The following is a 56,969-nucleotide window of genomic DNA, read 5'->3' as shown; positions in this document are numbered from 1 at the left end:
TTGAGCTCAATTTGTTGCGACATCTCCCGTGCATCCCAGCTTTTGACGGTGTCGCTGATGTGGCGCGTCAGGAAGGTAGCGAACTCCGGTGCGACTTTTTTCGCAGCCTGCTCCAGGTGTTCATTCAGCGACGCGCGCAGGGCACCATCGGCAACCAGCGTTTCGCCAAACCACTGTCCGGCGCTGGCAATGCGTTGTTTCACGCGAGAATCATCGGCGTTAATGTCGGTTTTCACCCATTGACGCAGATCCGCCCACAACTCGCCGAGATAGCGGTTAAAGGCTTCGTCCTCTTTCAGGTAGCTTTTGAGGCTTTCTGCACGTGCGGCCATGTCAGGATCGTGTTTGAGCTTATCGATCAGGTTCAACGTGGCGCGATCGAAGGCGTGGCGGATCTGATGCGCCCGATCGTGACTGATGTCATCCAGCAGGGAGTTGACCGCATCAGAGACCAGCTCGGCGCTGTGTTCACCGAGCCATTCGGTTGGCAGGATCTTCGCTTTGAGCGGATGTTCGGTCTCCAGCCAGCGCACAATCTGCTGGGCGATAAACGCCCGCGAACTGTCGCGCTGTAGCAGGGCGATCAGCTGCGTAATCAGCGTGTCGAGCAGCACCTGGTGGCGGTTGTTTTTGGTCATGCTTTCCAGCATTAATGCGCTAGTGCCGGAGAGATCGACCTTGTCGATAGCCTTATGCACCGCGCGTTTGATCAGCCGCTGGATGCGGGCGTCGTCGGTCAGTTCGAGAAATCCGCTCATGATCTGCAGCAGATGCTGGCCGATGCGCCGGGCATTTTCCGGTTGGCTGAACCAGTTGCCAATGAGCAGCGCCGGTTCATGGCGGCGAATCAGCGCCACCAGTGACTGGGTGTCGAGGAATTTTTCCTGCACGAACTGACCCAGGTTTTCGCCGATGCGGTCTTTATTACGCGGGATAATCGCCGTATGGCGCGAGATAAACGGGATCGGTACCCGGCGAAAAAGCGCGACCACGGCGAACCAGTCCGCCAGCGCGCCTACCATCGCCGCTTCGGCAATCGCTTTGATCCCGAGCACCCAGAAGTTGGGTGGCAGAAATAACGTGATGACGAAGGTCGCGGCAGCAATCAGCAGCAGAGAGAGCGCCAGTCGCTTGGCGCGTTTGAGTTCAGCAATTTTATTCATAGACTTAAGGATAGAGCCAGACGGGGGGAACGTGCAAAAATTGTGGCACGCCTCCCATTTTTAGACTGAATGATCTTATCCTGGGATCCAGTTGTCCCACGCGGGTAACGGACCGAGTTCCGCCACCAGAAAATCGATAAACGATCGTACCTTCGGATTACTGTACTTGCTGGGAAAATACAGCGCATACAGGGCGTGGGTTTCACAGGTGATGGTGCCGTCGAGCATCAGCGGCGTGACCTCTTCTTTTTGAATATGATCGCCAATCAGATAGGTGGGTAAATACGCCACGCCCTGATCTTCTAACACCGACTTCAATAACACCAGGCTGCTGTTGGCCTGGATCGGCATATGGAGCTTCAATTGGTGCAAACGATCCTGCTCGTCTGCCACTTTAAGCACTGGCGTGAGGCCGGGGTAAACCAGGCAATCATGATTCACCAAGTCGCTGCGACGCTGGGGCATCCCTTTTTTTGCGAGGTATCCCGGCGACGCGCAGTACGCCCAGCGGATAGGGACCAGTTTACGCATGGCGTAATTCTGCGGCGGCGCGGTGGAGATGCGCAGGGCGATGTCGAAATCGGTTTCGTTTAGATTGACGAAGTTATCGTTGAGATCGATGTACAGATTCACATCCGGGAACTGGGTGCGATATTTATCCACCAGGTTTACCAGTCGCGAATAACCAAAGGCAATGGAACAGGTGATGCGTAATTCGCCCTGCGGGCTGTGGTAATAACCGGAGGTAGTATTCAGCGTTTCATCAAACTCTGTCAGTAGCTTATTGGCGCGGTTAAATAAATATTGCCCGGCATCGGTCAGGGTAATACTGCGGGTGGTGCGTTTAATTAACGTTGTCCCCAGCGTGTCTTCCATTGCCGTCAGGCTTTTGCTTACCGCGGAAGGCGAGACGTTGAGCTGCGCGGCGGCCTCCGATAACCCTCCGCAGTCAACGATTTTGACGAAAAATTCCAAATGCTTGAGTGAAATCGGCGTACCCATAATTTCCTTTAATTCACAAGTGATTTGCAAAAACGGTACGAATAGGCCGTTACATTCGCATTTTAAACATGCAACTATTGAATCACAGGAAACAACTCGCTGGCAAAATGAAAAAATAACAGGTTAAGTGAGTTGCATCACAAAATATAAGGAGGCAGGCCTGAAACGCATCAAGTTGTGAATGTAGTCTCATTAAAAATTATATAATTTAAAAGGTACCCATTATGTGGTCACGACTCGAACCCTACAGATCGTCGATTATTTTATTATTTGCTCTGGTTATTGGCGGCTTATTAGGTATTTATGCCCCGACGTTTGCCAGCACACTCCAGCCAGTCGGTCAGATATTCTTAAACCTGTTATTTATGATCATCGTGCCGCTGGTGGGGATCAGCGTCATGTCTTCTATCGCCAGTATGACCGACCTGAAAAGGCTGGGACGCATTATGGCGATTATCTTTATTGTTTCGATCGCGATGGCCTTTATTCCGGCTGCCGGGATTGTGGCGCTGGCGCTATGGTACAACCCGGCGCAGGGCGTCACTATCGATCTCTCGCAGTCCGTGCAGGCGGGCAGTGGCAAGATGGATTTTGTCAGCATGATCACCACCAATGATTTTATCGGACTGTTTTCGAAGTCCAATATTCTGGCGCTGATCGTCATGGCGATCATTGCCGGTGTGGCGATTGGGCAATCAGATCAGGCGGGGAAACGCATTGCGTCACTGCTGGAAGATGCCAATACCGTGATCATGAAGATCGTCTCTATCATTATGAAAGTGGCGCCGATTGGTCTTGGTTGCTATTTCGCTGCGACCATGGCCAGTCAGGATTCCGCGCTGCTGTTAACCTTTGCCCGCGCCATTGGCCTGTTTATGGTCGCCACGCTGGTCTACTTTGTTTTCGGCTCAATTCTCTATTCGTATATTGGTGGCGGTGTTCCGGCGGTCAGAGCCTTCTGGCGTAATGCGATTGAACCTTCCGCCACCGCGCTGGGAACCTGTTCTTCACTGGGCACATTACCTGTCACGCTGCGCGCCGGTAAGGCGATGGGGATTAACCCGGAAATCGTCGATGTCTCTATTCCGTTATTGGTTAACCTGAACAAAGGCGGCGTGGCGATGATTGCCGCGCTGAAAATTGTCTTTATCTATTCCGTGCTCGGCATGCCGTTCACCACCGAGACCTTCTTCCTGACCATGCTGATTGCCGTGCTCTCGGCCATTATCGTCGGCGGCGTACCGGGCGGCGCGTTTCTGGGTGAGATCTTTATTGTCACCACGCTCGGGTTGCCGATGGAAGCGATCCCGATGCTGGTGGTGCTGGGTACGATTACCGATGCGCCCGCCACGCTTATCAACGTGATCCATGATTTGAACGCGGCACAAATTGTTGAGCGGTTTGCAGGAAAAAAGCAGAACGACGCTGAAATCAACGCGACCGCCGCTGCGGTATAGGTTTGCACACGGATTAAGAAACAGGAGATGTTATGAAAGACGCAATGAAGATTGAAACCCAACTGGTCGTCGCCGGACGTGACAAACGTTACACCCAGGGGGCGGTGAATCCGGTTATCCAACGCGCTTCTTCGCTGGTGTTTGATACCGTGAAGGATAAAAAATTCGCTACCGCCAATCGCGCTAACGGGGAACTGTTTTATGGTCGTCGCGGTACGTATACCCACTTCGCTTTTCAGAAGGCGATGAGCGAGCTGGAAGGCGGTGCGGGCTGTGCGCTGTACCCGTGCGGGGCCGCGGCGGTTACCAATGCGATTCTGGCGTTTGTACAAAGCGGCGATCATATCCTGATGACCGGCGCGGCCTATGAGCCAACCCAGGATTTCTGTAATAAGATCCTGAGTAAATTCAACGTGGAAACCACCTATTACGATCCGCTGATTGGCGCAGGTATCGTCGATTTTCTGCGCCCTGAGACGAAAGTGGTGTTTCTGGAATCGCCCAGTTCAATCACCATGGAAGTCCAGGACGTGCCGGGAATGGTGAAGGCGATCCGCGCAGTGAACCCGGACATAGTCATCATGATCGACAACACCTGGGCGGCGGGCGTACTGTTTAAGGCGCTGGATTTCGGCGTGGATATTTCCATTCAGGCGGGGACGAAATACACCATTGGTCACTCGGACGGCATGCTGGGCACGGCGGTGTCCAACGCCCGCTGCTGGGATCGTCTGCGTGAGAACTCGTATTTGATGGGGCAAACGCTGGATGCCGACACGGCGTATAACGGCAGCCGCGGACTGCGCACGCTGGCGGTACGTCTGAAACAGCATCAGGAAAGCAGTATCCATATTGCCCGCTGGCTGTCGGCAAGACCGGAGGTGGCGCGGGTGAACCATCCGGCGTTACCGGAGTGTCCGGGCCATGAGTATTTTCAGCGCGACTTTGCCGGTAGCTCGGGCCTGTTCTCGTTTATCCTGAAAAAGCGCCTGACTGATGAACAGATGGCGAATTTCCTCGATAACTTCTCGCTGTTCCATATGGCCTATTCGTGGGGCGGATTCGAGTCGCTGATTCTGGCTAATCAGCCGGAGGAGCTGAACAGCATTCGCCCGGCCGGGGATGTCGACTTCAGCGGCACGCTGGTCAGGGTGCATATTGGCCTGGAAGATGTCGGTGATTTGATTGCCGATCTGGACGCCGGGTTCGCGCGTATCGCGTAATGTGATGTGATGCGGCGCCAGCACCTTATCCGGCCTACCACGATGGCGTAGGTCGGATAAGCATGGCTGGTTAGTTTTCCGTGGCTAACGTCGTGGCCTCGTGCTGACGTACCCGCTTCAACAATCCGGCGAGCGTGAATATCACGACAATACCTGCGACAACCGCCAACAGGTGAAACGAAATCCTGCCGCCGTTAAACCACAGCCAGCGCCCGATCTCGACAGAAACCGCCATTACCGTCAGGATCACCATATTCAGCGATGCGGAGACCGTGCCCTTCGGCAGGTTGTTGGAAAACAGCGTAAAACGGAACAGCGTCGGGAAAATCATCCCGATACCAAATGCATACAGACTGGTGCCCAGCACCGACCACAGCCAGACGTGCGGCCAGAGTAAATTGCCACCAATCAGTATCGCCAGCCCGCTCAATTGGACAGGTGCCGCCCACCAGATAAAGCGCGGCCTTGTCGGGTCCTTCACAAATCGCACCACCACCATATTAGCGACGATAACCGCCCCAAATACCGGAGCCTGCGCCCAGGCAAACTGCGAGGTGGTCATGCCGCCCGCGTCGATCAGGATCACCGGCGATACCGCCACCCAGCTCATCATCGGGATGTAGCTCAGCGATAGCGTGGCGGCCCCAAACAGGAACACCCGGTTGCGAAATACATCGCGAAAATCCCGCAGTACGCCGCGTGCGCTGAACGGCACCGAGCCGCGCTGCACCGTTTCTGGCATCGCCAGCAGCAGGCCAATAAAGGCGACCAGGCCCATCGCGGCAATGATGGCAAACAGAACCTTCCAGTGGACAAAGTGCATCAGCGCTGCCCCGGAGAGCGGGCCAATTACCGGTGCCACCAGCACAATGGAGGTGATGATGGCCATCAGCTTGATGGCCTTTGTCTGGCCAAATGCCTCCTGCACCGTGACGTAGCCGACGGTGGCGATAAAGCAGATGCTGGTGCCCTGCACAACGCGAGCAATCAGAAACTGCGTCATTGAGGTGGTGAACAGTGTAGCCGCGCAGGCAAGGGTGAAGATGAGCGCGCCGGTAATTAGCACCGGTCGGCGACCAATTCGATCGGAAAGCGGACCTAACAACCACTGTAGCGCCATCCCACCCGCCAGATACAGGCTAACCGCAGCCGGTGCCAGGCTGACATCGTCGTTGAAATCCCGCACGACATTAATGATGCCGGGTTGGATCAGGTCCGTTGACAGGTAGGCGGCGAAGTCGTACAGAATCAGCGCGATGGGGAAAAACAGCGTCGTGGCGCGTTGCGAGAAAAACGCGAAAATCCGTTGCATAAAACAGCTCCTTGTCGGGAGAAAACCCTCAACGGGAATAGCGAGATCGCACCTCGGGTGGCGTCAGTTGAATGGAAAATAGACATCCGCAGTGTAATGCGAATGGGCGCGTAAGCAAACGCGTTTTTGCGGGGAGTGTTCTGAGAAAATGTCTGCCTTGCAGAGGGCGGTATTTACTGTGGATAGTGCCTCGCAGACATAAAACGTGTTGAATGAGAGTCATAAATTTAGCCGTTATAGTCGTGCCATCTTTTTCCTCGGACGATGGATCTCCATGAAAAAAACACCGACCTCAACCCCGCATGATGCGGTTTTTAAAACATTTTTACGTCATCCGGAGACTGCCCGGGATTTTCTACAGATTCATCTCCCTGATGCGTTACGCGAAATATGTGACCTGCAGACACTAAAGCTCGAGTCTGACAGTTTTATTGAGGGGGATTTACGCGCGTATTACTCCGATGTGCTGTGGTCGCTGAAAACGACGGAAGGGGATGGATATATTTACGTAGTGATTGAACATCAGAGTACACCGGATGCGCATATGGCGTTCAGGTTGATGCGCTATGCGATAGCGGCCATGCAAAAACATTTAGATGCCGGACACCCGCAATTACCGCTGGTGGTGCCGATGCTGTTTTATCACGGCGCTAAAAGTCCGTATCCCTGGTCATTGTGCTGGCTGGATGAATTTGCCAATCCAACATTGGCTCGTCGGCTTTATGCCGCAGCGTTTCCGCTGGTCGATATTACAGTTATTCCGGACGATGAGATTGTGCAGCATCGCCGTATGGCGCTGCTGGAATTAATACAAAAACATATCCGTCAGCGCGATCTTATGGGATTGGTTGAGAACATTGTTTCTCTGTTAGTTACCGGGTCCACTAATGACAGCCAGCTCAAGACGCTGTTTAATTATATTTTGCGAACCGGTGATGCACCTCGCTTCAATACGTTTATCAGTGCGATTGCCGAACGTTCACCGCAACATAAGGAGCATTTGATGACGATCGCGGACAGATTGCATGAAGCGGGATTTAAAAAAGGGTGGCTTGAAGGCAAGCTGGAAGGCAAACAGGAAGGTAAACAGGAAGGTAAACAGGAAGGGCTGATGGAGGGGCGGCGTGATGAAGCATTGCGTATTGCCCGCACCATGTTGACCGACGGTATCGATATCAACACGATACAAAAAATTACCCGACTGTCCGCTGAGGATATCCAGGGTTTAAGCCATTAGATAGAGGCGAAGCCGGGTGTGCCGATTTACTCTATCGCCACCATCACCGCCTCTCCGAGTTTCTGCATCACTTCCCGGTGCTTTTCGTCTGGTGGCAGTGCGCAGTTGATGCGTACGCAGTTGCGATACTTTCCTGACGCCGAGAACAGCGAACCTGGCGCGACCTGGATTTTCAGGCGGCAGAGCTGTTTGGCGACGCAGACCATGTCGACCAGTGGTGGCAATTCGACCCACAGCATAAAGCCGCCTTTTGGTCGGGTGACGCAGATCCCACAGGGGAAGTATTCCCGTACCCAGCAGGTGTAGATTTCCATATTGCGCTGGTAGATCTGGCGCATGCGCCGGACATGGCGATGATAATGACCCTCGCGCACAAAGGTTGCCGCCGCCAGCTGTGTGGCGGGAACGCTGGTGCCGATGACGGCGTATTTCATGTGCAGCAGTTTGTCATGATAGCGACCCGGAACCACCCAACCCACGCGCAGACCCGGTGCCACAGATTTGGTAAATGAGCTGCACAGCAGCACCCGACCGTCGCTATCCCAGGAATGAATTGTGCGTGGACGCGGATACTCCGTCGCCAGCTCGCCATACACATCATCTTCAAAAATCACAATGTCGTGACGCTGGGCGAGGGCGAGTACCGCTCGCTTGCGGGCATCCGGCATAATAAATCCGAGGGGATTATTGCAGTTGGGAACCAGCAGCACCCCTTTAATCGGCCACTGATCCAGCGCCAGCTCCAGGGCTTCAATACTGATCCCGGTATCCGGATCGGTCGGGATCTCAATCACTTTGATGCCAAGACCGCGTAGCAGCTGCATGGTGCCGTAATAGGCGGGGGATTCCACAGCGACGATATCGCCGCGCTGGCAGACCGTCAGCAGCGCCAGCGACATTCCGCTCTGGCTGCCGCTGGTGATTACGATATCGTCCGCACTGACCACCGAACCGCCGTCCAGCATCAGCCGGGCTATCTGTTGGCGCAGTTCCCGACAGCCGGGCAGCTCGTCGTAACCCAGCACCGCGCGCAGATTATGCTGCGCCACGCGGCTTAACTCGCGCCACAGCGGTTTCAGGCTGGGTTGATTAATATCGGGAACGCCGCTGCTGAAAGGGACGATTGATGTGTCTGCGTGACCTGCCAGCATGTCCAGCACCTGATCCCACTGGGTTATCTCCACCGGACGCTGTACCGGGCGCGACATTGGCGGCACCGGCGGCTGTGCTTTACGCGGGGCGACAAAATAGCCAGAGCGCGGCTGCGGGGTGATCAGCTGTCGCTGTTCCAGCATCTGATATGCCTGCTGTACGGTGCTGATGCTGACCCCATGTTCCTGACTCAGGCTGCGCACCGACGGCAGCTTTTCGCCATGGCAATACAACCCCTGCTCAATGCGTTCGGCCAGCAGACTGGCCAGATATTGGTAACGCGTCATGCTGTATCCCTCATGGGTACCATACAGATCAAAAAACCCGTACAGACTGGCGTGAAAAAGGTGATTCAGGATCCTTTTTAACCAATCTGTATGTTAAATAAAAGTACTTTGTGAATCTGTATTGTATCCCCCTGGATCCGCGAAGATAACGTCTCAGATAAGACGGGGAGGCGGGTATGGAATTTCATGAGAACAGAGCAAAGCAGCCATTTATTGGTTTGGTGCAGGTCTGGAGGGCGATTAAACGCTGGCATCTGCGGGCGCAAACGCGGCGCGTATTGCAACAGATGAGCGATGAGCGGCTAAAGGATGTCGGGCTGCGACGCGATCAGGTGGAGTAATTGTTCTTTCATCGACAGAGGCTGTCAGTGCCGGATGGCGGCGTAACCGCCTTATCCGGCCTACAAAATTTAATCCCTGATCGTCAAGTTGTGAAGCTATTTCCAACAATCTAGGTATAATCGTAAGATAATTGTAGATACATTTTTGTATATACAATTAGGGATAAAATACATGCCAATGGAGTTTGAGTGGGATGCAAACAAGGCACAAAGTAACCACCGTAAACATGGTGTTCGCTTTGAGGACGCGGTACTCGTTTTCGACGACCCCCGGCATTTGTCCAGACAGGATCGTTATGAGAACGGTGAGTACCGGTGGCAGACCATCGGTCTTGTTCATGGCATTGTGGTTATTCTGGTTGCCCATAGCGTTAGGTTTGAAAGTGGCTTTGAAGTCATTCGTATCATCAGTGCCAGAAAGGCAGATCGTAAAGAGAGGAATCGTTATGAGCATGATTAAACATAAACGTGGCAGCGCATCCGCGCTGAGTGCTCAGCATGAGGCGGAACTGAAGGCGCTGGCGAATAAACCGGATGATGATATTGATTATAGCGACATTCCGGTGACTGAAGATGAGCAGTGGTCAGAGGCTAATCGCGGTACGTTTTTCCGTCCGTTGAAAACTCAGGCATCGGTGCGCATTGATGCCGATGTGATGGAGTGGTTAAAGCGCCCCGGGAAGGGTTACCAGACGCGGCTAAATGCTATTTTGCGCGAGGCTATGCTGAGAGAGCAAAACAAGAAATAGCCCTATACCGAGGTTGTGAGTGCCGGATGGCGGCTGCGCCTTATCCGGTCTACGGGAGAAGGCTTTGTAGGCCCGGTAAGCGTAGCGCCACCGGGCAATTCAGCAGGGGATTACTTCTTCAACCCCGCAAATGCCGCCCGAATCTCGTCTTCCGGTAAATTAATGCCGATAAACACAAGCGTGCTGTGCGGCTGTTCGTCGCCCCACGGGCGGTCCCAGTCGGCGCTGTACAAGCGCTGGACGCCCTGAAACAGCAGGCGGTTGGGTTCGCCTTCGATCCACAACATGCCTTTGTAACGCAATAGTTTCTCGGCAGATTCCAGCAGCAGGTTTTCCATCACCCTGGATACGTCGCTGATATTCACCGGGTAATCAAGTTCGACGACGATCGAGGAGATATCGTTTTGTTTGTCGGCGATAAAGTGGAAACGCGGTTTGGCGCTGACCACGTTCTCTTCCAGCATAAAACCGTTGGTGTCGAACAGCTGCGCGAGGTCGATGTCGCCATGAGTGACGGTATACACCGGCGCGCGGGCGTTGATGCGCGCCAGGCGCTCACGCAGTTTCTCGCTTTCACCTGCTACGTCGGTTTTGGTCAGCAGGATGCGGTCGGCGTAGCCAACCTGCGACTGGGCGATGGTGAACTGGTTCATCTGTTCGTCGGCGTGCACCGCGTCAACCAGCGCGATCACGCCGTCCAGCAGGTAGCGTTCGCAAATCACTTCATGGGAGAAAAAGGTCTGAATAATCGGGCCGGGATCGGCCATGCCGGTGCACTCAATCACCAGACGGTCAAAATCGATCGCCCCCTTGTCGAGGTTGTCGAGCAGGTCTAACAAGGCGTCTTCCAGTTCACTGGAACGGGTGCAGCAGATGCAGCCGTTGGTCAGGGTTTTGATCTGCGTGGCGCGGTCGCCAATTAGCTGATCGTCCACCGAGACTTCGCCGAATTCGTTTTCGATAACGGCAATTTTGTAACCGTGCTGCTCGTTGAGAATATGGCGCAGCAGGGTGGTTTTACCCGCGCCGAGAAAACCGGTGAGTAGGGTGACTGCAATCGGGGTCATTCATTTCTCCTTCTAACAGCAACTGCTTCCGCCGCTACCGTAGCGGGCTTCCTGGCGCTCGCGGAAGAATTCTTCGTAGGTCATGTACGGCTTATCGGGATGGTTGGTCTTCATATGCTCGACGTAGTTGTCGTAGTCCGGAATACCAATCAGCATTTTTGCCGCCTGACCGAGATACTTTTTTGCCTGACCTAAAGTACCAAACATTCTGCCGTCCTGTTAATGAATAAAGCCGGATGGCGGCTTGCGCCTTATCCGGCCTACGTTAACTGCATTCTGTAGGCCGGGATCGCTGCGCGCCTCCCGGCATCAGGTTAGTGGTGTGAAGAGGTCTTCACGCCGCCTTCCGGCACCGGTACATACGGCGTCTCTTTATCAGAGCGGCCGTTGATGGCGCGGGCTTTCTGCCAGGTACGGAACCCGTAGAAAATGATGCTATACACCACCACCAGGAACAGAATACTCAGGCCTGCGTTGGTGTAGTTGTTGATGACGATATGGTTCATGTTGGCAATCTGCTGCGCGGTCAGTTCACCGCCGTTAGCAATCTTCTCTTTGTACTGACTTGCCATGAAGAAGAAGCCTTCCATCTGCGGGTTGGTGCTGAACAGTTTCAGACCCAGCGCCCAGGTGGTGCAGATCAGCAGCCATACGGCCGGAACCACGGTGACCCAGATGTATTTGGTGCGCTGCATTTTAACCAGTACCACGGTGCCGAGAACCAGCGCCACGGCGGCCAGCATCTGGTTAGAGATACCGAACAGCGGCCACAGGCTCTTCACGCCGCCCAGCGGGTCAACCACGCCTTGATACAGCAGGTAGCCCCACAGGCCTACGCAGCCCGCAGTACCCACAACACCGGCAACCAGGGAGTCGGTTTTCTTCAGGAACGGGACGAAGTTACCCAGCAAATCTTGCAGCATAAAGCGGCCAGAACGGGTACCGGCATCCAGTGCGGTCAGGATGAACAGCGCTTCAAACAGAATACCGAAGTGGTACCAGAAGCCCATGTCAGCCATCGGCAGCACTTTGTGGAACACGTGCGCGATACCGACAGCCAGCGTCGGTGCGCCACCGGCGCGGTTCAGAACGGACGGTTCACCAATGTCTTTCGCGGTTTGCAGGATCTGCTCAGGCGAAATCACGAAGCCCCAGGAGCTGACGGTTGCCGCTGCCTGCGCGGTCACGTCTTTCAGCTGCGCCATAATCAGCGGCGCGTTCTCGCCACCCATTTCATGCAGGTTTGGCATGGTGATGCCAAGGCCCGCAGGCGGGGTGTTCATCGCGAAGTACAGACCCGGTTCGATGATGGAGGCGGCAACCAGCGCCATAATTGCGACGAAGGATTCCATCAGCATTGCGCCATAACCAATGAAACGCGCATCGGTTTCACAGGCCAGCAGCTTCGGTGTGGTACCGGAGGCGATCAGCGCGTGGAAGCCAGACACCGCGCCACAGGCGATGGTGATGAACAGGAACGGGAACAGTGCCCCTTTCCACAGCGGACCGGTACCGTCAACGTACTGGGTCATCGCCGGCATTTTCAGCTCTGGGTTCAGGATAACGATACCGACAGCCAGACCAACAATAACGCCGATTTTCAGGAAGGTGGCCAGATAGTCGCGCGGGGCGAGGATCAGCCATACCGGCAGCAGCGCAGAGATAAATGCGTAGCCGATAAGCGTAAAGGTAATGGTGGTGTCTTTAAAGGTCAGTGCCGGGCCCCAGTACGGGTCGTGGGCAATCACGCCGCCGAAGTAAATGGAGGCAACCAACAGAACAATACCAATCACCGACACTTCGCCCACACGTCCCGGGCGCAGGAAGCGCATGTAGATCCCCATGAACAACGCGATTGGTACGGTTGAGCAGACGGTGAACACACCCCACGGGCTTTCCGCCAGCGCTTTCACCACGATCAGCGCCAGCACTGCCAGGATGATAATCATGATTAAGAAGCAGCCGAACAGTGCGATGGTTCCCGGTACCGGGCCCATCTCTTCTTTGATCATCTCACCGAGAGACGCGCCGTTACGACGAGAAGAGATAAACAGCACCATGAAGTCCTGCACTGCACCGGCCAGCACCACGCCCGCCAGCAACCACAGCGTACCCGGCAGGTAGCCCATTTGCGCGGCCAGTACCGGTCCAACCAGCGGACCTGCCCCGGCGATAGCAGCAAAGTGGTGACCGAACAGGACGTTACGGTTGGTTGGGACGTAGTTCAGACCGTCGTTGTTGATGACCGCCGGCGTGGCACGCGTGGGGTCAAGTTTCATCACTTTCTGGGCGATGTACAGACTGTAGTAACGATAGGCCACCAGATAAACAGAGACAGAGGCGACCACGATCCACAGGGCGCTGATGTGTTCACCCCGACGTAATGCCACTACCGAGAGGCAAAATGCACCGATGATTCCGAGAATCACCCAGGGTATGTGCTTGAATATCTTTTTCGTATCCATAGTAAAACCTGGTATCTAATTAATAATTGGCCGAAGCCGCGTGAGTTTGAGTGTGTGTTTGAGGAGATAAGTTGACTGCTACGTTGGGAGGATCTTGCCAGAGAATTACGCGCGTAAAGTAAGGTAAATATGTGAGTGGTTATATGTCAGCTTAAGCGGTCCCAAGTGTCAGTGAGCGGTTCCGGGGAGCGGTAAATGGGGATGATTATGTGATTGAGATCACTAAAAAACTCCTTTAGAGCCCTTACGGAAGGTGGTATCGCCGATTCGTCGATGCTGCGATCGATTCAGGAAGCACGAATTCCGTAAAGTTTTCTCTTTTCAGGCCGAAAATTCTGACATCTGTCTAGCGGAAAGAGAAAACATGTTAAAACGAATGAAGATTGTTACCAGCTTACTGCTGGTATTGGCGCTGTTTGGCCTTTTACAACTGGCCTCGGGCGGGTTGTTCTTTAATTCACTGAAGAATGACAAGGAGAACTTTACCGTTCTGCAAACCATTCGCCAGCAGCAGTCTGCGCTGAATGCGACCTGGGTTGAACTGCTGCAAACGCGAAATACCCTGAACAGGGCAGGGATCCGCTACATGATGGATCAGAGCAATATCGGCAGCGGCGCCACCGTGGCGGAGCTGATGCAGGTGGCGAGCACTGCGCTGAAAATGACTGAGAAAAACTGGGCAACCTATGAATCGCTGCCGCGCGATCCGCGTCAAAGCGAAGCCGCGTTCCAGGAGATCAATCGTACCTATGACATCTACCACGGCGCGCTGGCGGAGCTGATCCAGTTGCTGGGCGACGGCAAGATCAATGCGTTCTTTGATCAGCCGACGCAAAGCTATCAGGATGGCTTTGAGAAGCAGTATATGAACTACATGCAGCAGAACGATCGTCTGTATGACATTGCGGTTGAAGATAACAACAGCTCTTACAGCCAGGCGATGTGGGTGCTGGCTTGCGTGCTGATTACCGTGCTGGCGGCCATTATCGCCGTCTGGTTTGGCATTAAGTTCTCGCTGATCGCCCCGATGAACCGCCTGATTGACAGCATTCGTCATATTGCCAGCGGTGACCTGGTGAAGCGCATCGACGTGGAAGGCTCCAACGAGATTGGGCAACTGGCCGAGAGCCTGCGCCACATGCAGAGTGAGTTGATGAGCACCGTGGGTGATGTGCGTAACGGTGCTAACGCCATTTACAGCGGTGCCAGCGAGATTGCGATGGGCAATAATGATCTCTCGTCACGTACTGAGCAGCAGGCGGCTTCGCTGGAAGAAACCGCGGCCAGCATGGAAGAGTTGACGGCAACCGTGAAGCAGAACGCCGAAAACGCCCGTCAGGCCAGCCATCTGGCGCTGAGTGCCTCTGAAACGGCGCAGAAAGGCGGCAAAGTGGTGGACAATGTGGTGCAAACCATGCGTGACATCGCCTCCAGTTCGCAGAAAATTGCCGACATTATTAGCGTGATCGACGGCATTGCCTTCCAGACTAACATTCTGGCGTTGAACGCCGCAGTAGAAGCGGCACGCGCAGGTGAGCAGGGCCGTGGATTTGCGGTGGTCGCCGGTGAAGTCCGTAACCTGGCCCAGCGCAGTGCGCAGGCCGCGCGCGAGATCAAGAGCCTGATTGAAGACTCGGTCAGCCGCGTGGATGTCGGTTCAACGCTGGTTGAAAGCGCCGGTGAAACCATGGATGAGATCGTCAATGCGGTGACCCGCGTGACCGATATCATGGGGGAAATCGCCTCCGCGTCTGACGAGCAAAGCCGTGGTATCGATCAGGTCGGTCTGGCCGTTGCCGAGATGGATCGTGTAACCCAACAGAACGCCTCGCTGGTGGAAGAGTCCGCTGCCGCCGCGGCGGCGCTGGAAGAACAAGCCAGCCGTTTGACCCAGGCCGTTGCCGTGTTCCGTATTCAGCACGATCAAAAGCGTCCGCGTGATGTTGCTGCCGTAAAACCGGCATCGACAACCACCCAGCCGCGTAAAGCCGTGGCGACGGATGCGGGTGAGAACTGGGAAACGTTCTAAGCCTGTGATGCCGGATGGTGCTATTGCTCATCCGGCTTACCGGGAAGGTATGTGTAGCCCGATGCTATCGGGCTACACGTCATTACTCCTGACGCGGGTCGCTAATCGGCTGGCGAACCAGGAAGATATAAGCGAACGCCCCTACCATCGTCACGCAACCACAGATAATCAGCGCCAGACGGAAAGAGTTGGTGGTATCCACGATAAATCCGGTGACAATCGGTGCGAACGACGCACAGATAAAGCTGGCAAAGTTCTGAATACTGCCCACGGATGCGGTCATACGGGAAGCCACTGCGACGTGGATCAAACCCCAGCAGGACGTGCCGGCGAAGTGGATGCAGAACAGCGCCATCCCAATCAGTAACACGGCGGCCATTGAGGTTGTCGCCTGCGGTACCACGAAGGTGAATGCAGCAGAGCAGAACATCCCGGCAATGATACAAATCTTACGACTCTTAATCGGCGCCATGCCGCCTTTCACCAGCCAGTCGGTGACAAAACCGTTAATCAGCATGCCAGCTGCGCCAAACAGGAACGGGATCGCGGCCATGAGCCCGGTACTTTTTAAATCCAGGTTATAGGACGTTTGCAGGTAACCCGGCAGCCAGGCCAGATACAACCATGCCGTGTAGTTGATGCCGCTAAAGCCCAGCATCATGCCCCACATGGTACGGTTACGGAACAGGCTGCGCCATTCGGCAAAGCTCAGCGGATCGCGGCGGGCATTGACGCTACCGGCGTTCAGGTACGCTTGTTCGGTGGCGCTCAGTTCAATCTGCTCGCGGTTGCGATACAGCATGTACCAGCCGATGGCGAGGAAAATACCCAGTACGCCGATAGTGATAAACATCCAGCGCCAGCCCATCACCAGCATCATCGCGGCCAGAATCGGTGGGCTAATGGCGACACCAATCGTTGAGGCAGCGTTGAATAACCCCATTGGGCGGCCGCGCTCTTTAATGTTAAACCAGTCGTTGATCACCTTCACGCCGCACGGGTTCATTGGCGCTTCACCAATCCCCATCCCGATACGTACTAGCACAAACTGAGTGAAGGTATGTACCATGCCGGACATCGCCTGAAAGAGCGACCAGAAGAACATGCCTAGCCCCAGCATAATGCGCGGGCCTTTGCGATCCAGCAGCGGACCGCAGGGCAGTTGCGCAATACCGTAAGCGAGAGAGAACACGGACAGCAGGATGCCTATTTCGGTTGCGCTGAGTCCCAGTTCTTCACGAATTGTCAGGTTAGCTACTGACAGTGAACTGCGGTCGAGATAATTAATGACCGCCGCAAAAAATAATAAAATCATTGCTGTGGTCTGAATTCGTTTTATTCGACTGCTGCGTTGCACCATGCCGTCTGGCGGAACATTAATATCCGCAGATGACGAGGTGCCAAACGAAGAACTCGGGTCGAGGGTAATATTATTTTTTTCCACGCCGGACTCCTGAACCTCAATAATTTATTTTTACACGGTGCCAGACCGTGCTGTATTGAAAAATACCAGTGATAAATCACGTTATTCATCACCGCTCACGAAATTTTTTTAATGCAGTCGACTTAGCGTGAGCATAGGCAAGAGGTTTTTTCTGGCGTTTTTATTTTTATAAAATCGTGCTCCCGGTAGTGGTTTGCTGTTTTTTATCCGTTCTTAATGGGTGCTGTCACTGGTTTGGTTGATAGAGCGAATCATCGATTGTTTGGCTGAATTCAAATGGTTACAGAGTGCCAGGGTGGCATCCAGGTCGCTGCGGCAGATCAGCGCGCTGAGAATGGTCATATGCTCATCGATGGCAATGATGTTGCGCTGCTTGAGGTCGCTTTCGTCCCACTGATAGTGGAAGTGGAAAATCACAGAAATTATCTCAAGTGACTGATTGAAAAAGATATTATCAGCAGCAGAAAGCAGCAGAGCGTGGAACTCGCGGTCTAACTGCGAGAACATACGAAAGCTACTGCCAATGCTGTCGCGCAGCATCCGGTGGCGCTCGAGCAGCGTTTTGGCCTGTAGCCAGCGCGGGTCGTTGTCGGGCAGATTCAGGAAATGCTGCAAAGAATGCGTTTCCAGCATTTCGCGTAGTTCGAACAGTTGTTCGGCATAGGCTTGATCAAACTGTTTCATGCTCCACTGACCACGTTTTTCGTTTTTAATCAGGTTGTAACGTTCGAATTTTAAAAGGTATTCCCGCACAACGACCGGGCTGACGCCCGCTGCTCTGGCAAGCTGCAGCTCGGAGAACGTTTCGCCTGCGCGCAACTGGCGCTGGTTAATCATAGTGAAAAAGGCCTGTTCAAAAATACGATTTTGCTCAGCCATGGAGGCCGTAGTGCAATCAAAACCGTCGTCATGATCCGGTTTGCGTACGATTACGTAGTGGCTACCCACCTGCGTCAGCACACCGCATTCAGCTAAATGGCCCAGCATATGGCGCACGGTGGTGCGGCTGATGTTGTACATCTCTGCCAGCGCGCTTTGCGAAGGAAGTGGGGAAGGAATATGACCCCGCGCCATATCATCAATTATCTGGTTAATCACATTGTGGCGTAGATTCTGTGAACGGCTCATGGCGTCTCCTTTTTACCTATTAAAACCCGATTTAAAACATTTTTATGCGTTGGGTTTCACAGATTATGTTTCTGCTTGCGCCAGCATTTTTATTTTCATCGATATCTGAGGCAACAAAAAAACAGGAGAGCAGAATCATGTCTACGATGAATACACTGATTTGCCAGGAACCCAAAAAATTAGTCTGGAAAGAACGTGATATACCTATTCCGGGTAATGGCGAAGCATTAATAAAAATAAAGTCTGTCGGGATTTGTGGGACCGATATTCATGCGTGGGGTGGCAATCAACCTTTTTTCAGCTATCCACGCGTATTAGGCCATGAAATATGTGGGGAAGTTGTCAGTCTGGGGCGGAATATACAAAATCTGGAAATAGGCCAGCAGGTTGCGGTTATTCCTTACGTTGCGTGCCAACAGTGCCCGGCGTGCCAGAGCGGGCGCACCAACTGCTGCGAGAAGATTTCGGTGATTGGCGTGCACCAGGATGGGGGCTTCAGCGAATACCTGTCCGTGCCGGAGACCAACTTGCTGGATGCGCAGGGCATTGATCCGCAGGCGGCGGCGCTGATCGAACCGTATGCCATCAGTGCACATGCTGTGCGTCGGGCTGCCGTGGTGCCTGGCGAGCAGGTGCTGGTGGTGGGAGCGGGGCCGATTGGTCTTGGCGCAGCGGCGATTGCCAAAGCCGATGGTGCACAGGTGGTGGTGGCGGATACCAGCCCTGCCAGGCGGGAGCATGTAGTCTCCCGCTTAGGATTACCGGTTATCGATCCCTCTGCTGAGGATTTTGACGCGCAGCTACGCGCGCAGTTTGACGGTTCTCTGGCGCAAAAAGTGATTGATGCGACGGGGAATCAGCATGCAATGAACAACACGGTGAATTTGATTCGTCACGGCGGCAGCATTGTGTTTGTTGGGCTGTTCAAAGGTGATTTGCAGTTTTCTGACCCAGAATTCCACAAGAAAGAAACCACCATGATGGGCAGTCGCAACGCCACGCCGGAAGACTTTGCCAAAGTCGGTCGCCTGATGTCGGAAGGTAAGCTGACGGCGGACATGATGCTGACTCACCGTTACGCGTTTGCCACGCTTGCAGAGATCTACGAGCGGGATGTGATCAACAACCGTGAACTGATTAAGGGCGTGATCACCTTCTGATAAGGTTGCCATGCAGCGCCCGGAGGTGTGTTGGGCGCTGTTTTTTTTATCCTTGCAGGTCCACGATTTTGATTTCAACCATTCCGATCCCCAGCTTACGCGGAGAGTGGCCCAGAATGTTGCCCTCGTTGGTAGCGACGGGATCGGGTGGGATAATGACCAGCGTGTCGGCGTCTGCTGGGTTATCAAAATGCAGCGTGGTGGTGCTGACGTCATGGCTTAACACCAGCGTTTGTTCCTCGTTGCCGATGCGTACCGGGATGGGACGATTGGCGTTGTCACCGAACGCTTTGGCAGTGATCACCAGATCGAATTTCTTCGGTAACGGGGCGTTGTATTCGATCTTTACCTCGTCACTCAGCTGCGCGTTGGACCAGCGCCCCCAGGATTCGGGGCGCGAAATCCCGCTAAATTGTTTCACCTCTTCTGGCGCGCCGGCCACGTTAAAGACGAAGCTGTCGGCCTTGTAGCGAATATCGTTATCAACAATTTTCAGCGTATCGACGTTACCTTTGTAGCGCTCCATATCGATCACCGTGTCTTTAAACGCGGTTTTACCTTGCCATTTGGCTTTATCGACGTGTTGTACAATTTGCTGCCCGCCCAGTTGCCCTTGTGATACACACCAGTCGGTGGAGAGCGCCAGTTCCGGTGCCCACAGCTGGGCCATTTTGTAGCAGCGGTCTATCCAGACAAAGTTATCGCGCGGGGCGAAATCCGCCAGCTGGAAGCGCAGCGGGGCAGAGTATTCACTTTCCGGCAGTGGCTCAACGCGTTGCTCCGACACGCGCAGCAGCAGCGGCAGGCGGAAGTGACTGCCGGAGAACGCGATCATGCTTTTGTCCGTGTCGACGGTGAATGCTTTCATCTCTTTGGGGAAATTCCACAGGCGAATAATATCGGGCTTCCAGGCCAGCATTTTCTCTTTGATGTTCAGGAATACTTCTGACACGGACTCGCTCGACAAGCTACTGCGTCCTAGACCGATAAAGTTATCGCCGCCGAGAATATCCAGGACGGTCGCGCCGTTATCCATCGTGTTGCGTTTCACCGCCAGCGTATCCTGCTGCGGCTTGTCGCCGCGTAGCACGAAGAACAGGTTGTTGCGATCCTGCTTGTTCAGGTATTTCCAGGCGGTGTTGTTCATCGCCAGATGATCGGAGGACACCACAATAACGGTATCTTTAAACCACGGTGACGCTTTGATCTTATTAATAAACGCGGCAATGTTTTCCTGACTACAGCTGACTGCGCTAAATGACTGATTGGCTTTGCCATCGATGTCATAGCGTTTGTGGTTGCAGGTGCGCGAAATAAATCCATCCGGGTGATGAGTATCGACCGTCAGAGTAAACAGTGAAAAACGTTGACCAGACTGTGAAAGCTCTTCGAATTTTTTCCACGCTTCATCAAGGACGGTATCGTCGTAAAAGCCCCAGTCATTACGATAGGCCGGGTCCGCTACTACGCCTTTTAACTCTTCTGCGCCGTACAGATGATCAAAACCATGGGATTTCAGGAACACGTCTTTCCCGGCAAAGCGCAGATTTGCGCCCTGTACAAAGACGTTTTGATAGCCGGAGTTCTTCAGGATGTCGCCCAGGCAAATATTGTTTGGAAAGAAGCTGGAAACTGATGCCGAGGCGTTACCTTCAAACGGAGCAAACAGCGGAATGCCGCACTGTGAAGCGACCATGCCGGCGATGGTGTAATCCGTTCCCGGCAGCTGCATAGTATTGCTGAAATCCATCCCTTCGTTTTTTAATGCCCCGAGCTCCGGGGTCAGATCCGGGAATGCATCATTGTTAAAATAGGTGCGCTCCAGGCTTTCGCCGTAGATATATACCAGGTTCAGCTTCGGGTTGGGAATGGTTTTTGACGGCTCTTTGTAATACGCCGCAAAATCCGGGTCGCCATCGCGCGACTGGGATTTCACCAGTTCGGTTATCTGATGAAACGCCGGGCTGGCATCCACCGACGCCAGCGCCAGCAGCAGAGCCAGCAGGCTGTAACCCACGTGATGAGGATGGTGGCGACGACGGCGAAGCACCCAACCCAGCGCGCCAAACACGGCGGCCAGCGCCAGTGCAATCCCAATGCCGGGCAGAACATATTTGCCAAGGCCCGCGCCGGTCAGACTGTTGGTCAACGTGTACAGCACTGCGTCGTTGATGCCGTCGCCGGTGAAATAGTCGCTGGCATACAGCGTGATATTCAGGACAATAAAAATCCCCAGCACCGTTAACGTGGCGGCAAACCACCAGGTGTTGCGACCCGCTTTCCAGGCGTAAATCAACACCGACGCGAGAAACAGAGTGATGGAGAATAATTCAGACAACGGACGATCCTCAGTAAGCCGGGTAAATACCTGGCAGGCTAATCATTTCTGGAAAGTACAATGTAATAGCGTTGTTACATTGCTGCAATTGTAGTGACATTTAATTACGTTGTTATTCAGAATTGGTTTAGATATGCAGGGTGTTGAAGGGGATTACTGATTATTTTGAGGAATGTTTGCGGGACATAAATTGATACCGCGCAGGTTGTGAAAAACCGTGCGCGGCATTTGTGCATCAGGAAATGAAGTTCATACCCTGTTTTAACACCAGATCGCAGGCCTTGGTTTTGACTTGCTTTGCCAGCGAGCTGTTACCAATCGTATCCAGATTTAGCTGTTGACCATCTTTGGCATTGAGCATGCCCTGAATGCCGTCCAGATAGTTGGTGTCTTTTTTCTGCTCCGTTGCGCCCAGGCCTAGTTTATCCAGCACCTGATTTTTGACGTTTTCGGTATCGGTGACCGAAGCCAGTTTCTGTTTCGCACAATATTCCAGAATCCCGGCTGCGTTGTTCATACTGCTGGACGTGAGCGACTGATTACTGCCGAGCAGGCTGGTCAGGGAAGAAAGTGAGCTGCTGCTCTGAGAGCCAGAGGTTTGCTTACTCAGTTCGCCAGCCGCGCTGGAGAGTGAATCCTGCCAGGAGGCGGCGAAAACGCTGGTGGCGATCAGCGTGCTGGCGGCAACCGCACAGCACAGAAATCGTTTTGTTGCTTTCATCATTATCATTATCATTATAGGTAACTCGTGTTATGCCTTTTCAGCGCAGTATAGCGCTGCTGATGTTAGGAATGGTCTCAATACTCTTTGCCTGTCACTCGGCTGCGATAACTTTCCCAGTTAAAAATCACCCACAGGCTATTGCCGAGCCGCATACGATCCATCACGCGCTCACCCAGCAGTTTGTTCATTTCATCTATATTGCTGTTTGTCAGCATGCCGGTCGGTCGCTTGGAGGAAGAGCGGCGATCGACGATCTGGTTGATGATCACTTTTTCATAGCGCGATTCGGTCTGCATGCCGATCTCGTCGATCACCAGCAGATCTACGTTGCTGAGATCGTTGAGCAGCTGTTCTTCGCTGGTTTCACGATTGCTGAACGTCTCTTTCATTGCCGACATAATGTCTGCCACGGTAATGATCAGCACTGACTTGCCGCGCAGCAGCAGTTCGTTGCAGATGGCGGCAGCCAAATGGTTTTTTCCGGTGCCAGGTTTGCCGGAGAAGATGAAGCTGGCGATATTGCCATCAAACTCTTCGACGTACTGACGGGCTTTGCTCAGGGCATTCATTTGTCCTTCGCACTCGACCCGATAGTTCTCAAACGAGCAGTTCTGGTGCAGCGGACGGATACCGGAGCGGTTAAACGTGCGCTGCATTTTCATGGCCCGGTTCTCGCGCGCCAGCGCCGCGGCATGAATTTCACCTTGTTCTTTTTGCCACGCCAGCAGTTCCTCGCCCGTTTTGAATGCGGGCTCGACATTGGGCGGCATCATTTTTTGCAGACGTTTCATCAGGTCGCCAACGTTTTTCATCGTTATCCTCTAAAACCCGGTGGAATATGACTGTCAGGTTCGCTGACACTGTTAACATCACGTTTGGGCATTCCGCCATTGCTGGCCCGGCCAATTTGTACGCTACGCGCGAGTTTTTGCTGCCACTGAACATGGTGAAAGATCTTGCCCTCTGCCTGCCAGTAGGCCACAAACGCGGCCAGCTCTTCGGCGGTGACCGGTTCTCTGAGCGCGATGCCCCATAGCGCGGCCTGTCGCTGAAAGTCAGCATCGGGCTGCCAGTCAGCGTACATCGGAAATTTCCCCATCGGTACGGCAACAGGTGCCGCTTGCGGCTCTTCGTAAAATTGCGCATCCAGCGTGATATCGCTTCCCGGACGTGACAGCTTCTCTTCGAGCGCCAGTAGTTCGGCCAGACGCGCAGGGGTTACGGCATAAAACGCGGGCGCATTATTGGCGAAAACGGCCACTGCGCCACCTGCTGACTTTGCCAGCACGGCCTGGTGATCGTGTAATAAGGCGTCAATACCGACGACGTCCGGAGTCAAAATTTTACAGGGCATAATGTTTCTCAATACTGAACAACAACCGAGAAGGGGACTGCTTTTATAGTAACACAGAGAAGAAGGAGAGCAGCAGGATGAGGGTGATTCCCCATCCGCTATGGTATTAAGCAGGTGCACCGTCACACGCGCGGGCGTTTGCGATACAGCCATAATCCCGGTACGGAAAGCCCGATGGACAAAGCCCCCACGATGGACGAGGCTTTCAGGAAGTTAGTCAGCAGGGTAATCATCAGCTCTTCGCTGTAACCGAAATGACCGATTTTTACCGCAGAGATCATCGCCGTGTACGCGGAGATCCCCGGAAACATGGGGATTACTGCCGCGACGGTAAAGACTTTCGGGTGCGCCAGATACCAGCGTGACCATTGGATCCCGATGCAGCCAATCAGTAATGATGCCATAAAGGTTGACCATTCGATATTGAGCCCCGCGGTCATCATCACCATGCGTGAACCGTGGCCAAGCGCGCCGAGCAGGGCACACCAGGGGAGCGCCCGATGCGGTACGTTAAAGACCATGGCGAATCCGACAGCCGGAATTGCAGACAGGATCATGTCCTGCAGCAGGGCAAACATGAAATCAATTACACCCATCCGCGTAACCCCCACAGAGTCATCGACATCACTACGCCAACGCAGGTTGCCAGCGTGAGCAGGCTGGCAATGGCCCAGCGCGCCAGCCCGGTATTTATGTGCCCTTTAAACATATCTGCGACCGCGTTAATCAATGGGAAACCTGGAACCAGCAGCAGCACGCTGGCCGCCATGGCAACCGTCGGCGTGTGATTAAACGTCGGCAACGTCAGCAGCAGACCGGAAATGGTGGTGGCGACAAAAGCGGTGACGCAAAAGTTAATTTGCGGATGCAAATGCCGGGAGGCCAGAATCTGGCGGATATACATGGCAATCATGCTGGCAAAAAAGGTAATAACCGCCCCATCCCATCCGCCATTGTTCAACTTACAAAAGCAGGCGCAGGACAGGCCGACCATCAATGAAACCAGCCATCGAGGGTAGCGCAGCGGTTTAATCTGACTAAAGCGTTTCTCCACGCCTTTGCCGTCCAGCAGCTTATGCTCGGCCAAAATGACGATGTGCTGAACTTCGGTTACGACGTGCATATTGATGCCGCGATCCTGATTTTTTCGGGTCGATGTCAGGCATTGTCCGTCTTTAATGGTGGTCAGGACGATAGCGTTAGAGGAGATGGCGCTTTCTACGCTATCCATACCAAGCGCCAGGCCGAGGCGGGTAGAGAGTTCGTCAACCAGCGCGCTTTCCGCTCCGTGTTGCAATAAAAAAAGTCCGCATTGTATACATAACCGTGTAACCGTTCGCTGTGACGACTGCTCTGTTTGCATGGCTCGCTCTGACTGAAAAGATGCACTCTGGATAACGACTGTCTTCTTTTTATCATGAAGCATGATCCCGCTGGCTCTGGCTAAGATCAATCTTTGTGTTGAAAAAAGAGGCAGAGCGGTGAGTTTTGCCGATGTGCAGCTCTCTTTTCTATGCTATAGGGTTAACTTCCCTGGTGCGGTTATTCCTGTGTGCAGCAATTACGTAAGTAGCGCTAATAAATTAATGTAGATATTTTAATTGTACAATTAATGTTCCTCTAAGTGATTATGTCAGGATGGTTTTATAGTGTGATGCTATTAGGATTGTAGTGTCATCACTTTTTCATATATTTAAAATAAAAACCAAGGATAAACAATTCATACTGTCTATCTTTTTTACCTGCTGTCTTAATGTTTTTTTATTTATGAAAGAATTTCAGGTGAACAAGATTGTGGACAGGTGAATATGGAGGATTTATGTTGCCAGGACGCTGCAAGAACGCAATTATCATTAGTAAATTACCAATCATACAAACTGGGCTTAAAGGGGTGATGCAAGGGCAGTTCTCTGATTATGAACTGACGTATTGTCGCTCCGTAGAAGAACTAACTTTGCTGCAGTTGCGCTGCTCTGACCTGGTGATAGCTGACTTAACCAGGGACTGTAGTAATCCGCGTGCAATCTGCGATCAATACTATTCTTTACTGTCTCAATATCGCGATATCCACTGGGTTTTTCTCGTTTCACGCCTGTTTTATCCTCTGGCTGTTGAGTTGCTCATGTGTCCTGTCAGCTCACTCTTATCTGATGCGGAACCCATTGAGAGTCTGGTGAATGTTATTCATTCGGGAAATACCCGGGCCGAGAGAATCAGTAAGGTGCTGCTCTCTCCGCCAATTATCCCTGAATTACAGGATCACAGCGCCCGGTCAATTGTGCTCACCCTTTCTGAAAGAAAAGTGTTACGGCTACTCGGAAAAGGTTGGGGAATTAACCAGATTGCGATGTTACTAAAGAAAAGTAATAAAACAATTAGCGCGCAAAAAAATAGCGCGATGCGTCGTTTATCAATCCATAGCAATGCAGAAATGTATGCATGGATAAACAGTTCTCAAGGAGCACGAGAGCTGAACTTACCTTCAGTTTATGGAGAGACCACGGAATGGAAAGCAGAAATAACAAAAGCAATGTCGCACTGGTAGAAAAGTGCGCAATGAGTCGTGTAGGTATTAAGAGTTTATTTAATACCATGCCAGATAGCCCATACCATCTTTATCAGTTTTCTAATCAGCCGACCTTTAGCCAGGAAATGTTAAAAACGTCTTTTTCTGCGGTCATTTTTTCACTTTCAGCGTTAAGAGCGGATCGCCGCGCAGGGCTGGTCTACCTGACGGAACTGGCGGTCAATTACCCGCGTATCCGGCGCGTGGTGATCGCTGATGATGATGCTGAAGTGCGATTAATTAGCTCGCTTTCCCCGCTGCCGCTGGATGGGGTCATCAGCAAAGCATCATCATTGGGTGTATTACAGGAAGGGCTACTCGCGGCCTTGAATTGCGCCAAACGGGGAATCGAAGGGACAAAAAATCACTGGTTTGTTAACCAAAACCGTATGTTAAGCCCTACTGAGCGCGAAATACTGCGTTTTATGTCGAATGGATACTCGATGCCGCAGATCGCCATTCAGCTTGAACGGAACATTAAAACCATTCGGGCGCATAAATTTAACGTGATGTCTAAACTGGGTGTGAATTCTGACGCCGGACTCCTGGATGCCGCTGATATTCTGCTGTACCTGCGTGCCGGGGAGCCAGCGCCTTTTCTCCATGCGGTTTCGTAACGGGGCGATTACGCGTGTGCCGGATTCACTCTCCGGCACCAGGGTGGGTATTCGTTACTGACAGACATCAACCCAGGTAGCAGAAGTCAGTTCAGCCATTCTGTCTGGCGTGATACGCACTGCGCTGTGCGTGGCTCCAGCTGCGGGTAGGACTTCAGCGTAATGCTTCAGGGAGATATCACAGTAGACTGAAATGGGGGTCTCCAGTCCAAAAGGGCAGACGCCACCAACCGGATGTCCCGTTGCGTTGACCACTTCATCACTACTCAGCATGCGGGCTTTCGCGCCAAACGTACCTTTTAGCTTCTTATTATCCAGACGGGCATCGCCTTTGGCGACGACCAGGATAATGTCATTTTTTACTTTTAGAGAAAGCGTTTTAGCGATCTGTCCGGGTTCGACATTGTGGGCTTTCGCTGCCAGATCGACGGTGGCCGTGCTCTGGTCCAGTTCAATGATTTCAATATCCGGGGCATGTTCCGCCAAAAATTGCCGTACTGATTGCAAACTCATTCTTTTCTCCCGATAGCGTACGCGCAGTTCTGCACGGCAGAAAACCGCATGGCGTAATTTGTCACAGGGGAAGCGTGGCTGTAAATATTATATTGTTACAACAAAGCAACATCAGCAGGACGTTTAAGACGAGCGGTGAGGGGGAGGATTCTCGCTTATTTCAGCGTACAGTCGCCGCATTGCTGGACGTCTGGCAGACGGTAGCGCTGGCAGCAGGTTCTGCGGACTAACAGCCCGTCACGTGGCACCACGGTGCGCCAGAGTGGATTATCCTCGCCACAGGTGAGTTGTTTCTCAAAGAAGCAGGCCTGGCGCAACGCTGCCAGTAGTTCATCACCCAGCAGCGGCTTCATCTCTGTCAAATACCAGTGAATTAAGTATCCGGTATTGCTCCAGATAAGCTTGCCGTTAATCTCTCCCGTTGCTTCCAGCGCCCGGACAACCGGCGTCAGTGCAGAAAGAATCAGTGTTTCCATCCGCTGTTGTGGGGAGCGGGCGGTGGTCTGCCTGTCGGGGTGAACGTCTATCCAGAAGCAGGCTGCACGACCCGTTTCGTGAAACTCGACGTGCATATGTTCGGGTGCAACATCAATGGCGTCTTTTTGCGTCAGCAGCGCCACCATCAGCGGGGGCATCATCAGGCCGATATACCACTGTGCCCAGAGTGAAATCAGCGGTTTGTTTTCACGAGTTAACGTGGGCTGATTGCGATAGATATGATCGGAATAAACTGCCAGGAGTGAACGCAGCGTGGCGGGTTGGGCCCATTCATGCAGCGTCATGGCACCTTGTGGCGGTGTTTCATCAAGACGAATGAAGTCCAGTAGGTGCTCACGGGTTTGAGCAATGGTTGCACGCACTGAATCGGCCAGCGACGGCATCTCCGTAGGGAGGTGGCTGCGCCAGATGACATCTTCAACGATTTCAACGATCGGTGCGGAACGATAAGCCATAGCTATATAAGGATGTTAATCTAAATGATAATGATTGCCAATCCTATAGGCGAGGGCTGGCGATGGCAAGATCTTTGTCGTGGTGTCGGGAGGCAGCGCACGGATAGCGTAGGCAGGGGTTAGTTTATCCGCAGTTCATCGCTGACTAGCGTGTTATTGCGTCCCTGATTTTTGGCTTCGTAAAGGGCTTTATCCGCTTTGCTTATTGCGGCATCAATATCCTGATCCACCAACGGCGCAATGCCGATGCTGACGGTCACGTTGGTGGCCACGTTTTCGTTAAACATGTGGGGAATTTTAAGATCGTAGACTTTCTGGCGAATACGCTCGGCGGCGGCCTGTGCCTGCTGCGGATCGACTGCTGTCAGTAAAACCATAAATTCCTCGCCGCCAAAGCGTGCCACCACATCCCGTGAGCGTACGGAATCCCGAATGGCGGCAGAAACACGGATCAGCGCCTGGTCACCCATCATATGCCCGTAATGGTCGTTATAGGCTTTGAAATGGTCGATATCCAGCAGCAGCACGTAATGCTTCGCGTTGCTCAGGGCCAGCAGCGTATCGAGTCGGTGTTGCAGTCCCCGGCGATTATACAACCCGGTTAACGGGTCGAGCATACTGAGACCGTTTAGCGTTTCCCGTTCTTCCAGTAGCTTGTACATCAGTTGCTGAGCAAAACCGTCATAGCGCTTTTGTATCACGTGCTGAATGGCGATCCCGGCCATCGGCAGCGCCATAAAATAGATCACGCGCAGTCCATGTTCGCTGCCGTTCAGCCACAAGCAGACGGCAACGGAGGGGAGTGAATGGAAGGTAAAGGCGATGATATTATTGGCAAAAGCAATTGATCCAATAAACAGTACGCTGAGCAGCGCTATCAATAGAAAAGAATAATCATTATGACCTAGTGCGTTATATTTCAAGGAAATATGTAATGCCCACAACAAGCCAAAAGCGAGTGAAATAAAAGGAAGATTAATTCGTTTATCCGCATATTTCCCATGCCATGCCAGCAACAGTGTACTCATCACGAGTATCGTCAACGCCGGTTCTGATAACGCTTTAACGGCAAAAAGTGGAAAAAAGAGTGTAAACAGTGCGGAGACTGCGTTGAGCAGCAGAAACAGTCGTAAAGAGAGTTGATATTTTTTGGTGCGTAGCGTTCGCCAGGATTGTACTGTCATAGGTAAATGTTGTTATTTATCTGCTATATACGAATGTGTGTTGGTAAATAAAACAAATAACGAACGAGGTATCATTAGCCGGGGTCTTTATTGTTTTTAGTTGAAAAGCTAACCGGCGAGCAATTTATCACCTTAAATTATTCATGTCATCAATCGTTAAGTAAAACTCATATAATTGATAGTACCTCCCCGCTGACAAATGAGAAAATATATCATATGATATTGGTTATCATTACCAATGTCATAGGTGAAACCATGTTGCAACGTGCGCTGGGCAGTGGATGGGGTGTGCTGCTGCCGGGGATATTCATTGCGGGTCTGGCTTTTACTGACCTGTCAGTTCACGCATGGAAAGCGATGATTGTATTAGGATTACTGTTAACTTCACTGATGCTGTACCACAAGCGTTTACGGCATTTTGTTTTACTGCCTTCATGCGCAGCAGTGATCGCCGGTGTGGTTCTGATGATGATGAACTGGAATCAGGGATGAACAAAGCAAGGAAGATAATCGAGAGGAAAATAAGATAATTGGTGCGAGGGGGGGGACTCGAACCCCCACATCCTAAGGACACTAACACCTGAAGCTAGCGCGTCTACCAATTCCGCCACCTTCGCACAGTCATCTTACTTTTTTTGATATCGCCTCGTTGGTGCGAGGGGGGGGACTCGAACCCCCACATCCTAAGGACACTAACACCTGAAGCTAGCGCGTCTACCAATTCCGCCACCTTCGCCCAGTGCGAGCAATATCAAACGTGGATTATGGTGCGAGGGGGGGGACTTGAACCCCCACGTCCGAAAGGACACTAACACCTGAAGCTAGCGCGTCTACCAATTCCGCCACCTTCGCATACCATCGACACTCAAAAAGTATCGTTACCACGGAGGCGCATTCTAGTGGTTTTCAACTTTTCGTCAATAGCTAATTACGCGGTCTGGGTTGATTGGCGCAAAAACGGCCACGTACATGGCCGTGAGTGATTTCCGTTAGGCTTTCTTTGCCTGGCGGGTCATTACCGTGCGATACACCTTAAAACGACCGGTCTGGGCGATGACTTCATGGAAGCCAAACATCTCATCCAGAATTTTCGGGTACGGCAGGAAGGCGTTGGCCACAATACGCAGTTCACCGCCGCTGTTCAGATGACGCACCGCGCCGCGAATCAGAGTTTGTGCGGCATCGAGGCTGGTTTGCATCCCGTCGTGGAACGGCGGGTTGGAGATGATCATGTCAAAGCGACCGGTCACGTCAGAAAAAACGTTGCTGGCGAAGACATCGCCTTCAATTCCGTTTGCCGCAAGCGTAGCTCGGCTGGCTTCAACCGCGGATGCACTGACATCACACAGGGTCAGTCGCACTTTCGGTGAATGACTGGCTAAGGCTACGGAGAGAACACCCGCCCCGCAACCGACATCCAGCACTTTACCTTTGGTGTGCGGCGTCAGGGTTGAGAGCAGCAGTTGGCTGCCGACATCCAGGCCGTCACGGCTGAACACGCCCGGCAGCGTTTTGATGGTCAGGTTGTCGACGCTGTACCCGTCCCAGTATTTTTCGGCATCAAAGACCGGCTGTTTTTCCAGGCGACCGTGATAGAGACCACAGCGGCGTGCGCTGTCGATTTTATTCAGTGGCGCGAATTCGGCCAGCATCTGCTCCGCGCTGCGTACACCGCTGCGGTTCTCGCCAACGACAAAAATATCGGTGCCGACTGGCAGCAGCGACAGAATGTTCATCAGTTGGAACTGGGCTTCCGGCTTATTCTTCGGCCAGTAATAGATCAGCGTATCGCTGTCCGCAACGTCTTCGGCCTGGGCTACGAGGCTAAAGCGTACGTTATCGCCCATCTGGCGGTTTAACACCTGCCAGTGGTGGAGTTGTTGGGTATGTGCGCGGTTGGCGGCACTTTCGAAGTGGGCAGGCAGGTCATCCTGCAAATCACCGGCAAACAGAATACGGCTTTGTTCGAAATCATCACTGTGGCGCAGCAAGACTTCACTTGCCGGGGTAAAAGCAGACATGGAATGCTCCTCAATTTATACAGGTTGCGATTATATACACAAAATCAGTCAAGCTGAATCAAGGCGGCCTGCGGGATGTCGTGTATCGTTGTTTGTTGGCGTAGATTCGACAGATTTGCTATATTTGCGCCCCTGATAGACAGGAGTGTTTCGCTATGACATCCCGACGAGACTGGCAGTTACAGCAACTGGGCATTACGCAGTGGTCGCTGCGCCGTCCTGGCGCACTGCAAGGGGAGATCGCGATTTCCATTCCTGCGCACGTCCGTCTGGTGATGGTTGCGGCGGAGCCACCCGCGTTAACCGAACCGTTGATGAACGATATTTTACGCGCATTGACCGTCAGTGCGGATCAGGTTTTACAACTGACGCCAGACCGTGTCGCCATGCTGCCGCAAGGCAGTCGCTGTAATAGCTGGCGGCTGGGAACCGAAGAGCCTCTGCAACTGGATGGCGCTCAGGTCACCAGTCCTGCGTTTAATGAATTACGGGAAAACCCAGCGGCACGCGCCGCCTTATGGCAACAAATCTGCGCATATGAACACGATTTCTTCCCTCAATCCGACTGATTTACCCGCAGCATTTCAGATTGAAAAACGCGCCCATGCTTTTCCATGGAGCGAAAAAACATTTGCCAGCAACCAGGGCGATCGCTATCTCAACTATCAGTTAACCGTTGATGGAACGATGGCCGCCTTTGCGATAACGCAGGTCGTGCTGGATGAAGCCACGCTGTTCAACATTGCCGTCGATCCTGATTTTCAGCGACGGGGACTGGGACGTGAGCTACTGGAGTACCTGATCGACGAGCTGGAAAAACGCGGCATTCTGACGCTGTGGTTAGAAGTTCGCGCCTCGAACGCTGCGGCGATTGCGCTGTACGAAAGCCTGGGCTTTAACGAGGCGACGATCCGCCGCAATTACTACCCGACAGCCGACGGCCACGAAGACGCCATTATTATGGCATTGCCAATCAGTATGTAAGACAAGGTGTAATGATGAAGAAGTGGGACTGGATTTTCTTTGATGCCGACGAAACGCTGTTCACATTTGACGCGTTTACCGGCCTACAGCGGATGTTTCTTGACTACAGCATTACCTTTACCGCTGAGGATTTTCAGGACTACCAGGCCGTGAATAAACCGCTGTGGGTGGATTATCAAAACGGTGCGATCACCTCATTACAACTGCAGCATGCCCGCTTCCTGAGCTGGGCTGAGCGTCTGAACGTGCCGCCTGGGTCGCTCAATGATGCGTTTATTAATGCGATGGCAGAAATCTGCTCTCCGTTGCCAGGTGCGGTGTCGCTGCTGAATACGATTCGTGGCAAAACGAAAATCGGTATTATTACCAACGGGTTTACCGCGTTGCAGCAAATCCGTCTTGAGCGCACCGGTCTGCGCGATTATTTTGACCTGATGGTTATTTCTGAGCAGGTTGGTGTAGCAAAACCCGACCCGCGTATTTTTGATTATGCGCTGGAGCAGGCGGGCAATCCCGAACGCTCCCGCGTGCTGATGGTGGGTGACACGGCGGAGTCCGATATTCTGGGTGGCATCAATTCCGGGCTATCAACCTGCTGGCTAAATTCGCACCAACGCGAACAGCCGGTGGGCATTCAACCGACCTGGACCGTGGCTTCATTAAGCGAACTGGAACAACTCCTGTGTAAACACTGATTGCCTCCCCCCCATTGATGGGTAAAATAGCCGCAATTTTTCGTATTCAACATGCGTGACGTAGAGCCGCGCTTACTCAAGAAGATTGAACTATGACGTTGTCTCCTTATTTGCAAGAGGTGGCCAAACGCCGCACCTTTGCCATTATTTCTCACCCGGATGCCGGTAAAACGACGATCACCGAAAAGGTGCTGTTATTCGGACAGGCAATCCAGACCGCCGGTACCGTTAAAGGCCGCGGCTCTAACCAGCACGCGAAATCAGACTGGATGGAGATGGAAAAGCAGCGTGGTATCTCTATTACCACCTCTGTGATGCAATTTCCGTATCATGACTGCCTGGTAAACCTGCTGGATACCCCAGGGCACGAAGACTTCTCGGAAGATACCTACCGTACGCTGACGGCGGTGGACTGCTGCCTGATGGTTATCGACGCCGCGAAAGGTGTAGAAGACCGTACCCGTAAGCTGATGGAAGTAACGCGTCTGCGCGATACGCCGATCCTGACGTTCATGAACAAACTCGACCGTGATATCCGCGATCCGATGGAGCTGCTGGATGAAGTCGAAAACGAACTGAAAATTGGCTGCGCGCCAATTACCTGGCCGATTGGCTGCGGTAAATTGTTCAAAGGTGTTTACCACCTGTATAAAGACGAAACTTATCTGTACCAGACCGGTAAAGGTCACACTATTCAGGAAGTCCGTATTGTTAAAGGCCTGAATAATCCGGAGCTGGATGCCGCCGTCGGTGAAGACCTGGCGCAGCAGCTGCGCGACGAGCTGGAACTGGTGCAGGGCGCGTCTAACGAGTTCGACCAGGAATTGTTCCTCGCCGGTGAAATCACTCCGGTGTTCTTCGGAACCGCGTTAGGTAACTTCGGCGTTGACCATATGCTTGACGGTTTGGTGGAGTGGGCGCCTGCGCCTATGCCGCGCAAAACCGACACCCGCATCGTTGAGGCATCTGAAGAGAAATTCACCGGTTTTGTGTTTAAAATTCAGGCCAATATGGACCCGAAACACCGCGACCGCGTGGCGTTCATGCGTGTGGTTTCCGGCAAGTACGAGAAAGGCATGAAAATGCGTCAGGTGCGCATTGGTAAAGACGTAGTGATCTCTGATGCGCTGACCTTTATGGCGGGTGACCGCTCTCACGTGGAAGAAGCCTACCCGGGCGATATCCTCGGTCTGCACAACCACGGCACCATTCAGATTGGCGACACCTTTACCCAGGGTGAGATGATGAAGTTCACCGGTATTCCGAACTTCGCGCCAGAACTGTTCCGTCGTATTCGCCTGAAAGATCCGTTGAAGCAAAAACAGCTGCTGAAAGGGCTGGTACAGCTGTCTGAAGAAGGTGCGGTGCAGGTCTTCCGTCCAATTGCCAACAACGACCTGATCGTCGGTGCCGTTGGTGTGCTGCAGTTTGACGTCGTCGTTTCCCGCCTGAAAAGCGAATACAACGTTGAAGCGATCTACGAATCGGTCAACGTGGCGACCGCGCGCTGGGTAGAATGCTCAGACGTGAAGAAATTCGAAGAGTTTAAGCGTAAAAACGAAATTCAGCTGGCGCTGGATGGCGGCGATAACCTGACCTATATCGCCCCGACCATGGTTAACCTGAACCTCACCCAGGAACGTTATCCGGACGTGACGTTCCGTAAAACGCGCGAACACTAATCGACCTTCCAGGGTGCGGCTTATGCCGTGCCCTGCGACTTTCCCTGCCTTATTAATCCCTTACGGAATGTTCTTAAATCCCGCACTTTTTCCTCATTTTGCCTATTTTTTGACCGTATTTGCCTGCGGTATCAAAATTGTGATCTATATTTAACAATGTGATGACATAAATATCGGCTTTAAATTCTACGTTACTTTCTCATCTTAGTTGTTTTAGCTGATATTTATTTTGATTACGAGATTAGTTGCTGGCTCAGCCCGATAAGCGGCAGAGCATCGATATGAGCAAAAAAAGGATTAAATCGATGACAATGACAAAACTGAAGATCTCAAAAACGCTGCTGGCTGTGATGCTGACGTCTGCTGTTGCCACGGGGTCTGCATTTGCAGAAAACGCGACCACCGATAAAGGGCAATCCGGTCTTGAAAGCGCAGGGCAGAAAGTTGATAGCTCGATGAATAAAGTCGGCGATTTCATGGATGACAGCTCCATTACCGCAAAAGTGAAAGCCGCGCTGGTCGATCACGAAAGCATTACGAGCACCGATATCTCGGTTAAAACAGATCAGAAAGTGGTCACGTTAAGCGGATTTGTTGAAAGCCAGGCGCAGGCAGAAGAAGCGGTAAAAGTGGCGAAAGGCGTTGAGGGAGTTACCTCCGTGAGCGACAAACTGCACGTGCGTGACAGCAAAAGCACTTCTGTAAAAGGCTATGCGGGTGATACGGCAACCACCAGTGAAGTCAAAGCCAAATTGCTGGCTGATGACATCGTTCCTTCTCGCAAAGTGAAAGTGGAGACCACCGATGGCGTGGTTCAGCTTTCAGGCACCGTTGACTCACAGGCGCAAATCGAGCGCGCTGAGAGTATCGCCAAAGCCGTTGATGGCGTGAAAAGCGTTAAAAACGACCTCAAAACTCAGTAATTCGACTTAATTCGCCAACCTGATATTTGTCGGAAGGCGCGTTGTGCACCACACTAAAATATCGCAATGGGCGGCCTGAGCGCCCATATCAAGCGGTTGACATTAACTATGGTAAAGGAGAAGCGTATGTTTCGTTGGGGCATCATATTTCTGGTTATCGCGTTAATTGCCGCCGCTCTGGGCTTTGGTGGACTGGCGGGTACCGCTGCAGGTGCAGCGAAAATTGTCTTCGTGGTGGGGATTATCTTGTTCCTGGTCAGCCTGTTTACCGGGCGTAAACGACCCTAGTTGGTAAACCGTAAAGAAAAATTGCTACTCAGCCAGTCCAGCGGACTGGCTTTTACGGTTTTAGTGATACGTAATTTGCGTTACTTTGTCGCTCTATCATAAAAAAAACAGGAAGGCAGAGGTGGGGCAGAGAATACCCGTCACGCTCGGTAATATTGCGCCGTTATCGTTACGTCCGTTTCAACCCGGCAGCATGGCGCTGGTGTGCGAGGGCGGAGGGCAAAGAGGCATTTTTACCGCGGGCGTGCTGGACGAGTTTATGCGCGCGCAGTTTAATCCTTTTGATCTCTTCTACGGGACGTCCGCTGGTGCGCAAAACCTGTCGGCCTATCTCTGTAACCAGCCAGGTTACGGGCGCAAAGTGATTATGCGCTACACCACCCGACGTGAATTCTTTGACCCGGTGCGGTTTGTGCGCGGGGGAAATCTCATCGATCTCGACTGGCTGGTAGAGGCCACCGCCGCGCAGATGCCGCTGGCGATAGACCATGCCGAACAGTTATTTGCCGCGGGAAAAGCGTTTTACATGTGCGCCTGTCGCGGAGATGACTACACGCCGGGTTATTTTTCGCCGAACCGACAAAACTGGCTCGACCTTCTGCGTGCGTCCAGCGCCATTCCTGGATTTTATCGTAGCGGGGTAGCGCTGGACGGCGTGAACTATCTGGACGGTGGGGTCAGTGACGCCATCCCCGTTCAGCAGGCGGTAAAGCAGGGGGCCAAAACGCTGGTGGTGATCCGCACCGTGCCCTCGCAAATGTACTACACCCCGCAGTGGTTCAAACGCATGGAACGTTGGCTGGGGGAAAGCAGCCTGCAACCGCTGGTCAATCTGGTGCAGCATCATGAGGCCAGCTACCGCGCCATTCAGAGTTTTATTGAAAAACCTCCGGGTAAGCTGCGTATCTTTGAGATCTATCCGCCCAAGCCGCTCCACAGTATGGCGCTGGGAAGCCGAATTCCGGCCCTGCGGGAAGACTACAAAACCGGACGCCTGTGTGGACGTTACTTTTTGGCGACCGTCGGTAAACTGTTGGCGAAAAACACACCGTTGCCCCGCCAGACGCCGAAGATTATGGTGCCTGGACCGGTGGTGGTCCCTCCGGCACCGGTTGCCAACGATGCCCTTATACCGGTGGTGGCCGATGCACCTCAGGCCAACGACACGACGTTTAGCCATGAGGATCTGGCGTGAGCTATCGGTTTATCGATACGCATTGTCATTTTGATTTTCCGCCGTTCACCGGCGACGAACCTGCAAGCATTCAGCGGGCAATTGAAGCCGGTGTGAGCCGCATTATTGTGCCGGCGACCGAGGCGGCGAACTTTTACCGCGTGCTGGCGTTGGCGCAAACCTACCCCCCGCTATTTGCAGCTCTGGGTTTACATCCGATTGTGATGGAACATCATGACGATGATGCCCTGGACCAGTTGCAACAGGCGCTGGAAAAGCGTGTACAGAAGGTGGTGGCGGTAGGGGAGATAGGACTGGATTTGTATCGTGATGATCCGCAGTTCGACAAGCAGGAAAGGATGCTGGACGCGCAGCTTCAACTGGCGAAGCGCTACGAACTGCCGGTGATCCTGCATTCACGACGTACTCATGACAAACTGGCGATGCACCTTAAGCGCCATGCGCTACCGCGTACCGGCGTAGTGCATGGCTTTGCCGGGAGCTTGCAGCAGGCGGAACGCTTTGTGCAGCTGGGATATAAAATTGGCGTGGGCGGAACCATTACCTATCCCCGTGCCAGCAAAACGCGCGAGGTGATGGCGCGGCTGCCGCTGGGATCCTTGCTGCTGGAAACCGATGCGCCGGATATGCCGCTCAACGGCTTTCAGGGTCAGCCCAATCGCCCGGAGCAGGTCACCAGGGTGTTTGAAGTATTATGTGAGCTGCGCCCGGAGCCCGCAGAGGTCATCGCCGAGGCGTTGTATCGCAATACGACGACGTTGTTTAATGTTTGACTGCGGGCGACGCCGCTTGTAGGCCGGATAAGACGCTTTGGCGTCGCATCCGGCAAGTCACAGATATAACGCCGGGAAAATCAGGTTATCAACCTCGCGTGCCCGTAATTCCTTTGCCAATTCTTCCACGTCCTCTGGCGTCGCGCTCGGCCAGGCTTTGGCTTCACCATACACGCCATGCGCATGAAACGCGTTAAGCCGCACGGGGATGTTGCCCAGGCGGTGAATAAACGCGGCCAGCGCATCAACGTGCTGCAGGTAATCAACGTGTCCGGGAATGACCAGCAGGCGAAGCTCCGCCAGTTTTCCCCGCTCGGCCAGAAAGCGAATACTGCGCTTGATTGCCGCGTTATCGCGCCCGGTGAGCTGTAAATGACATGCGCTGTCCCAGGCTTTTAAATCCAGCATGACACCATCGCAAACCGGCAGCAGCTTCTCCCAGCCGGTTTCACGCAGCATGCCGTTGCTGTCCACCATGCAGGTCAGGTGTTGCAGGTGCGGATCGGCTTTGATCGCTGAGAACAGCGCAATCACGAAAGGAAGCTGCGTTGTCGCCTCACCGCCGCTCACGGTTATCCCTTCAATAAACAACGATGCCTTACGAATGTGACGCAGCACCTCATCGACGCTCATCGTCTGCGTCATTGGCGTGGCCTGCTGCGGGCACATTTGTAGGCAGATGTCGCACTGCTGGCAAACATCGGACTGCCACCACACTTTTCCCGCACTCAGACTTAAGGCGTCATGTGGACAATGCAGTACGCACTCCCCGCAATCGTTGCAGCGCCCCATCGTCCACGGATTGTGGCAATTTTTACAGCGCAGATTGCACCCTTGCAGGAACAGGGCCAGGCGACTGCCCGGCCCGTCGACGCAGGAGAAAGGGATCAGCCTACTTACTGAAGCGCATCTGCTGTTCATGACTCATCACGCGAGGTTGACGTTCCAGAATGCGAGTATTGCGAGCGGCCTCTTCGCCCAGCCAGGTGGTGTTGGTGCGTGAGCCTTCGGCACGGTATTTTTCCAGATCCGACAGGCGCACCATATAACCGGTGACGCGGACCAGATCGTTACCGCTGACGTTGGCGGTAAATTCACGCATTCCGGCTTTAAACGCGCCCAGGCAAAGCTGTACCAGCGCCTGTGGGTTACGCTTGATGGTTTCATCCAGCGTGAGGATGTCGCTGATCCCGGCGTGATAATACGCGTGATGCGGGGCCACGGTTTGCAGATGAGTAATAGGATCCGGCTCGTCGCCATACGGCAGACGCGCGCCCGGCGTGGTGCCAATGTCTGAACTGATCCCCGACTGCGCATGCAGCATCGCCCGCTGCTGCCAGCCGTATTTCACCGGAGTGTTGGCCACAAAGTCGGCAAGCTGGGCGCTGATCCGATAGCCCATCTCATTAGCGCTCTCATCTTTGCCGTAGCGTGCGTGTAGCCCGGCCTTCTCACACAGCAGGTTTACCGCCTCCGCCAGGCCGTACATACCAAACATCGGCACAAAACGTTCGGGATCAATCAACCCTTCCTGCACCAGGAAGCTATTCTCAAAGAAATGTGATTTCTCATAGAGGAATTCACACCGTGAATCAATGATGGCAATTTGCTGCTGGCAATAGTGCGGTAGGGTGTGCGTAAAGAAGTCATCGACAGACCTGCTGCGCTCTGCGATGGCTTTCAGATTCAGCCTAACCAGCGTACTTCCGCCGCCCGCCAGCGGCAGCGAGTTGTAACAACTGACGACGCCATAATGGCCTTTTGTGAAAATTTTATCATTTTCAGGACCGTTGGAAATATGCGGTTTACTGCATTCGCAAATATTTTGTGCCACGTTCAGCAGCAGGTCGTCAGGTGTGATTTGTGGATCATAAATAAAGGTAAGATTAGGCGAGACCTGCTTTAGCTCTGCATCTGCACGTAAAATGGCGCGGGTGATCGGCGTATCGGCCGGGCCAATATTGGCATGCATAAAGGCGTCTGGCAGGGTTCTGTCGAGATACCGCCAGAAACGTTTTATTCGAATATCGATCTCTTCTTGTGTTAGAATTCTAACATACGGTTGCAGCAGGGCATCGAGCTGACCAAGGTACACCGGCATCGATGTCACTGATGGAACATGGTGGTACAGAATGGTGAGCAAGGATAAGGCGTCATCAAGATCCTGTGCACCTTCCAGCTCCAGCCAGGCTGAACCGTTGGCCAGAAAATGCGCATAATTGGGCAAAACATAACGTGGTTTGAACGGGGCATGACCTTCGTACATATCGCAGATAACCCCGTCATCCAACGCCTGGCGTGCTTCAGCAGGCAACTGCGGATAAGGCAGTGCGTTTTCTGCCTCCAGCGCCAGAAAGTGGCGTTTCTGCTCAGGGCTGAGCACCGGACTGGTCACGATTTGTTGGCAGCGCTGTTGCAGCGCGAGTTCGCTTGAAGTGGGCATCGTCGATTCCTTTATGTGCCGAAGGTTAAGCAGCATTGTAGGAAGCAACCGATCCTTAACTTTTGATCCGGATGCGCCTGATGCCATCGCTTCTCGCCAGTAAAGCTCAATTATTTGAAGTAGATCTCATTAGAGTAATGCAAATCTGTATGTGGTTTTCATTAACTGTGATGTATATCGAAGTGTAATGGCGAGTGGATGTTAGAATACTAACAAACTCGCAAGGTGAAATTTTATACGGCGATGCCGTTGGAGAATGTTATGACCGATTTAACAGCAAGCAGCCTGCGTGCCCTGAAACTGATGGACCTGACCACCCTGAATGATGACGACACCAACGAAAAAGTGATCGCGCTGTGTCATCAGGCAAAAACCCCAGTGGGTAACACGGCGGCAATCTGTATCTATCCGCGTTTCATCCCTATTGCGCGTAAAACGCTGAACGAGCAGGGCACGCCGGATATCCGTATTGCAACGGTAACCAACTTCCCGCACGGCAACGATGACATCGATATTGCGCTGGCAGAAACCCGTGCAGCGATTGCCTACGGCGCAGACGAAGTTGATGTGGTATTCCCGTATCGTGCGCTGATCGCCGGTAATGAGCAGGTCGGTTTTGACCTGGTGAAAGCCTGTAAAGAGGCGTGTGCAGCGGCAAACGTGCTGCTGAAAGTGATCATCGAAACCGGTGAACTGAAAGAAGAAGCGTTGATTCGCAAAGCATCTGAAATCTCCATCAAAGCAGGGGCTGATTTCATCAAGACCTCTACCGGTAAAGTCCCGGTTAATGCGACGCCGGAAAGCGCACGCATCATGATGGAAGTGATCCGCGATATGGGCGTTTCGAAAACCGTTGGTTTCAAACCGGCTGGCGGCGTGCGTACTGCGGAAGACGCGCAGCATTTCCTCGCCATTGCTGATGAACTGTTTGGCGCAGACTGGGCGGATTCCCGTCACTATCGCTTTGGCGCATCCAGCCTGCTGGCAAGCTTGCTGAAGGCGCTGGGTCACGGCGACGGTAAGAGCGCAAGCAGCTACTAAGTTTTTATTGCCCATCGTAGGCCGGATAAGGCGCAAGCTTCTATCCGGCATGAATACGACTTGCCGGGTGGCGCATTGCTTACCCGGCCCATAATCGGGAGGTTCCCTTGTTTCTCGCACAAGAAATTATTCGTAAAAAACGTGATGGTCATGCGCTGAGTGATGAAGAAATTCGTTTCTTTATTAACGGTATTCGCGACAACACCATCTCTGAAGGGCAAATCGCCGCCCTGGCGATGACCATTTTCTTCCACGATATGACAATGCCTGAGCGTGTTTCGCTGACCATGGCAATGCGTGATTCAGGAACCGTGCTGGACTGGAAGAGTCTGCAGCTGAACGGCCCGATTGTGGATAAGCACTCTACCGGCGGCGTGGGTGATGTAACGTCACTGATGTTAGGTCCAATGGTCGCAGCATGCGGCGGCTATATTCCGATGATTTCCGGGCGGGGTCTGGGTCATACCGGCGGTACGCTGGATAAACTGGAAGCGATCCCGGGATTTGACATCTTCCCGGATGACGCGCGTTTCCGTGAAATTATTAAAGACGTGGGTGTGGCGATTATTGGGCAAACCAGCTCGCTCGCACCGGCGGATAAACGTTTTTATGCCACCCGCGACATTACCGCGACGGTGGATTCCATTCCGCTGATCACCGGTTCGATCCTGGCGAAAAAGCTGGCGGAAGGGCTGGATGCGCTGGTCATGGACGTGAAAGTTGGTAGCGGCGCCTTTATGCCAACCTACGAACTTTCAGAAGCCCTTGCTGAAGCAATTGTCGGCGTGGCGAACGGGGCAGGCGTGCGTACCACCGCACTGTTAACCGATATGAACCAGGTGCTGGCTTCCAGCGCCGGTAACGCAGTAGAAGTCCGCGAAGCCGTGCAGTTCCTGACCGGTGAATACCGCAATCCACGTTTGTTAGACGTCACCATGGCGCTGAGTGTGGAAATGCTGATCTCCGGCAAACTGGCGAAAGACGATGCCGAAGCCCGCGCCAAGCTGCAGGCGGTATTGGATAACGGTAAAGCGGCGGAAATTTTTGGTCGCATGGTCGCGGCGCAAAAAGGTCCGACCGACTTCGTGGAAAATTATGCGAAGTATCTGCCGACGGCAATGCTCAGCAAAGCGGTATATGCTGATACCGAAGGTTTTGTTAGCGCAATGGATACCCGTGCGCTGGGGATGGCGGTAGTTTCCATGGGCGGCGGTCGTCGTCAGGCATCGGACACCATTGATTACAGCGTCGGCTTTAGCGACATGGCGCGTCTGGGCGACAGCGTAGACGGGCAGCGTCCGCTGGCGGTGATCCATGCCAAAGATGAAGCCAGCTGGCAGGAAGCGGCGAAAGCGGTCAAAGCGGCAATCAGTCTTGACGACAAAGCGCCAGAAATTACACCGACAGTCTATCGTCGTATAACCGAATAACTGTATACTGATCTGATCGCTTTTTTGCGGCGCAAAAGGTACGGAGAATAATATGAAACGTGCATTTATTATGGTGCTGGACTCCTTTGGTATAGGTGCGACTGAAGACGCTGACCGCTTTGGCGACGTTGGCGCCGATACTATGGGGCATATTGCAGAAGCCTGTGCGAAAGGCGAAGCTGACAATGGTCGCAAAGGTCCGCTGAATTTGCCTAACCTGACCCGTCTGGGCCTGGTGAAAGCTCACGAAGGTTCTACAGGTAAAATTGCCGCCGGAATGGACGGTAATGCAGAAGTGATCGGTGCCTACGCATGGGCGCATGAACTCTCTTCCGGCAAAGACACGCCGTCTGGTCACTGGGAAATCGCCGGTGTGCCGGTGCTGTTTGACTGGGGTTACTTCTCCGATCATGAAAACAGCTTCCCGCAGGAGCTGCTGGACAAACTGGTTAAGCGCGCCAACCTGCCGGGCTACCTCGGCAACTGCCACTCTTCCGGTACGGTCATTCTGGATCAACTTGGCGAAGAACATATGAAAACCGGCAAGCCGATTTTCTATACCTCCGCTGACTCCGTGTTCCAGATTGCCTGTCACGAAGAGACCTACGGTCTGGATAAACTCTACGAGCTGTGCGAAATCGCCCGTGAAGAACTGACCGAAGGCGGCTACAACATTGGTCGCGTGATCGCCCGTCCGTTTATTGGTGATAAAGCCGGTAACTTCCAACGTACCGGTAACCGTCACGATCTGGCCGTAGAACCGCCAGCGGCGACCGTTCTGCAGAAACTGGTCGACGAGAAAAAAGGCCATGTTGTCTCTGTAGGTAAGATTGCTGACATTTACGCGAACTGCGGTATCACTAAAAAAGTGAAAGCAACCGGTCTGGACGCGCTGTTCGACGCCACCATCAAAGAGATGAAAGAAGCGGGTGATGAGACCATCGTCTTCACCAACTTCGTCGACTTCGACTCTTCCTGGGGCCATCGTCGCGATATCGCCGGCTATGCCGCAGGCCTGGAGCTGTTCGACCGCCGCCTGCCTGAGCTGATGGAGCTGGTAGGGGAAGATGACATTCTGATCCTGACCGCTGACCACGGCTGTGACCCAAGCTGGCCGGGCACTGACCACACTCGTGAGCACATTCCGGTGTTGATCTATGGCCCGAAAGTCAAACCGGGTTCACTGGGTCACCGCGAAACCTTCGCGGATATCGGTCAGACGCTGGCGAGCTACTTTGGCACGTCGCCGATGGACTACGGTAAAAACATGCTGTAATGCAATTGCCCGGTGGCGCAAGCTTACCGGGCCTACGGTTTTGTAGGCCTGATAAGGCGTAGCCGCCATCAGGCAATAACAACGAAATAAGGATAAAAGATGGCAACTCCACATATTAATGCAGAAATGGGTGATTTCGCTGACGTCGTATTGATGCCTGGCGACCCGCTGCGTGCGAAGCACATTGCTGAAACTTTCCTCGAAGATGTCCGTGAAGTGAACAACGTTCGCGGCATGTTAGGTTTCACCGGGACTTACAAAGGCCGTAAGATCTCCGTTATGGGTCATGGTATGGGTATCCCATCCTGCTCCATCTACACCAAAGAACTGATCACCGATTTCGGCGTGAAGAAAATCATCCGCGTAGGCTCCTGTGGCGCTGTGCGTATGGACGTCAAACTGCGTGACGTGGTGATTGGAATGGGTGCTTGCACCGACTCCAAAGTTAACCGTATCCGCTTTAAAGATCATGACTTTGCCGCTATTGCTGACTTCGACATGGTGCGTAATGCTGTTGATGCGGCCAAAGCGCTGGGCGTAGACGCGCGCGTGGGCAACCTGTTCTCCGCTGACCTGTTCTACTCGCCGGACGGCGAAATGTTCGACGTGATGGAAAAATACGGCGTGCTGGGCGTGGAAATGGAAGCGGCGGGTATCTACGGTGTTGCGGCTGAGTTTGGTGCGAAAGCGCTGACCATTTGCACCGTGTCCGACCATATCCGTACTCACGAGCAGACCACGGCTGCTGAACGTCAGACGACCTTCAACGACATGATCAAAATCGCGCTGGAATCCGTGCTGCTGGGCGATAAAGAGTAATATCTTTAGTGCCGGGGGGCGGCTTCGTCTGACCCGGCCTACGGTTTTGTAGGCCCGCTAAGCACAGCGCCAGCGGGCTTTTTTATTAGCGTACCGCGCTCGCTATCCACGCCGACAGTTCTCGTAGCTCTTTTTCCTGTTGCGGGAAATCGCCAATCAACGCCTCGCACTCCTGTTGCAGCCTGTCCGCCCGATACAGACACCCTTGCAAGCTGCCCGCCAGCGCTTCTAATGGCGCGGGATTGAGGCTGTCGGTAAAGACCTGCGCGCGGGTGATATGGCCTTTCTCCACGTCGAAATGTAACTCGACGCCACCCCAGGTAAAACGCTCATCCAGCAGATGAGAGAAGGCAGGGGCCTGACCAAAGTTCCACTCCCAACTGCTCTGGCGGGCAAACGTTTCGGCGAAATTGGGCAGATCCGGCGTGTTATCCGGGGAAATAATTTCAGCCGCTACGCGTTCGCCGTAGTGTTGGAAAAAGGCGTCGGTCACGGCTTCACAGATTTTTTCATGAGTGATCTCAGGCAGCAGTTCAACCAGATTCGCGACCCGACCACGCACGGAGGTGATCCCCTTCGCCTGAAGCTTTTTCTGATCAGGGTTGAGGTAATTCGCCAGACGACTGAGGTCGGCATTCAGCAACAGCGTACCGTGGTGGAACCCGCGATCTTTGGTTTCTCGATACGCCGAACCTGAAACTTTGCGATCGCCTTCGGCCGTTTTGACCACCAGATCGTTACGCCCGGAGGCGTCAGCGTTGACGTCCAGTGCGTTCAGGGCATTGAGTACGATAGTGGTGGAGATGGTTTTGTCGTATTCCGGTTTGCCTGCCATAAAGGTAAAGCAGGTATTACCGAGATCGTGAAACACCGCGCCGCCGCCGCTGCTACGGCGAGCCAGCCGGACGTTATCCTCTTCCATGCGTCGGGTATTGCACTCTTTCCACGGGTTTTGCGCCCGGCCTATGACCACCGTATCGGCGTTGCGCCATAAAAACAGCACGCGCTGCGTGGCGGGCATTTGACGAAAAATGCACTCTTCAACCGCCAGATTAAACCACGGATCGTAAGAGTCGGAGATAAGCAGGCGTAATGTGGTCATGGTTGATTTCCTTCCTGGTGAATTACTCTTTTTTCTCGCTGTCTTCTTCCTGCACCGGTTTGTTGGCGGTCAGCAGGAACGGCGATTGTTGCCAGCGGGTGCGCTTACCTTGCAGTAATGTCCGGGTTAATACCACGCCAATCGCCAGTGACAGGAGCAGCATCAGGCGTAGAATGTTGGTGGTGTTATCCACCTGTTTGGCCTCGGTGGCAAGGGTGTGGGTATCCAGCGTCAGGCGCAGGTAGCCCAGCGGACCATTTTTGCCCTGAATGGGTTCGACAATTTGCTGATTAAAATAGCCCCCGGCTTTTTTACCGTCCAGCGCCAGCCGGTCGCGAACATTCACGCTCTCACCGGCATGCGTAATGAGATCGCCCTGTTCATCATAGACGCCCGCATCGAGAATACGGCTCTCGTCGGTGAGTTGGCGCAGCACGACAGCGATGCGTTTTTCATCCGGCGTTTCGGTACGCATCAGCGGCGCGACGTTTAACGCAACCTGGCGGGCCAGCGTGCGGGCCAGCTCTTCCAGCTGCGGATTTCGCTGCTGTTGATGGTTTTGACTAAACCACGACGCGCCCTGCATCAGGGCGACGAGCAGCGCGAGGCAGGACAATACAATCACTGCACGATGAAGTCGGAATTTCAGTTTTGCGCGAGCCATATTCCACCTGCTGAAAATTTGAGACTTAATGTTGCCAGAAGCGCTGGTTACAGGGTAGCCTCATGCGTTATTTTCCCCTGATGATTCCGACCCGAACGATTTTACAGGAGCTTTAATGCCTAACATTACCTGGTGCGATCTACCTGAAGATGTCTCTCTGTGGCCAGGTCTGCCCCTCTCTTTAAGTGGTGATGAAGTGATGCCACTGGATTACCACGCGGGCCGTAGCGGCTGGCTGCTGTATGGTCGTGGGCTGGATAAACAACGCTTAACGCAATACCAGAGCAAACTGGGGGCGGCGATGGTGATTGTGGCGGCCTGGTGCGTCGAGGATTATCAGGTGATTCGCCTCGCGGGATCGTTAACGCCGCGGGCAACAAAACTGGCGCATGATGCCAAACTGGATGTTGCCCCGCTGGGGAAAATCCCGCATTTGCGCACGCCAGGCCTGCTGGTGATGGACATGGATTCGACGGCGATCCAGATCGAGTGCATTGACGAAATCGCTAAACTGGCCGGAACCGGCGAGATGGTCGCAGAAGTGACGGAACGCGCGATGCGCGGGGAGCTGGATTTTACCGCTAGCTTGCGCAGCCGCGTCGCCACGCTGAAGGGTGCGGATGCCAATATTTTGATGCAGGTACGTGAAAATCTCCCGCTGATGCCCGGCTTAACGCAACTGGTGCTGAAGCTGGAAACGCTGGGCTGGAAAGTCGCGATAGCCTCCGGTGGCTTTACCTTCTTTGCTGAATATCTTCGCGAAAAGCTGCGCCTGACGGCGGTTGTGGCGAACGAGCTGGAGATCATGGACGGGAAATTTACCGGCAACGTGATTGGCGATATCGTCGATGCTCAGTACAAGGCCACCACCCTGACCCGACTGGCGCAGGAATATGAAATCCCAATGACGCAAACGGTGGCGATTGGCGACGGCGCTAACGATCTGCCGATGATCAAAACGGCAGGGCTGGGGATCGCCTACCATGCTAAGCCGAAAGTGAATGAAAAGACGGAGATTACTATCCGTCACGCTGACCTGATGGGGGTGTTCTGCATTCTCTCCGGCAGCATGAACCAGAAATAACGAGGTAAAACGTGGCAAAAGCTCCTAAACGCGCCTTTGTATGTAATGAATGCGGGGCCGATTATCCGCGCTGGCAGGGGCAATGTAGCGCCTGTCAGGCCTGGAACAGCATCACCGAGGTGCGTCTTGCGGCGTCACCGACGGTGGCGCGTAACGAGCGCCTCAGCGGCTATGCCGGCAATGCAGGCGTCGCTAAGGTGCAAAAGCTGGCGGATATCAGTCTGGAAGAGCTGCCGCGTTTTTCTACCGGTTTTAAAGAGTTTGACCGCGTGTTGGGCGGCGGTGTGGTGCCCGGCAGTGCCATTCTGATCGGCGGTAATCCAGGCGCCGGGAAATCCACCCTGCTGCTGCAAACGCTGTGCAAGCTTGCCGAGCAGATGAAGACCCTGTACGTCACCGGGGAAGAATCGCTACAACAGGTGGCGATGCGCGCCCATCGACTCGGTCTGCCGACGGCAAATCTGAATATGCTGTCAGAAACCAGCATTGAGCAGATTTGCCTGATTGCAGAGGAAGAGCAGCCAAAGCTGATGGTCATCGACTCCATTCAGGTGATGCACATGGCGGATATTCAGTCTTCGCCGGGCAGCGTGGCGCAGGTGCGTGAAACCGCCGCATACCTGACGCGCTTTGCTAAAACGCGCGGCGTGGCGATTGTCATGGTCGGTCACGTCACCAAAGATGGCTCTCTGGCTGGGCCAAAAGTACTGGAGCACTGCATTGACTGCTCGGTGCTGCTTGACGGCGATGCGGATTCTCGTTTCCGTACCCTACGTAGCCATAAAAACCGCTTTGGTGCGGTGAATGAGCTTGGCGTCTTCGCCATGACCGAACAGGGCCTGCGCGAAGTCAGCAACCCTTCCGCTATTTTCTTAAGCCGTGGCGATGAAGTGACCTCCGGCAGCTCGGTGATGGTGGTCTGGGAAGGGACGCGTCCACTGCTGGTGGAGATTCAGGCGCTGGTCGATCACTCGATGATGGCGAATCCTCGGCGTGTAGCAGTCGGATTGGAACAAAACCGTTTGGCGATCTTGCTGGCAGTGTTGCACCGTCACGGCGGCCTGCAAATGTCTGACCAGGACGTGTTCGTTAACGTGGTTGGCGGCGTCAAAGTCACCGAAACCAGCGCCGATCTTGCGTTACTGCTGGCGATGGTTTCCAGCCTGCGCGACAGGCCGCTACCGCACGATCTCGTGGTCTTTGGCGAAGTGGGGTTGGCGGGGGAGATTCGCCCGGTTCCCAGCGGCCAGGAGCGAATTTCTGAAGCGGCGAAGCACGGTTTCCGTCGGGCGATTGTCCCTGCCGCCAATGTGCCGAAAAAGGTGCCGGAAGGAATGCAGGTTTTTGGCGTTAAAAAGCTCGCGGATGCGTTAAACGTGTTTGACGACTTATAATTCATTACCCGTCGTCTTTCTGTCGGCAGGTATGTTGGCTGCCACCAGAAATCCATAGGGTAATTATTTGTTTCACCCTGTAGGCCTGATAAGCGAAGCGCCATCAGGCAGTGTTACGCGATTTTTCCAGCAGGAGGCTCTTGTGTCATCGTTCGACTATCTCAAAACCGCCATTAAGCAAAAGGGCTGTACCTTGCAACAGGTGGCGGATGCCAGTGGTATGACCAAGGGATATTTAAGCCAACTGCTGAATGCCAAAATCAAAAGCCCCAGCGCGCAAAAGCTGGAGGCGCTGCACCGTTTTCTCGGGCTTGAGTTTCCCCGTCAGCAGAAAAATATCGGTGTGGTATTCGGTAAGTTTTATCCGCTGCATACCGGGCATATTTATCTGATCCAGCGCGCCTGTAGCCAGGTTGACGAGCTGCATATCATCATGGGCTATGATGAAACGCGCGACCGTAGCCTGTTTGAAGACAGCGCCATGTCACAGCAGCCCACAGTTTCTGACCGTCTTCGCTGGCTGCTGCAAACCTTCAAATATCAGAAAAATATCCGTATTCATGCCTTTAATGAAGAAGGCATGGAGCCCTATCCGCACGGCTGGGATGTCTGGAGTAACGGCATAAAAACGTTTATGCAGGAGAAAGGGATCCAACCAAACTGGATCTACACCTCTGAAGAAGCCGATGCGCCGCAGTATCTGGAACATCTGGGAATCGAAACGGTGCTGGTCGATCCCAGGCGCACATTCATGAGCATCAGCGGTGGGCAAATCCGTGAAAACCCGTTTCGCTACTGGGAGTATATCCCAACCGAGGTGAAGCCGTTTTTCGTGCGCACCGTGGCGATCCTTGGCGGTGAGTCGAGCGGGAAATCGACGCTGGTGAACAAACTCGCCAATATCTTCAACACCACCAGTGCGTGGGAATATGGCCGTGATTACGTCTTCTCCCATTTGGGCGGCGATGAGATGGCGCTGCAGTATTCCGATTACGATAAAATCGCGCTTGGACAAGCACAATACATTGATTTTGCAGTTAAATATGCCAATAAAGTGGCATTTATCGACACCGACTTTGTCACGACGCAGGCGTTCTGTAAAAAGTACGAAGGGCGTGAGCACCCGTTTGTGCAGGCGCTGATCGACGAGTACCGCTTTGACCTGGTGATTCTGCTGGAAAATAACACGCCGTGGGTGGCAGATGGGCTACGCAGCCTGGGCAGCTCGGTTGACCGTAAGGCGTTTCAGTCGCTGCTGGTGGAAATGCTGCAGGAAAATAACATCGATTTTGTCCACGTTGAGGAGCCTGACTATGACGGTCGCTTCCTGCGCTGCGTGGAGCTGGTGAAAGAATTGATGGGTGAGCAGGGGTAGATTTTAATGCCGGATGGCGGCGTAAACGCGTTGTCCGGCCTACAAGTTGCACTCACCTCGTAGGCCGGACACGCACAACGCCATCCGGCACTTAACGGCAATTACTTAGAAATACGCTTGTACTTGATACGCTTCGGTTCCAGCGCATCTGCGCCCAGCGTGCGTTTCTTGTACTCTTCGTATTCGGTAAAGTTACCTTCGAAGAACTCGACTTTGCCTTCATCCTGGTAATCCAGAATGTGGGTGGCGATACGGTCGAGGAACCAACGGTCGTGCGAGATAACCATTGCGCAGCCCGGGAACTCCAGCAGGGCGTTTTCCAGCGCGCGCAGGGTTTCGATATCCAGGTCGTTGGTCGGTTCATCGAGCAGCAGCATGTTGCCGCCAACCTGCAGCAGCTTCGCCAGGTGCAGACGACCACGCTCACCACCGGACAGTTCGCCGACGCGTTTACCCTGATCAACACCTTTGAAGTTGAAGCGGCCTACGTAAGCGCGGCTTGGCATTTCTGTGTTGCCGATCTTCATGATATCCAGCCCGCCGGACACTTCTTCCCACACGGTTTTGCTGTTATCCATTGCGTCACGGAACTGGTCAACGGAGGCCAGTTTCACGGTTTCACCCAGTTCAATGGTGCCGCTATCTGGCTGTTCTTCACCGGAGAGCATGCGGAACAGGGTGGATTTACCCGCGCCGTTCGGACCGATGATCCCGACGATAGCGCCTTTCGGTACCGAGAAGCTCAGGTCGTCGATCAGGACGCGGTCGCCGTAGGATTTACGCAGGTTAGTAACCTCAACGACTTTATCGCCCAGACGAGGTCCTGGTGGGATAAACAGTTCGTTGGTTTCGTTACGCTTCTGGTATTCGGTATTGTTGAGCTCTTCAAAGCGTGCCAGACGGGCTTTACCCTTCGACTGACGGCCTTTTGCACCCTGGCGTACCCACTCCAGCTCTTTCTCAATGGATTTACGGCGAGCCGCTTCCTGAGAGGCTTCCTGCGCCAGACGCTGATCTTTCTGCTCCAGCCAGGAAGAGTAGTTACCTTCCCACGGAATACCTTCACCGCGGTCAAGCTCCAGGATCCAGCCAGCCACGTTATCGAGGAAGTAACGGTCGTGGGTAATTGCCACCACGGTCCCTTCGAAGTCGTGCAGGAAGCGTTCCAGCCATGCCACGGATTCAGCATCCAGGTGGTTGGTCGGTTCGTCGAGCAGCAGCATGTCTGGTTTTTCCAGCAGCAGGCGGCACAGCGCGACGCGGCGGCGTTCACCCCCGGACAGCTTCTCAATTTTGGCATCCCAGTCCGGCAGACGGAGTGCGTCAGCGGCGCGCTCCAGCTGTACGTTCAGGTTGTGGCCGTCGTGTGCCTGAATGATTTCTTCGAATTTACCCTGCTGTGCGGCAAGCTTATCGAAGTCGGCATCCGGCTCGGCGTACTTCGCGTACACTTCATCCAGGCCTTTCAGGGCGTTAACCACGTCGGCGACCGCTTCTTCAACGGACTCACGCACGGTATGTTCCGGATTCAGCTTCGGCTCCTGAGGCAGGTAACCGATCTTGAGGCCCGGCTGTGGACGAGCTTCGCCCTCGATGTCGGTATCAATACCGGCCATGATGCGCAGCAGGGTGGATTTACCCGCGCCGTTCAGACCGAGTACACCGATTTTGGCACCCGGGAAGAAGCTCAGAGAGATGTTTTTAAGAATATGACGTTTCGGCGGAACGACTTTGCCGACACGATGCATGGTATAAACGAATTGAGCCACGTTGGACTTCGCCTCTTTTATATACTCTTCATCCTTCAGGCTGCCTCTGTGTTGGCTGCATTCGAAAACCCTGGTCACATAGCCATCTATGCTTGCAGGGATTTTCTCTCTTGCCGCCTTGATGCAGCCAGAATGATTTTGAGTAGGGTGATGAATAGTTATCAAAGGCGAAGTGTAGCCTTTTTCATTGCTCAATCCCAGCCAGCAGATCTCACTCGCAACAAAAGTAAAAAAGTGTCCGGAACGTGGCACTTTCTGCAATGTCTGATTAGCATGAATCTATTAAGCGGCATGATGCTGCACAGTCGTAACACGATAAGAGGAAGAGCTTGTGGACAAAGCCAAACACGTAGCCTGGCGCCTGCTGGCAGCCAGCGTATGTCTGCTGACGGTCAGTCAAGTGGCGCGAGCGGATTCTCTGGATGAACAGCGCAATCGCTATGCACAAATTAAGCAGGCCTGGGATAACCGGCAGATGGACGTCGTCGAGCAGATGATGCCGGGCCTGAAAAGCTACCCTCTGTATCCCTACCTTGAATATCGCCAGATTACTGACGATCTGATGAATCAGCCCACCGTTACCGTCACCAATTTTGTGCGCGCTAATCCAACGCTGCCGCCTGCACGCACGTTGCAATCGCGCTTCGTGAACGAACTGGCACGTCGGGAAGACTGGCGAGGGTTGTTAGCATTCAGCCCGGATAAGCCCGGCACCACCGAAGCGCAATGTAATTACTACTATGCGAAATGGAGTACCGGGCAGGCCGAAGAAGCCTGGCAAGGTGCAAAAGATCTTTGGCTGACCGGGAAGAGTCAGCCTAACGCCTGTGACAAATTATTCGGCGTATGGCGGGCATCGGGGACTCAGGATCCGTTAGCGTATCTTGAACGTATTCGCCTGGCGATGAAGGCGGGTAATACCGGACTGGTTACCGCGCTGGCCGGACAAATGCCAGCGGATTATCAGACCATTGCTTCAGCGATTATTGCACTGGCAAATAACCCTAATTCGGTGATGACGTTTGCGCGCACCACCGGCGCTACGGATTTTACCCGTCAGATGGCGGCGGTGGCGTTTGCCAGCGTAGCGCGTCAGGACGCGGAAAATGCACGTTTGATGATCCCTTCATTGGCGCAGGCGCAGCAGTTAAATGACGATCAAACTCAGGAGCTGCGCGATATCGTCGCCTGGCGTCTGATGGGCAACGACGTTACTGACGAGCAGGCCAAATGGCGCGATGACGCGATTATGCGCTCACAATCCACCACGCTTGTGGAGCGCCGCGTGCGGATGGCGCTGGGAACTGGCGATCGTCGAGGGCTGAATACCTGGCTGGCGCGTCTGCCGATGGACGCGAAGGAAAAAGATGAATGGCGTTACTGGCAGGCGGATCTGCTGCTGGAGCGCGGACGTGACGCCGAAGCAAAAGAGATCCTGCATGCGCTGATGCAGCAGCGTGGTTTCTATCCGATGGTGGCGGCACAGCGCCTTGGTGAAGAGTACACGCTGAAAATCGACAAAGCGCCTGCGGATGTTGACGCTGCCCTGACGCAGGGACCGGAGATGGCGCGCGTACGTGAGTTGATGTACTGGAACATGGACAACACCGCGCGCAGCGAGTGGGCGAATCTGGTCACCAGCCGCACCAAGTCTGAGCAGGCGCAGCTGGCGCGTTATGCGTTTAACAACCACTGGTGGGATCTGAGCGTGCAGGCCACGATCGCTGGCAAACTCTGGGATCATCTGGAAGAGCGTTTCCCGCTGGCCTACAAAGATCTGTTTACCCGTTACACCAGCGGGAAAGACATTCAGCCAAGCTACGCGATGGCCATTGCCCGTCAGGAAAGTGCCTGGAACCCGAAGGTAAAATCGCCGGTGGGTGCCAGCGGGTTGATGCAAATAATGCCGGGTACGGCGACGCATACAGTGAAGATGTTCTCGATTCCGGGTTACAGCAGTCCGAATCAGCTGTTGGATCCTGAGACCAATATCAACATCGGCACCAGCTATTTACAGTATGTGTATCAACAGTTTGGCAATAACCGCATCTTTGCCTCAGCAGCCTATAACGCCGGACCGGGTCGCGTTCGTACCTGGCTTGGCAACAGTGCAGGGCGCATTGACGCGGTGGCCTTTGTAGAAAGCATCCCGTTCTCCGAGACCCGTGGGTACGTGAAAAACGTGCTGGCTTACGATGCCTACTATCGTTACTTCCTCGGTGATAAGCCGGAATTGATGAACGACGCAGAATGGCAACGCCGTTACTGATCGTGGTGAGTGTGTTATGCTATCGTACTCGTTAAAGAGTACAAAGGGGGAGGCAATCGCGCCTCCCCCGCAACGATGGCGATATCTTATGACTCAGCAATCACCCTATTCAGCAGAGATGGCAGAACAGCGTCACCAGGAGTGGTTACGTTTTGTCGACCTGCTTAAACACGCTTATGAGCAAGATTTACACCAGCCATTGCTCAATTTGATGTTAACGCCTGATGAGCGCGAAGCGCTGGGGACTCGCGTGCGCATTATTGAAGAACTGCTGCGCGGCGAGATGAGCCAACGCGAGTTGAAAAACGAGCTTGGGGCAGGTATTGCGACCATAACGCGTGGGTCCAATAGCCTCAAAACTGCGCCGGTCGAGCTGCGTCAGTGGCTAGAACAGGTGCTGCTCGGAAAAGATTGAATTGCCTGATGGCGCAGTGCTTATCAGGCCTACAACGTAGCGCAAATAATTACCGATACACCGCGTTATGGAACGGGCTGAGCGCTAGGATCACCGCCTGGTGATAGACGCTGGCACGGGTTAACTTCCCGGCGGTAAACACGCCAATCGCCCCTTCTTTACGGCCTATCTCGTCAATGCCAGTGTACTGTGACATCACCGGACCGAGCGCTTCTCCCTGACGGACTCTGTCGAGAATCACCGCCGGCAGCGGCAGCGTAGCGGAACGCGCTTCACCGCGCTGAACGCCATTATCAATCACCACCCAGCTGAAGGTCGCGTCATCGTCAATGCCGGCTTCAATGGCCACCCAGAAATCGGCCTGCGGATGCAGGCGGCGTGCGTTATCTATGCGATTTCGTGCGCCAGTGCGCGTTTCCTGACTTCCAAAAGGTTGTTCCGGCACACCGCTCTCGACGGCGATGGGTTCAATATGGCAGGATCCTTCACCGAAAATCTCTTCAAATGCCCGAAGAATTGCCTGAATTTTGGCAGGATTGGTGGTCGCAGAGATAACCTTGTGCATAATTAAGCTCAGTTTGAAAATTCATCGCATCGCAGTATAACGGAAAAAACGCATGTTACAGGTATACCTTGTTCGCCACGGTGAAACGCAGTGGAACGCCGAGCGACGTATTCAAGGCCAGTCAGACAGCCCGCTGACCGCTAAAGGTGAACAGCAAGCTATGCAGGTTGGCGAACGCGCCCGCTCGCTTGGCATTACTCACGTCATCAGTAGCGATTTAGGTCGTACACGACGCACCGCAGAAATCATCGCCCAGGCGTGTGGCTGTGATATCACCTTCGACGCCCGCCTGCGCGAGCTGAATATGGGGGTGCTGGAAAAGCGCCACATCGACTCTCTGACGCCAGAGGAAGAGGGCTGGCGTCGCCAGTTAGTCAACGGCACGGTTGATGGTCGTATTCCGGATGGGGAATCCATGCAGGAACTGGCCGATCGTGTTAACGCCGCGCTGGCATCTTGTCTGGAACTGCCGCAAGGGAGCCGCCCATTGCTGGTAAGCCACGGTATTGCGCTGGGTTGCCTGGTGAGTACGATTCTGGGACTGCCCGCCTGGGCTGAGCGTCGGCTGCGTCTGCGCAACTGCTCGATTTCCCGCGTCGATTATCAGGAAAGTTTATGGCTTGCGCCGGGTTGGGTGGTCGAAACGGCAGGGGACATCTCGCATCTGGACGCCCCTGCGTTGGATGAGCTACAGCGTTAACGGCGAATAGGAATCAGGAATTCGCAGCGTAGGTTAATAGGGCGATCGCCTGCTTTGGCATCTTCTGCCGGGTAGTATCGCTCTATATCCTGACCTTTACGACGGGTCAGGTTCAGCATTGGCATACAGGTGCCATACACTGTCAGAATAAATTCCTGCACGCCCGTTCCCAGGCCTTCATAGGTAAACATGACATATTCGCCGCCCTGCAACAGGATTGGCTGCGCGGACGGTACATAGCCGCTGGCCTGTTCCGGTGTGAGTGCGGTGGTATAGAAGACTTCCTGCTCGTCATCTTTTTCAAAACTCGGACGCGTTTCGTTGAGTCCGTACAGCACCGGCGGAATGGCAGGAGCCTGGCTCAGGAAGTCGCGCCAGAACTGAATACGCATTTCATGACGGAAGTCGGAAATCTGTTCCAGCGAGCAAGAGTAGCTTTGCGTTGTGCCGAGCAACTGCGTGTCTTCCAGCGTCACGAACTGATGCGCTGGCATCGCAAATTCCCCGAGTCGCATCGGTGGGCGAATACCAAAAGCGCTCCATTCCGGCGAGCGGCGGTACAGTGCAGGTGTCTGAGCGAATTGTTTTTTGAACGCA

The 56,969-nt window shown here is 53.6% G+C and carries 55 protein-coding genes and 3 tRNA genes (2 of these 58 running past the window's edge); 29 read left to right on the top strand and 29 right to left on the bottom strand.

Going from position 1 to position 56,969, the window contains the following annotated elements:
* Together FDX22_RS18340 and FDX22_RS18335 are read right to left on the bottom strand one after the other, a co-directional pair.
* On the bottom strand, window positions 1-1,163 hold the 5' portion of the coding sequence (locus FDX22_RS18340) for a DUF445 domain-containing protein (RefSeq protein ID WP_115259549.1). It extends 118 nt beyond the left edge of the window; only the first 1,163 of its 1,281 coding nucleotides appear in the window; its start codon is at window positions 1,161-1,163; its stop codon lies off the left edge, out of view.
* A 75-nt stretch (window positions 1,164-1,238) separates the two neighbouring features.
* On the bottom strand, window positions 1,239-2,165 hold the full coding sequence (locus FDX22_RS18335; RefSeq protein WP_115259548.1) for a LysR family transcriptional regulator: 927 nt from the start codon (window positions 2,163-2,165) through the stop codon (window positions 1,239-1,241).
* Between the two features lie 224 nt (window positions 2,166-2,389).
* Between FDX22_RS18335 and FDX22_RS18330 the strand changes: the two genes are divergently transcribed.
* Together FDX22_RS18330 and metC are read left to right on the top strand one after the other, a co-directional pair.
* Window positions 2,390-3,622 (top strand): dicarboxylate/amino acid:cation symporter, encoded by a 1,233-nt coding sequence (locus FDX22_RS18330; RefSeq protein ID WP_115259547.1) that lies wholly within the window; start codon window positions 2,390-2,392, stop codon window positions 3,620-3,622.
* Window positions 3,623-3,654: 32 nt separating this feature from the next.
* Window positions 3,655-4,845 carry a cystathionine beta-lyase gene (metC, locus tag FDX22_RS18325; RefSeq protein WP_117342374.1) on the top strand — a complete coding sequence of 397 codons (1,191 nt, stop codon included), beginning with the start codon at window positions 3,655-3,657 and terminating at the stop codon, window positions 4,843-4,845.
* Between the two features lie 70 nt (window positions 4,846-4,915).
* On the opposite strand, the gene mdtM is transcribed toward metC, so the two are convergent.
* The gene (gene mdtM, locus FDX22_RS18320) at window positions 4,916-6,157 is read right to left on the bottom strand and encodes a multidrug efflux MFS transporter MdtM (protein WP_146717583.1); all 1,242 of its coding nucleotides are present in this window, start codon (window positions 6,155-6,157) and stop codon (window positions 4,916-4,918) included.
* 274 nt (window positions 6,158-6,431) lie between these two features.
* On the opposite strand from mdtM, the gene FDX22_RS18315 reads away from it, so the two are divergent.
* Window positions 6,432-7,394, top strand: coding sequence for an Rpn family recombination-promoting nuclease/putative transposase (locus FDX22_RS18315; RefSeq protein WP_146717582.1), 963 nt, complete (start codon window positions 6,432-6,434; stop codon window positions 7,392-7,394).
* A gap of 26 nt (window positions 7,395-7,420) precedes the next feature.
* On the opposite strand, the gene FDX22_RS18310 is transcribed toward FDX22_RS18315, so the two are convergent.
* Entirely contained in the window at window positions 7,421-8,833 is a 1,413-nt protein-coding gene (locus tag FDX22_RS18310) for a PLP-dependent aminotransferase family protein (RefSeq protein WP_146717581.1), read from the bottom strand.
* Window positions 8,834-9,009: 176 nt separating this feature from the next.
* On the opposite strand from FDX22_RS18310, the gene FDX22_RS18305 reads away from it, so the two are divergent.
* The 3 genes from FDX22_RS18305 (at window position 9,010) to FDX22_RS18295 (ending at window position 9,923) form a co-directional block, all read left to right on the top strand.
* Window positions 9,010-9,174 carry a DUF1127 domain-containing protein gene (locus tag FDX22_RS18305; RefSeq protein ID WP_117342370.1) on the top strand — a complete coding sequence of 55 codons (165 nt, stop codon included), beginning with the start codon at window positions 9,010-9,012 and terminating at the stop codon, window positions 9,172-9,174.
* 172 nt (window positions 9,175-9,346) lie between these two features.
* The gene (locus FDX22_RS18300) at window positions 9,347-9,634 is read left to right on the top strand and encodes a BrnT family toxin (RefSeq protein WP_117342369.1); all 288 of its coding nucleotides are present in this window, start codon (window positions 9,347-9,349) and stop codon (window positions 9,632-9,634) included.
* The gene (locus FDX22_RS18295) at window positions 9,621-9,923 is read left to right on the top strand and encodes a BrnA antitoxin family protein (protein ID WP_117342368.1); all 303 of its coding nucleotides are present in this window, start codon (window positions 9,621-9,623) and stop codon (window positions 9,921-9,923) included. Before FDX22_RS18300 ends, FDX22_RS18295 begins: the two co-directional genes overlap by 14 nt.
* 110 nt (window positions 9,924-10,033) lie before the next feature.
* On the opposite strand, the gene yjiA is transcribed toward FDX22_RS18295, so the two are convergent.
* The 3 genes from yjiA to btsT all read right to left on the bottom strand — a co-directional run bounded on the left by yjiA (window position 10,034) and on the right by btsT (window position 13,455).
* Window positions 10,034-10,990, bottom strand: a complete 957-nt coding sequence (gene yjiA / locus FDX22_RS18285; RefSeq protein ID WP_146717580.1) for a GTPase — start codon at window positions 10,988-10,990, stop codon at window positions 10,034-10,036.
* Between the two features lie 12 nt (window positions 10,991-11,002).
* The gene (locus FDX22_RS18280) at window positions 11,003-11,197 is read right to left on the bottom strand and encodes a YbdD/YjiX family protein (RefSeq protein ID WP_003830038.1); all 195 of its coding nucleotides are present in this window, start codon (window positions 11,195-11,197) and stop codon (window positions 11,003-11,005) included.
* A gap of 107 nt (window positions 11,198-11,304) precedes the next feature.
* Complete coding sequence (btsT, locus tag FDX22_RS18275) at window positions 11,305-13,455, bottom strand: pyruvate/proton symporter BtsT (RefSeq protein WP_135912629.1); 2,151 nt, start codon at window positions 13,453-13,455, stop codon at window positions 11,305-11,307.
* Between the two features lie 364 nt (window positions 13,456-13,819).
* Here btsT and tsr point away from each other — a divergent pair, with 364 nt between their 5' ends.
* On the top strand, window positions 13,820-15,484 hold the full coding sequence (gene tsr / locus FDX22_RS18270) for a methyl-accepting chemotaxis protein (RefSeq protein ID WP_115259543.1): 1,665 nt from the start codon (window positions 13,820-13,822) through the stop codon (window positions 15,482-15,484).
* Between the two features lie 82 nt (window positions 15,485-15,566).
* Here the strand turns inward: tsr and FDX22_RS18265 are convergent, their stop codons facing one another.
* Both FDX22_RS18265 and FDX22_RS18260 read right to left on the bottom strand, forming a co-directional pair.
* Window positions 15,567-16,928: an MFS transporter gene (locus FDX22_RS18265; RefSeq protein WP_096758428.1), complete on the bottom strand. Its 1,362-nt coding sequence runs from the start codon at window positions 16,926-16,928 to the stop codon at window positions 15,567-15,569.
* 213 nt (window positions 16,929-17,141) lie between these two features.
* Entirely contained in the window at window positions 17,142-18,056 is a 915-nt protein-coding gene (locus tag FDX22_RS18260) for a GntR family transcriptional regulator (protein ID WP_096758427.1), read from the bottom strand.
* 137 nt (window positions 18,057-18,193) lie between these two features.
* Between FDX22_RS18260 and FDX22_RS18255 the strand changes: the two genes are divergently transcribed.
* Entirely contained in the window at window positions 18,194-19,216 is a 1,023-nt protein-coding gene (locus tag FDX22_RS18255) for a zinc-binding alcohol dehydrogenase family protein (protein WP_096758426.1), read from the top strand.
* A 46-nt stretch (window positions 19,217-19,262) separates the two neighbouring features.
* On the opposite strand, the gene opgB is transcribed toward FDX22_RS18255, so the two are convergent.
* From opgB to FDX22_RS18225, 6 genes are all read right to left on the bottom strand, one after another.
* Window positions 19,263-21,554, bottom strand: a complete 2,292-nt coding sequence (opgB, locus tag FDX22_RS18250) for a phosphatidylglycerol--membrane-oligosaccharide glycerophosphotransferase (RefSeq protein WP_146717579.1) — start codon at window positions 21,552-21,554, stop codon at window positions 19,263-19,265.
* A 235-nt stretch (window positions 21,555-21,789) separates the two neighbouring features.
* Window positions 21,790-22,278 (bottom strand): DUF2501 domain-containing protein, encoded by a 489-nt coding sequence (locus FDX22_RS18245; protein WP_146717578.1) that lies wholly within the window; start codon window positions 22,276-22,278, stop codon window positions 21,790-21,792.
* A gap of 74 nt (window positions 22,279-22,352) precedes the next feature.
* Window positions 22,353-23,090 carry a DNA replication protein DnaC gene (dnaC, locus tag FDX22_RS18240; protein ID WP_096758423.1) on the bottom strand — a complete coding sequence of 246 codons (738 nt, stop codon included), beginning with the start codon at window positions 23,088-23,090 and terminating at the stop codon, window positions 22,353-22,355.
* 2 nt (window positions 23,091-23,092) lie between these two features.
* Complete coding sequence (gene dnaT / locus FDX22_RS18235) at window positions 23,093-23,632, bottom strand: primosomal protein DnaT (protein WP_096758422.1); 540 nt, start codon at window positions 23,630-23,632, stop codon at window positions 23,093-23,095.
* Between the two features lie 122 nt (window positions 23,633-23,754).
* Window positions 23,755-24,228 (bottom strand): threonine/serine exporter, encoded by a 474-nt coding sequence (locus FDX22_RS18230; RefSeq protein WP_146717577.1) that lies wholly within the window; start codon window positions 24,226-24,228, stop codon window positions 23,755-23,757.
* The gene (locus tag FDX22_RS18225; RefSeq protein ID WP_138140550.1) at window positions 24,219-24,995 is read right to left on the bottom strand and encodes a threonine/serine exporter ThrE family protein; all 777 of its coding nucleotides are present in this window, start codon (window positions 24,993-24,995) and stop codon (window positions 24,219-24,221) included. Before FDX22_RS18225 ends, FDX22_RS18230 begins: the two co-directional genes overlap by 10 nt.
* Window positions 24,996-25,451: 456 nt before the next feature.
* Here FDX22_RS18225 and FDX22_RS18220 point away from each other — a divergent pair, with 456 nt between their 5' ends.
* Window positions 25,452-26,177, top strand: coding sequence for a LuxR C-terminal-related transcriptional regulator (locus tag FDX22_RS18220; RefSeq protein WP_117342363.1), 726 nt, complete (start codon window positions 25,452-25,454; stop codon window positions 26,175-26,177).
* Window positions 26,138-26,815, top strand: coding sequence for a DNA-binding transcriptional activator BglJ (gene bglJ / locus FDX22_RS18215; protein ID WP_146717638.1), 678 nt, complete (start codon window positions 26,138-26,140; stop codon window positions 26,813-26,815). Before FDX22_RS18220 ends, bglJ begins: the two co-directional genes overlap by 40 nt.
* Window positions 26,816-26,869: 54 nt before the next feature.
* Here bglJ and FDX22_RS18210 read toward each other — a convergent pair whose 3' ends face one another.
* From FDX22_RS18210 to FDX22_RS18200, 3 genes are all read right to left on the bottom strand, one after another.
* The gene (locus tag FDX22_RS18210; RefSeq protein WP_115259534.1) at window positions 26,870-27,328 is read right to left on the bottom strand and encodes a YbaK/EbsC family protein; all 459 of its coding nucleotides are present in this window, start codon (window positions 27,326-27,328) and stop codon (window positions 26,870-26,872) included.
* Window positions 27,329-27,483: 155 nt separating this feature from the next.
* Window positions 27,484-28,281: a siderophore-iron reductase FhuF gene (gene fhuF / locus FDX22_RS18205; protein WP_135912627.1), complete on the bottom strand. Its 798-nt coding sequence runs from the start codon at window positions 28,279-28,281 to the stop codon at window positions 27,484-27,486.
* Between the two features lie 119 nt (window positions 28,282-28,400).
* A complete protein-coding gene (locus FDX22_RS18200; RefSeq protein WP_115259532.1) occupies window positions 28,401-29,465 on the bottom strand; it encodes a diguanylate cyclase in 1,065 nt (354 codons plus the stop codon).
* Between the two features lie 216 nt (window positions 29,466-29,681).
* Here FDX22_RS18200 and FDX22_RS18195 point away from each other — a divergent pair, with 216 nt between their 5' ends.
* Window positions 29,682-29,957, top strand: a complete 276-nt coding sequence (locus tag FDX22_RS18195; RefSeq protein WP_146717637.1) for a DUF1435 domain-containing protein — start codon at window positions 29,682-29,684, stop codon at window positions 29,955-29,957.
* A gap of 39 nt (window positions 29,958-29,996) precedes the next feature.
* Here the strand turns inward: FDX22_RS18195 and FDX22_RS18190 are convergent.
* From FDX22_RS18190 to rsmC, 4 genes are all read right to left on the bottom strand, one after another.
* Window positions 29,997-30,082 (bottom strand) — tRNA-Leu (locus FDX22_RS18190).
* Window positions 30,083-30,115: 33 nt separating this feature from the next.
* Window positions 30,116-30,201, bottom strand: a tRNA-Leu gene (locus FDX22_RS18185).
* A gap of 29 nt (window positions 30,202-30,230) precedes the next feature.
* Window positions 30,231-30,317, bottom strand: a tRNA-Leu gene (locus tag FDX22_RS18180).
* Between the two features lie 137 nt (window positions 30,318-30,454).
* Complete coding sequence (gene rsmC, locus FDX22_RS18175; RefSeq protein WP_146717576.1) at window positions 30,455-31,486, bottom strand: 16S rRNA (guanine(1207)-N(2))-methyltransferase RsmC; 1,032 nt, start codon at window positions 31,484-31,486, stop codon at window positions 30,455-30,457.
* Window positions 31,487-31,641: 155 nt separating this feature from the next.
* Between rsmC and FDX22_RS18170 the strand changes: the two genes are divergently transcribed.
* From FDX22_RS18170 to FDX22_RS18135, 8 genes are all read left to right on the top strand, one after another.
* A complete protein-coding gene (locus tag FDX22_RS18170) occupies window positions 31,642-32,055 on the top strand; it encodes a DNA polymerase III subunit psi (RefSeq protein ID WP_096758412.1) in 414 nt (137 codons plus the stop codon).
* The gene (gene rimI, locus FDX22_RS18165; RefSeq protein WP_096758411.1) at window positions 32,024-32,470 is read left to right on the top strand and encodes a ribosomal protein S18-alanine N-acetyltransferase; all 447 of its coding nucleotides are present in this window, start codon (window positions 32,024-32,026) and stop codon (window positions 32,468-32,470) included. The genes FDX22_RS18170 and rimI overlap by 32 nt, the downstream gene beginning before the upstream one ends.
* Before the next feature lie 14 nt (window positions 32,471-32,484).
* On the top strand, window positions 32,485-33,165 hold the full coding sequence (gene yjjG, locus FDX22_RS18160; protein WP_146717636.1) for a pyrimidine 5'-nucleotidase: 681 nt from the start codon (window positions 32,485-32,487) through the stop codon (window positions 33,163-33,165).
* A gap of 92 nt (window positions 33,166-33,257) precedes the next feature.
* A complete protein-coding gene (prfC, locus tag FDX22_RS18155) occupies window positions 33,258-34,847 on the top strand; it encodes a peptide chain release factor 3 (RefSeq protein ID WP_115259529.1) in 1,590 nt (529 codons plus the stop codon).
* 305 nt (window positions 34,848-35,152) lie between these two features.
* Window positions 35,153-35,770, top strand: coding sequence for a molecular chaperone OsmY (osmY, locus tag FDX22_RS18150; protein ID WP_146717575.1), 618 nt, complete (start codon window positions 35,153-35,155; stop codon window positions 35,768-35,770).
* Between the two features lie 126 nt (window positions 35,771-35,896).
* Complete coding sequence (locus tag FDX22_RS18145; protein WP_003019081.1) at window positions 35,897-36,058, top strand: DUF1328 domain-containing protein; 162 nt, start codon at window positions 35,897-35,899, stop codon at window positions 36,056-36,058.
* Between the two features lie 121 nt (window positions 36,059-36,179).
* The gene (locus FDX22_RS18140; RefSeq protein ID WP_096758407.1) at window positions 36,180-37,253 is read left to right on the top strand and encodes a patatin family protein; all 1,074 of its coding nucleotides are present in this window, start codon (window positions 36,180-36,182) and stop codon (window positions 37,251-37,253) included.
* Entirely contained in the window at window positions 37,250-38,026 is a 777-nt protein-coding gene (locus FDX22_RS18135; protein WP_146717574.1) for a metal-dependent hydrolase, read from the top strand. The genes FDX22_RS18140 and FDX22_RS18135 overlap by 4 nt, the downstream gene beginning before the upstream one ends.
* Window positions 38,027-38,083: 57 nt before the next feature.
* Here the strand turns inward: FDX22_RS18135 and FDX22_RS18130 are convergent, their stop codons facing one another.
* Window positions 38,084-38,947 (bottom strand): YjjW family glycine radical enzyme activase, encoded by an 864-nt coding sequence (locus tag FDX22_RS18130; protein WP_146717573.1) that lies wholly within the window; start codon window positions 38,945-38,947, stop codon window positions 38,084-38,086.
* Window positions 38,919-40,469, bottom strand: coding sequence for a YjjI family glycine radical enzyme (locus tag FDX22_RS18125; RefSeq protein ID WP_146717572.1), 1,551 nt, complete (start codon window positions 40,467-40,469; stop codon window positions 38,919-38,921). The genes FDX22_RS18130 and FDX22_RS18125 overlap by 29 nt, the downstream gene beginning before the upstream one ends.
* Before the next feature lie 261 nt (window positions 40,470-40,730).
* Between FDX22_RS18125 and deoC the strand changes: the two genes are divergently transcribed.
* The 4 genes from deoC (at window position 40,731) to deoD (ending at window position 45,035) form a co-directional block, all read left to right on the top strand.
* Window positions 40,731-41,510: a deoxyribose-phosphate aldolase gene (deoC, locus tag FDX22_RS18120; RefSeq protein ID WP_222592531.1), complete on the top strand. Its 780-nt coding sequence runs from the start codon at window positions 40,731-40,733 to the stop codon at window positions 41,508-41,510.
* 107 nt (window positions 41,511-41,617) lie between these two features.
* Window positions 41,618-42,940 (top strand): thymidine phosphorylase, encoded by a 1,323-nt coding sequence (gene deoA / locus FDX22_RS18115; protein WP_115259523.1) that lies wholly within the window; start codon window positions 41,618-41,620, stop codon window positions 42,938-42,940.
* Window positions 42,941-42,992: 52 nt separating this feature from the next.
* Complete coding sequence (deoB, locus tag FDX22_RS18110) at window positions 42,993-44,216, top strand: phosphopentomutase (protein ID WP_096758401.1); 1,224 nt, start codon at window positions 42,993-42,995, stop codon at window positions 44,214-44,216.
* Window positions 44,217-44,315: 99 nt separating this feature from the next.
* Complete coding sequence (gene deoD, locus FDX22_RS18105; RefSeq protein ID WP_000224864.1) at window positions 44,316-45,035, top strand: purine-nucleoside phosphorylase; 720 nt, start codon at window positions 44,316-44,318, stop codon at window positions 45,033-45,035.
* A gap of 85 nt (window positions 45,036-45,120) precedes the next feature.
* On the opposite strand, the gene lplA is transcribed toward deoD, so the two are convergent.
* Both lplA and FDX22_RS18095 read right to left on the bottom strand, forming a co-directional pair.
* Complete coding sequence (lplA, locus tag FDX22_RS18100) at window positions 45,121-46,137, bottom strand: lipoate--protein ligase LplA (protein ID WP_146717571.1); 1,017 nt, start codon at window positions 46,135-46,137, stop codon at window positions 45,121-45,123.
* A 22-nt stretch (window positions 46,138-46,159) separates the two neighbouring features.
* Window positions 46,160-46,801 (bottom strand): YtjB family periplasmic protein, encoded by a 642-nt coding sequence (locus FDX22_RS18095; RefSeq protein ID WP_096758398.1) that lies wholly within the window; start codon window positions 46,799-46,801, stop codon window positions 46,160-46,162.
* Between the two features lie 115 nt (window positions 46,802-46,916).
* On the opposite strand from FDX22_RS18095, the gene serB reads away from it, so the two are divergent.
* The 3 genes from serB (at window position 46,917) to nadR (ending at window position 50,654) form a co-directional block, all read left to right on the top strand.
* Window positions 46,917-47,885: a phosphoserine phosphatase gene (gene serB, locus FDX22_RS18090; RefSeq protein ID WP_115259521.1), complete on the top strand. Its 969-nt coding sequence runs from the start codon at window positions 46,917-46,919 to the stop codon at window positions 47,883-47,885.
* Window positions 47,886-47,896: 11 nt separating this feature from the next.
* Window positions 47,897-49,279, top strand: a complete 1,383-nt coding sequence (gene radA, locus FDX22_RS18085; protein WP_096758396.1) for a DNA repair protein RadA — start codon at window positions 47,897-47,899, stop codon at window positions 49,277-49,279.
* A gap of 142 nt (window positions 49,280-49,421) precedes the next feature.
* On the top strand, window positions 49,422-50,654 hold the full coding sequence (nadR, locus tag FDX22_RS18080) for a multifunctional transcriptional regulator/nicotinamide-nucleotide adenylyltransferase/ribosylnicotinamide kinase NadR (protein WP_117342349.1): 1,233 nt from the start codon (window positions 49,422-49,424) through the stop codon (window positions 50,652-50,654).
* 101 nt (window positions 50,655-50,755) lie between these two features.
* On the opposite strand, the gene ettA is transcribed toward nadR, so the two are convergent.
* Window positions 50,756-52,423 carry an energy-dependent translational throttle protein EttA gene (ettA, locus tag FDX22_RS18075; protein ID WP_096758394.1) on the bottom strand — a complete coding sequence of 556 codons (1,668 nt, stop codon included), beginning with the start codon at window positions 52,421-52,423 and terminating at the stop codon, window positions 50,756-50,758.
* Between the two features lie 331 nt (window positions 52,424-52,754).
* Here ettA and sltY point away from each other — a divergent pair, with 331 nt between their 5' ends.
* Together sltY and trpR are read left to right on the top strand one after the other, a co-directional pair.
* On the top strand, window positions 52,755-54,692 hold the full coding sequence (gene sltY / locus FDX22_RS18070; RefSeq protein WP_115259518.1) for a murein transglycosylase: 1,938 nt from the start codon (window positions 52,755-52,757) through the stop codon (window positions 54,690-54,692).
* A gap of 88 nt (window positions 54,693-54,780) precedes the next feature.
* Window positions 54,781-55,107, top strand: a complete 327-nt coding sequence (gene trpR / locus FDX22_RS18065; RefSeq protein ID WP_096758392.1) for a trp operon repressor — start codon at window positions 54,781-54,783, stop codon at window positions 55,105-55,107.
* 49 nt (window positions 55,108-55,156) lie between these two features.
* On the opposite strand, the gene yjjX is transcribed toward trpR, so the two are convergent.
* Window positions 55,157-55,672, bottom strand: coding sequence for an inosine/xanthosine triphosphatase (gene yjjX, locus FDX22_RS18060; RefSeq protein ID WP_146717570.1), 516 nt, complete (start codon window positions 55,670-55,672; stop codon window positions 55,157-55,159).
* A 52-nt stretch (window positions 55,673-55,724) separates the two neighbouring features.
* Between yjjX and gpmB the strand changes: the two genes are divergently transcribed.
* Entirely contained in the window at window positions 55,725-56,372 is a 648-nt protein-coding gene (gpmB, locus tag FDX22_RS18055; protein WP_096758390.1) for a 2,3-diphosphoglycerate-dependent phosphoglycerate mutase GpmB, read from the top strand.
* Here gpmB and robA read toward each other — a convergent pair.
* Window positions 56,369-56,969: the 3' portion of an MDR efflux pump AcrAB transcriptional activator RobA gene (gene robA, locus FDX22_RS18050; protein ID WP_096758389.1), read on the bottom strand. It continues 269 nt past the right edge of the window; only the last 601 of its 870 coding nucleotides appear in the window; its start codon lies beyond the right edge, outside the window; its stop codon occupies window positions 56,369-56,371. The two genes, gpmB and robA, sit on opposite strands and share 4 nt — an antisense overlap.

The sequence above is a fragment of the Citrobacter sp. TBCS-14 genome, from assembly GCF_005280805.1.
Classification (GTDB): domain Bacteria; phylum Pseudomonadota; class Gammaproteobacteria; order Enterobacterales; family Enterobacteriaceae; genus Citrobacter; species Citrobacter gillenii.
Note: the sequence above shows the minus strand (reverse complement) of the source record. Positions and strands in the feature narration are given on the sequence as shown.

Excerpts from the sequence above, each read along its gene's own strand:
- FDX22_RS18310 (WP_146717581.1), bottom strand. The coding sequence starts at position 8,833 with ATGACGCGTTACCAATATCTGGCCAGTCTGCTGGCCGAACGCATTGAG.
- dnaT (WP_096758422.1), bottom strand. The coding sequence starts at position 23,632 with ATGCCCTGTAAAATTTTGACTCCGGACGTCGTCGGTATTGACGCCTTA.
- yjjX (WP_146717570.1), bottom strand. The coding sequence starts at position 55,672 with ATGCACAAGGTTATCTCTGCGACCACCAATCCTGCCAAAATTCAGGCA.
- metC (WP_117342374.1), top strand. The coding sequence starts at position 3,655 with ATGAAAGACGCAATGAAGATTGAAACCCAACTGGTCGTCGCCGGACGT.
- FDX22_RS18225 (WP_138140550.1), bottom strand. The coding sequence starts at position 24,995 with ATGCAAACAGAGCAGTCGTCACAGCGAACGGTTACACGGTTATGTATA.
- bglJ (WP_146717638.1), top strand. The coding sequence starts at position 26,138 with ATGGAAAGCAGAAATAACAAAAGCAATGTCGCACTGGTAGAAAAGTGC.
- FDX22_RS18245 (WP_146717578.1), bottom strand. The coding sequence starts at position 22,278 with ATGATGAAAGCAACAAAACGATTTCTGTGCTGTGCGGTTGCCGCCAGC.
- osmY (WP_146717575.1), top strand. The coding sequence starts at position 35,153 with ATGACAATGACAAAACTGAAGATCTCAAAAACGCTGCTGGCTGTGATG.
- FDX22_RS18230 (WP_146717577.1), bottom strand. The coding sequence starts at position 24,228 with ATGGGTGTAATTGATTTCATGTTTGCCCTGCTGCAGGACATGATCCTG.
- FDX22_RS18210 (WP_115259534.1), bottom strand. The coding sequence starts at position 27,328 with ATGAGTTTGCAATCAGTACGGCAATTTTTGGCGGAACATGCCCCGGAT.
- FDX22_RS18335 (WP_115259548.1), bottom strand. The coding sequence starts at position 2,165 with ATGGGTACGCCGATTTCACTCAAGCATTTGGAATTTTTCGTCAAAATC.
- yjiA (WP_146717580.1), bottom strand. The coding sequence starts at position 10,990 with ATGACCCCGATTGCAGTCACCCTACTCACCGGTTTTCTCGGCGCGGGT.
- dnaC (WP_096758423.1), bottom strand. The coding sequence starts at position 23,090 with ATGAAAAACGTTGGCGACCTGATGAAACGTCTGCAAAAAATGATGCCG.
- fhuF (WP_135912627.1), bottom strand. The coding sequence starts at position 28,281 with ATGGCTTATCGTTCCGCACCGATCGTTGAAATCGTTGAAGATGTCATC.
- FDX22_RS18145 (WP_003019081.1), top strand. The coding sequence starts at position 35,897 with ATGTTTCGTTGGGGCATCATATTTCTGGTTATCGCGTTAATTGCCGCC.
- mdtM (WP_146717583.1), bottom strand. The coding sequence starts at position 6,157 with ATGCAACGGATTTTCGCGTTTTTCTCGCAACGCGCCACGACGCTGTTT.
- FDX22_RS18220 (WP_117342363.1), top strand. The coding sequence starts at position 25,452 with ATGTTGCCAGGACGCTGCAAGAACGCAATTATCATTAGTAAATTACCA.
- FDX22_RS18195 (WP_146717637.1), top strand. The coding sequence starts at position 29,682 with ATGATATTGGTTATCATTACCAATGTCATAGGTGAAACCATGTTGCAA.
- FDX22_RS18305 (WP_117342370.1), top strand. The coding sequence starts at position 9,010 with ATGGAATTTCATGAGAACAGAGCAAAGCAGCCATTTATTGGTTTGGTG.
- deoD (WP_000224864.1), top strand. The coding sequence starts at position 44,316 with ATGGCAACTCCACATATTAATGCAGAAATGGGTGATTTCGCTGACGTC.
- tsr (WP_115259543.1), top strand. The coding sequence starts at position 13,820 with ATGTTAAAACGAATGAAGATTGTTACCAGCTTACTGCTGGTATTGGCG.
- FDX22_RS18300 (WP_117342369.1), top strand. The coding sequence starts at position 9,347 with ATGCCAATGGAGTTTGAGTGGGATGCAAACAAGGCACAAAGTAACCAC.
- lplA (WP_146717571.1), bottom strand. The coding sequence starts at position 46,137 with ATGACCACATTACGCCTGCTTATCTCCGACTCTTACGATCCGTGGTTT.
- yjjG (WP_146717636.1), top strand. The coding sequence starts at position 32,485 with ATGAAGAAGTGGGACTGGATTTTCTTTGATGCCGACGAAACGCTGTTC.
- gpmB (WP_096758390.1), top strand. The coding sequence starts at position 55,725 with ATGTTACAGGTATACCTTGTTCGCCACGGTGAAACGCAGTGGAACGCC.
- FDX22_RS18295 (WP_117342368.1), top strand. The coding sequence starts at position 9,621 with ATGAGCATGATTAAACATAAACGTGGCAGCGCATCCGCGCTGAGTGCT.
- FDX22_RS18315 (WP_146717582.1), top strand. The coding sequence starts at position 6,432 with ATGAAAAAAACACCGACCTCAACCCCGCATGATGCGGTTTTTAAAACA.
- FDX22_RS18200 (WP_115259532.1), bottom strand. The coding sequence starts at position 29,465 with ATGACAGTACAATCCTGGCGAACGCTACGCACCAAAAAATATCAACTC.
- FDX22_RS18170 (WP_096758412.1), top strand. The coding sequence starts at position 31,642 with ATGACATCCCGACGAGACTGGCAGTTACAGCAACTGGGCATTACGCAG.
- btsT (WP_135912629.1), bottom strand. The coding sequence starts at position 13,455 with ATGGATACGAAAAAGATATTCAAGCACATACCCTGGGTGATTCTCGGA.
- FDX22_RS18330 (WP_115259547.1), top strand. The coding sequence starts at position 2,390 with ATGTGGTCACGACTCGAACCCTACAGATCGTCGATTATTTTATTATTT.
- serB (WP_115259521.1), top strand. The coding sequence starts at position 46,917 with ATGCCTAACATTACCTGGTGCGATCTACCTGAAGATGTCTCTCTGTGG.
- rimI (WP_096758411.1), top strand. The coding sequence starts at position 32,024 with ATGAACACGATTTCTTCCCTCAATCCGACTGATTTACCCGCAGCATTT.
- deoB (WP_096758401.1), top strand. The coding sequence starts at position 42,993 with ATGAAACGTGCATTTATTATGGTGCTGGACTCCTTTGGTATAGGTGCG.
- FDX22_RS18125 (WP_146717572.1), bottom strand. The coding sequence starts at position 40,469 with ATGCCCACTTCAAGCGAACTCGCGCTGCAACAGCGCTGCCAACAAATC.
- deoC (WP_222592531.1), top strand. The coding sequence starts at position 40,731 with ATGACCGATTTAACAGCAAGCAGCCTGCGTGCCCTGAAACTGATGGAC.
- FDX22_RS18280 (WP_003830038.1), bottom strand. The coding sequence starts at position 11,197 with ATGTTTGGTACTTTAGGTCAGGCAAAAAAGTATCTCGGTCAGGCGGCA.
- trpR (WP_096758392.1), top strand. The coding sequence starts at position 54,781 with ATGACTCAGCAATCACCCTATTCAGCAGAGATGGCAGAACAGCGTCAC.
- FDX22_RS18260 (WP_096758427.1), bottom strand. The coding sequence starts at position 18,056 with ATGAGCCGTTCACAGAATCTACGCCACAATGTGATTAACCAGATAATT.
- FDX22_RS18095 (WP_096758398.1), bottom strand. The coding sequence starts at position 46,801 with ATGGCTCGCGCAAAACTGAAATTCCGACTTCATCGTGCAGTGATTGTA.
- prfC (WP_115259529.1), top strand. The coding sequence starts at position 33,258 with ATGACGTTGTCTCCTTATTTGCAAGAGGTGGCCAAACGCCGCACCTTT.
- FDX22_RS18130 (WP_146717573.1), bottom strand. The coding sequence starts at position 38,947 with ATGAACAGCAGATGCGCTTCAGTAAGTAGGCTGATCCCTTTCTCCTGC.
- FDX22_RS18255 (WP_096758426.1), top strand. The coding sequence starts at position 18,194 with ATGTCTACGATGAATACACTGATTTGCCAGGAACCCAAAAAATTAGTC.
- rsmC (WP_146717576.1), bottom strand. The coding sequence starts at position 31,486 with ATGTCTGCTTTTACCCCGGCAAGTGAAGTCTTGCTGCGCCACAGTGAT.